This window comes from Psychrobacter glacincola (assembly GCF_904846215.1).
In the GTDB taxonomy this organism is placed as follows: domain Bacteria; phylum Pseudomonadota; class Gammaproteobacteria; order Pseudomonadales; family Moraxellaceae; genus Psychrobacter; species Psychrobacter glacincola.
On sequence record NZ_CAJGZK010000003.1, the window covers coordinates 115,344 to 173,014 of the forward strand.

Annotated in this window: 47 protein-coding genes and 1 pseudogene (1 of these 48 only partly in view); 27 read left to right on the forward strand and 21 right to left on the reverse strand. The window is 42.2% G+C overall.

What is annotated here, in order from left to right:
- From JMW90_RS02820 to JMW90_RS02840, 5 genes are all read left to right on the forward strand, one after another.
- Nucleotides 1–188, forward strand: partial view of a copper resistance protein NlpE N-terminal domain-containing protein gene (locus JMW90_RS02820; RefSeq protein ID WP_201561581.1) — the 3' end only. The gene continues 436 nt to the left of window position 1, outside the view; the window shows 188 of its 624 coding nt (coding positions 437–624); its start codon lies beyond the left edge, outside the window; the stop codon is at nucleotides 186–188.
- A gap of 298 nt (nucleotides 189–486) precedes the next feature.
- Nucleotides 487–1,971: a UDP-N-acetylmuramate:L-alanyl-gamma-D-glutamyl-meso-diaminopimelate ligase gene (gene mpl, locus JMW90_RS02825; RefSeq protein WP_201561582.1), complete on the forward strand. Its 1,485-nt coding sequence runs from the start codon at nucleotides 487–489 to the stop codon at nucleotides 1,969–1,971.
- Nucleotides 1,972–2,419: 448 nt separating this feature from the next.
- Nucleotides 2,420–2,674, forward strand: coding sequence for a GlsB/YeaQ/YmgE family stress response membrane protein (locus JMW90_RS02830; RefSeq protein ID WP_201561583.1), 255 nt, complete (start codon nucleotides 2,420–2,422; stop codon nucleotides 2,672–2,674).
- A gap of 181 nt (nucleotides 2,675–2,855) precedes the next feature.
- A complete protein-coding gene (gene def / locus JMW90_RS02835; RefSeq protein WP_201561584.1) occupies nucleotides 2,856–3,410 on the forward strand; it encodes a peptide deformylase in 555 nt (184 codons plus the stop codon).
- A 242-nt stretch (nucleotides 3,411–3,652) separates the two neighbouring features.
- On the forward strand, nucleotides 3,653–4,828 hold the full coding sequence (locus JMW90_RS02840) for a type III PLP-dependent enzyme (RefSeq protein WP_201561585.1): 1,176 nt from the start codon (nucleotides 3,653–3,655) through the stop codon (nucleotides 4,826–4,828).
- 144 nt (nucleotides 4,829–4,972) lie between these two features.
- Here JMW90_RS02840 and JMW90_RS02845 read toward each other — a convergent pair whose 3' ends face one another.
- From JMW90_RS02845 to dnaJ, 3 genes are all read right to left on the reverse strand, one after another.
- Nucleotides 4,973–5,935, reverse strand: coding sequence for a hypothetical protein (locus JMW90_RS02845; protein ID WP_201561587.1), 963 nt, complete (start codon nucleotides 5,933–5,935; stop codon nucleotides 4,973–4,975).
- 67 nt (nucleotides 5,936–6,002) lie between these two features.
- Complete coding sequence (gene dapB / locus JMW90_RS02850) at nucleotides 6,003–6,833, reverse strand: 4-hydroxy-tetrahydrodipicolinate reductase (protein ID WP_201561589.1); 831 nt, start codon at nucleotides 6,831–6,833, stop codon at nucleotides 6,003–6,005.
- A gap of 170 nt (nucleotides 6,834–7,003) precedes the next feature.
- Nucleotides 7,004–8,143: a molecular chaperone DnaJ gene (gene dnaJ, locus JMW90_RS02855; RefSeq protein ID WP_201561590.1), complete on the reverse strand. Its 1,140-nt coding sequence runs from the start codon at nucleotides 8,141–8,143 to the stop codon at nucleotides 7,004–7,006.
- A gap of 625 nt (nucleotides 8,144–8,768) precedes the next feature.
- Here dnaJ and JMW90_RS02860 point away from each other — a divergent pair.
- Nucleotides 8,769–9,422, forward strand: coding sequence for a DUF2939 domain-containing protein (locus JMW90_RS02860; protein WP_201561591.1), 654 nt, complete (start codon nucleotides 8,769–8,771; stop codon nucleotides 9,420–9,422).
- Between the two features lie 259 nt (nucleotides 9,423–9,681).
- On the opposite strand, the gene JMW90_RS02865 is transcribed toward JMW90_RS02860, so the two are convergent.
- Nucleotides 9,682–10,767, reverse strand: coding sequence for a thioredoxin fold domain-containing protein (locus JMW90_RS02865; protein ID WP_201561592.1), 1,086 nt, complete (start codon nucleotides 10,765–10,767; stop codon nucleotides 9,682–9,684).
- A gap of 384 nt (nucleotides 10,768–11,151) precedes the next feature.
- Nucleotides 11,152–11,856: a pseudouridine synthase gene (locus JMW90_RS02870; protein ID WP_201561677.1), complete on the reverse strand. Its 705-nt coding sequence runs from the start codon at nucleotides 11,854–11,856 to the stop codon at nucleotides 11,152–11,154.
- Nucleotides 11,857–12,052: 196 nt separating this feature from the next.
- Here JMW90_RS02870 and JMW90_RS02875 point away from each other — a divergent pair, with 196 nt between their 5' ends.
- The 3 genes from JMW90_RS02875 (at nucleotide 12,053) to JMW90_RS02885 (ending at nucleotide 14,448) form a co-directional block, all read left to right on the forward strand.
- On the forward strand, nucleotides 12,053–12,649 hold the full coding sequence (locus tag JMW90_RS02875; protein WP_201561593.1) for a YigZ family protein: 597 nt from the start codon (nucleotides 12,053–12,055) through the stop codon (nucleotides 12,647–12,649).
- Between the two features lie 134 nt (nucleotides 12,650–12,783).
- Nucleotides 12,784–13,848, forward strand: coding sequence for a YheT family hydrolase (locus JMW90_RS02880; RefSeq protein WP_201561594.1), 1,065 nt, complete (start codon nucleotides 12,784–12,786; stop codon nucleotides 13,846–13,848).
- A gap of 48 nt (nucleotides 13,849–13,896) precedes the next feature.
- Nucleotides 13,897–14,448: an acyl-CoA thioesterase gene (locus tag JMW90_RS02885; protein ID WP_201561595.1), complete on the forward strand. Its 552-nt coding sequence runs from the start codon at nucleotides 13,897–13,899 to the stop codon at nucleotides 14,446–14,448.
- 122 nt (nucleotides 14,449–14,570) lie between these two features.
- Here JMW90_RS02885 and JMW90_RS02890 read toward each other — a convergent pair whose 3' ends face one another.
- On the reverse strand, nucleotides 14,571–15,518 hold the full coding sequence (locus JMW90_RS02890; protein ID WP_201561596.1) for an alpha/beta fold hydrolase: 948 nt from the start codon (nucleotides 15,516–15,518) through the stop codon (nucleotides 14,571–14,573).
- A gap of 416 nt (nucleotides 15,519–15,934) precedes the next feature.
- On the opposite strand from JMW90_RS02890, the gene JMW90_RS02895 reads away from it, so the two are divergent.
- Nucleotides 15,935–16,978: an NAD(P)H-dependent flavin oxidoreductase gene (locus tag JMW90_RS02895; RefSeq protein WP_201561597.1), complete on the forward strand. Its 1,044-nt coding sequence runs from the start codon at nucleotides 15,935–15,937 to the stop codon at nucleotides 16,976–16,978.
- A gap of 22 nt (nucleotides 16,979–17,000) precedes the next feature.
- On the opposite strand, the gene JMW90_RS02900 is transcribed toward JMW90_RS02895, so the two are convergent.
- Both JMW90_RS02900 and JMW90_RS02905 read right to left on the reverse strand, forming a co-directional pair.
- Complete coding sequence (locus JMW90_RS02900; RefSeq protein ID WP_201561598.1) at nucleotides 17,001–17,951, reverse strand: alpha/beta hydrolase; 951 nt, start codon at nucleotides 17,949–17,951, stop codon at nucleotides 17,001–17,003.
- A gap of 91 nt (nucleotides 17,952–18,042) precedes the next feature.
- Nucleotides 18,043–18,765: an aspartate/glutamate racemase family protein gene (locus JMW90_RS02905; protein WP_201561599.1), complete on the reverse strand. Its 723-nt coding sequence runs from the start codon at nucleotides 18,763–18,765 to the stop codon at nucleotides 18,043–18,045.
- A gap of 254 nt (nucleotides 18,766–19,019) precedes the next feature.
- Here JMW90_RS02905 and JMW90_RS02910 point away from each other — a divergent pair, with 254 nt between their 5' ends.
- The 4 genes from JMW90_RS02910 (at nucleotide 19,020) to JMW90_RS02925 (ending at nucleotide 22,844) form a co-directional block, all read left to right on the forward strand.
- Nucleotides 19,020–19,274, forward strand: a complete 255-nt coding sequence (locus JMW90_RS02910; RefSeq protein WP_201561600.1) for a DUF2798 domain-containing protein — start codon at nucleotides 19,020–19,022, stop codon at nucleotides 19,272–19,274.
- Between the two features lie 156 nt (nucleotides 19,275–19,430).
- Complete coding sequence (locus JMW90_RS02915) at nucleotides 19,431–20,408, forward strand: zinc-binding dehydrogenase (protein ID WP_201561601.1); 978 nt, start codon at nucleotides 19,431–19,433, stop codon at nucleotides 20,406–20,408.
- A gap of 109 nt (nucleotides 20,409–20,517) precedes the next feature.
- A complete protein-coding gene (locus tag JMW90_RS02920; protein WP_201561602.1) occupies nucleotides 20,518–21,522 on the forward strand; it encodes an oxidoreductase in 1,005 nt (334 codons plus the stop codon).
- Between the two features lie 464 nt (nucleotides 21,523–21,986).
- Nucleotides 21,987–22,844, forward strand: coding sequence for an HNH endonuclease (locus tag JMW90_RS02925; RefSeq protein WP_201561603.1), 858 nt, complete (start codon nucleotides 21,987–21,989; stop codon nucleotides 22,842–22,844).
- Nucleotides 22,845–22,925: 81 nt separating this feature from the next.
- Here JMW90_RS02925 and JMW90_RS02930 read toward each other — a convergent pair.
- The 3 genes and pseudogenes from JMW90_RS02930 to guaA all read right to left on the reverse strand — a co-directional run.
- A pseudogene (locus tag JMW90_RS02930) lies at nucleotides 22,926–23,138 on the reverse strand (GMP synthase (glutamine-hydrolyzing)); the annotation flags it as partial.
- 32 nt (nucleotides 23,139–23,170) lie between these two features.
- Nucleotides 23,171–24,145, reverse strand: a complete 975-nt coding sequence (locus JMW90_RS02935) for a transcriptional repressor TCF25 family protein (protein ID WP_201561604.1) — start codon at nucleotides 24,143–24,145, stop codon at nucleotides 23,171–23,173.
- A 54-nt stretch (nucleotides 24,146–24,199) separates the two neighbouring features.
- Entirely contained in the window at nucleotides 24,200–25,795 is a 1,596-nt protein-coding gene (gene guaA, locus JMW90_RS02940) for a glutamine-hydrolyzing GMP synthase (protein ID WP_201561605.1), read from the reverse strand.
- Between the two features lie 392 nt (nucleotides 25,796–26,187).
- Here guaA and JMW90_RS02945 point away from each other — a divergent pair, with 392 nt between their 5' ends.
- The 4 genes from JMW90_RS02945 to JMW90_RS02960 all read left to right on the forward strand — a co-directional run bounded on the left by JMW90_RS02945 (nucleotide 26,188) and on the right by JMW90_RS02960 (nucleotide 31,982).
- Entirely contained in the window at nucleotides 26,188–27,924 is a 1,737-nt protein-coding gene (locus tag JMW90_RS02945; protein ID WP_201561606.1) for an FAD-binding oxidoreductase, read from the forward strand.
- Between the two features lie 80 nt (nucleotides 27,925–28,004).
- The gene (locus JMW90_RS02950; RefSeq protein WP_201561607.1) at nucleotides 28,005–29,681 is read left to right on the forward strand and encodes a glycerol-3-phosphate dehydrogenase/oxidase; all 1,677 of its coding nucleotides are present in this window, start codon (nucleotides 28,005–28,007) and stop codon (nucleotides 29,679–29,681) included.
- A gap of 164 nt (nucleotides 29,682–29,845) precedes the next feature.
- A complete protein-coding gene (locus JMW90_RS02955; protein WP_201561608.1) occupies nucleotides 29,846–31,414 on the forward strand; it encodes an FGGY-family carbohydrate kinase in 1,569 nt (522 codons plus the stop codon).
- A 67-nt stretch (nucleotides 31,415–31,481) separates the two neighbouring features.
- Nucleotides 31,482–31,982: a cupin domain-containing protein gene (locus JMW90_RS02960; protein ID WP_201561609.1), complete on the forward strand. Its 501-nt coding sequence runs from the start codon at nucleotides 31,482–31,484 to the stop codon at nucleotides 31,980–31,982.
- Nucleotides 31,983–32,004: 22 nt separating this feature from the next.
- On the opposite strand, the gene JMW90_RS02965 is transcribed toward JMW90_RS02960, so the two are convergent.
- From JMW90_RS02965 to JMW90_RS02980, 4 genes are all read right to left on the reverse strand, one after another.
- The gene (locus JMW90_RS02965) at nucleotides 32,005–33,216 is read right to left on the reverse strand and encodes a MalY/PatB family protein (RefSeq protein ID WP_201561610.1); all 1,212 of its coding nucleotides are present in this window, start codon (nucleotides 33,214–33,216) and stop codon (nucleotides 32,005–32,007) included.
- Between the two features lie 314 nt (nucleotides 33,217–33,530).
- Entirely contained in the window at nucleotides 33,531–35,336 is a 1,806-nt protein-coding gene (locus JMW90_RS02970) for a UvrD-helicase domain-containing protein (protein ID WP_201561611.1), read from the reverse strand.
- Complete coding sequence (locus JMW90_RS02975) at nucleotides 35,321–37,429, reverse strand: ATP-dependent nuclease (RefSeq protein ID WP_201561612.1); 2,109 nt, start codon at nucleotides 37,427–37,429, stop codon at nucleotides 35,321–35,323. Before JMW90_RS02975 ends, JMW90_RS02970 begins: the two co-directional genes overlap by 16 nt.
- 35 nt (nucleotides 37,430–37,464) lie before the next feature.
- A complete protein-coding gene (locus JMW90_RS02980; RefSeq protein WP_201561613.1) occupies nucleotides 37,465–38,280 on the reverse strand; it encodes a crotonase/enoyl-CoA hydratase family protein in 816 nt (271 codons plus the stop codon).
- A 341-nt stretch (nucleotides 38,281–38,621) separates the two neighbouring features.
- On the opposite strand from JMW90_RS02980, the gene JMW90_RS02985 reads away from it, so the two are divergent.
- Together JMW90_RS02985 and rlmF are read left to right on the forward strand one after the other, a co-directional pair.
- Nucleotides 38,622–39,374, forward strand: coding sequence for a LysE family translocator (locus JMW90_RS02985; protein ID WP_201561614.1), 753 nt, complete (start codon nucleotides 38,622–38,624; stop codon nucleotides 39,372–39,374).
- A 65-nt stretch (nucleotides 39,375–39,439) separates the two neighbouring features.
- Nucleotides 39,440–40,477 carry a 23S rRNA (adenine(1618)-N(6))-methyltransferase RlmF gene (gene rlmF / locus JMW90_RS02990; protein WP_201561615.1) on the forward strand — a complete coding sequence of 346 codons (1,038 nt, stop codon included), beginning with the start codon at nucleotides 39,440–39,442 and terminating at the stop codon, nucleotides 40,475–40,477.
- 229 nt (nucleotides 40,478–40,706) lie between these two features.
- On the opposite strand, the gene JMW90_RS02995 is transcribed toward rlmF, so the two are convergent.
- From JMW90_RS02995 to dnaA, 6 genes are all read right to left on the reverse strand, one after another.
- Nucleotides 40,707–41,324: a manganese efflux pump MntP gene (locus tag JMW90_RS02995; protein WP_201561616.1), complete on the reverse strand. Its 618-nt coding sequence runs from the start codon at nucleotides 41,322–41,324 to the stop codon at nucleotides 40,707–40,709.
- The gene (locus JMW90_RS03000) at nucleotides 41,317–42,798 is read right to left on the reverse strand and encodes a DUF6880 family protein (RefSeq protein WP_201561617.1); all 1,482 of its coding nucleotides are present in this window, start codon (nucleotides 42,796–42,798) and stop codon (nucleotides 41,317–41,319) included. Before JMW90_RS03000 ends, JMW90_RS02995 begins: the two co-directional genes overlap by 8 nt.
- 117 nt (nucleotides 42,799–42,915) lie before the next feature.
- Entirely contained in the window at nucleotides 42,916–45,531 is a 2,616-nt protein-coding gene (gene gyrB / locus JMW90_RS03005) for a DNA topoisomerase (ATP-hydrolyzing) subunit B (RefSeq protein ID WP_201561618.1), read from the reverse strand.
- A gap of 649 nt (nucleotides 45,532–46,180) precedes the next feature.
- Nucleotides 46,181–47,389 (reverse strand): DNA replication/repair protein RecF, encoded by a 1,209-nt coding sequence (gene recF / locus JMW90_RS03010; protein WP_201561619.1) that lies wholly within the window; start codon nucleotides 47,387–47,389, stop codon nucleotides 46,181–46,183.
- A 164-nt stretch (nucleotides 47,390–47,553) separates the two neighbouring features.
- Complete coding sequence (gene dnaN / locus JMW90_RS03015) at nucleotides 47,554–48,729, reverse strand: DNA polymerase III subunit beta (protein ID WP_201561620.1); 1,176 nt, start codon at nucleotides 48,727–48,729, stop codon at nucleotides 47,554–47,556.
- 159 nt (nucleotides 48,730–48,888) lie between these two features.
- Nucleotides 48,889–50,334: a chromosomal replication initiator protein DnaA gene (gene dnaA / locus JMW90_RS03020; RefSeq protein WP_201561621.1), complete on the reverse strand. Its 1,446-nt coding sequence runs from the start codon at nucleotides 50,332–50,334 to the stop codon at nucleotides 48,889–48,891.
- Between the two features lie 657 nt (nucleotides 50,335–50,991).
- On the opposite strand from dnaA, the gene rpmH reads away from it, so the two are divergent.
- The 7 genes from rpmH (at nucleotide 50,992) to ribD (ending at nucleotide 57,660) form a co-directional block, all read left to right on the forward strand.
- Nucleotides 50,992–51,126 carry a 50S ribosomal protein L34 gene (gene rpmH, locus JMW90_RS03025; protein WP_007394757.1) on the forward strand — a complete coding sequence of 45 codons (135 nt, stop codon included), beginning with the start codon at nucleotides 50,992–50,994 and terminating at the stop codon, nucleotides 51,124–51,126.
- A 186-nt stretch (nucleotides 51,127–51,312) separates the two neighbouring features.
- Nucleotides 51,313–51,684, forward strand: coding sequence for a ribonuclease P protein component (gene rnpA, locus JMW90_RS03030; protein ID WP_201561622.1), 372 nt, complete (start codon nucleotides 51,313–51,315; stop codon nucleotides 51,682–51,684).
- Nucleotide 51,685: 1 nt separating this feature from the next.
- Nucleotides 51,686–52,060 (forward strand): membrane protein insertion efficiency factor YidD, encoded by a 375-nt coding sequence (gene yidD / locus JMW90_RS03035; protein ID WP_201561623.1) that lies wholly within the window; start codon nucleotides 51,686–51,688, stop codon nucleotides 52,058–52,060.
- A 216-nt stretch (nucleotides 52,061–52,276) separates the two neighbouring features.
- Complete coding sequence (gene yidC, locus JMW90_RS03040) at nucleotides 52,277–53,971, forward strand: membrane protein insertase YidC (protein ID WP_201561624.1); 1,695 nt, start codon at nucleotides 52,277–52,279, stop codon at nucleotides 53,969–53,971.
- Between the two features lie 546 nt (nucleotides 53,972–54,517).
- Complete coding sequence (gene mnmE / locus JMW90_RS03045; protein ID WP_201561678.1) at nucleotides 54,518–55,954, forward strand: tRNA uridine-5-carboxymethylaminomethyl(34) synthesis GTPase MnmE; 1,437 nt, start codon at nucleotides 54,518–54,520, stop codon at nucleotides 55,952–55,954.
- A gap of 93 nt (nucleotides 55,955–56,047) precedes the next feature.
- On the forward strand, nucleotides 56,048–56,506 hold the full coding sequence (nrdR, locus tag JMW90_RS03050) for a transcriptional regulator NrdR (protein ID WP_201561625.1): 459 nt from the start codon (nucleotides 56,048–56,050) through the stop codon (nucleotides 56,504–56,506).
- Between the two features lie 98 nt (nucleotides 56,507–56,604).
- Entirely contained in the window at nucleotides 56,605–57,660 is a 1,056-nt protein-coding gene (ribD, locus tag JMW90_RS03055; protein WP_201561626.1) for a bifunctional diaminohydroxyphosphoribosylaminopyrimidine deaminase/5-amino-6-(5-phosphoribosylamino)uracil reductase RibD, read from the forward strand.
- Nucleotides 57,661–57,671 lie beyond the last annotated feature (11 nt).

A 57,671-nucleotide genomic window follows, 5' to 3' on the forward strand; every position in this document is an offset into this window, starting at 1 on the left:
TTTTTAATCAAGCTGAAACGCCGCAACCCCCTTTGGTAGAATCCGGTGTCTATCGTCAAGACAATGACATGATTACTATTGTTTATGAGAAAAAAAATATCGAAAGCTATCAAATCCAAGGCAATCATTTAATTATGATGGATGAATATAAAAATCCTGATGAAGACTATGCCTTAGCGCGTCAATAACTGAGTGAATCGTAACGCCATACATTATCTTTGAGATGAGACTAAATCCGACTACTTTATAATTTTGATAACGCCTATTTACTAGGCGTTTTTTATTGGTCAACGAACCATGATTACTTTACAATGAGCGCTGTCCTGCTGTCCTGCTGTCCTGCGGTCGTTGGCTCAGCACAAGAGAGCATTGGCTAAGACAATATTTTACGAACATAAACATTGGCTCAGCCAAATATAGTACTCTCTCTTTTATTGGCTCACGTCAGATTTTCATTCCTCTTATTCAAGCTCGTACGGAACGTCTATGCATATTCATATTCTTGGTATTTGTGGTACTTTTATGGGCTCGCTGGCATTGCTAGCACGCGAGCTTGGACATACGGTGACCGGCTCAGACGCCAATATTTATCCGCCGATGTCCACCCAGCTTGAACAGGCAGGCGTCACTATCGAAGAGGGCTACTTGATAGCGCATTTGCAGCCGGCACCGGATCTGGTGGTCGTCGGTAATGCGATGAAGCGCGGTATGGATGTGATTGAATATATGCTGGACACAGGTCTACGCTATACCTCTGGACCTCAGTTTTTATCTGAGCAAGTATTGCAATCTCGCCATGTCATCGCGGTTGCAGGTACGCATGGTAAGACCACGACGACGACCATGCTTGCGTGGATACTGCACTATGCCGGTATCGACGCTGGATTTTTAATCGGCGGGGTGCCACTTGTCAATACCCTTGATGAGCATTTACAGCACGTCTTTGCTCACAGCAGTTATTTGGGTGCTGACAACATTGATAATGACGATTCGGCAAATACTGGCTATTTCGTTATCGAAGCAGATGAATATGATTCTGCATTTTTTGATAAGCGCTCAAAATTCGTGCATTATCGTCCACGTACGGCGATTTTAAACAACTTAGAATTTGATCATGCTGATATTTTTGCCGATCTTGAGGCCATTCAAACCCAATTTCACCACATGGTACGTATGATTCCAAGCACTGGCAAAATCATCATGCCCACAGCGACTGTTAGCTTAGAGGATACCTTGGCAAAAGGTGTTTGGACACCTGTTTGGCGGACGGCAGTATTAGAATCAGCGACACATAATACCTATGCAACAGATAATAGTGATTGGCAAGCTGAGCTTATCAGCGAAGATGGTGGTCAATTTGCTGTCAGTTTTTTGGCTGATACTGCTGATAAAGAAGCCACGGGAGTCGTCGATTGGTCGATGAGTGGTCTACATAATGTCAATAATGCCCTCGTTGCCATAGCGGCAGCTTACAATATTGGGGTGAGTGTCAAAACTGCTTGCGCCGCTTTATCAGCATTTGCCGGTATCAAGCGCCGGATGGAGCTTATCGGCAATGTAAATGATATCTTAGTCTTTGATGATTTCGCTCATCACCCAACAGCGATTGCTACCACTTTAGATGGTGCTAAGAAAAAGCTAGCGGATAGACGACTTTGGGCTATCATTGAGCCGCGTAGCAACACCATGAAGATGGGTATCCATCAAGACAGTCTAGCGCAGTCCGCAACGCTCGCCGACCATACGTTATGGTACGAGCCTACCGGACTTGAATGGGGTCTAAAAGACGTTATTGATAATGCCACTATCGCAAACCCAAGTATTAGCAGCCAACAGGTACTCTCTAACGTGGATGATATCATTACTCATATCTGCACATATGCCAAGGCAGGTGATGCAATTGTGATTATGTCTAATGGTGGCTTTGAAGGTATTCACCAGCGTTTATTAACGGCTTTAGGTAACAGCTGATCTGGGCTTTATAATCATACGAAAAAAGCGTAGTCTCCTTATCAACGAGCTACGCTTTTTTATTCTTAGCAAAAATAATTTTACTTCAATAACTATAGTCAGGGAAAAGTAATATCGATACATCAAGTACTGCTGATATTCATTTTTCTTGCTTGCTGTGCGCTTCGCACTCCAGAGGCTGCAAAAAATTTATACCAGCAGCACTGTATTTTTTTTAAATTTAATCGACTATAGATAATAGTACTCAATCATTTTCTTAGCCACTTTCCTGCCTTTGTAACACCCCGTTTACCTATCACCTCTGCTAAATAGCAAATATCGCTTTTTTCTCACAGAGCCCATACACAGGTAACATTTTTTGCTTATTTCTCAATCTCGATAGTGTTTACAATGAACTCAACAAAATAAGTAAACCATTATAAATGATACACACTTTAGGAGAATTGAGATGAGCTTTATTTGGATGATTATCGTTGGTCTGGTTGCAGGTCTATTAGCACGTGCGATTAAACCAGGTAGTGACCCTATGGGTTGGATTATGACCATTATACTGGGTATCGTTGGTGCTATGCTTGGTGGCTTCGTTGCTGGATTGGTCGGTATCAATGCTGATGGCGGTTTCACTGGTCTAATATTCTCAGTAATCGGTGCGATTATCTTGTTGTTCATTTATGAGATGATTATGAGTAGACGCCGCGTCTAATTAGGCACAGCTAAAGAATATATCTAAATAATAAATATACAGAATAAAGGTCTTGTGCAATCAAGGCCTTTTTTATTGCTGCCATTTCCTCTCTCATTAGCTATTGATAAACATTACTTTTGTCCCCATTTAACTTATAATATCAAACCTATTTTTTATCTTTATCATTGAGGTGAGCCTTATGGCGTTACTCCCTATTTTAAGCTATCCAGACCCGCGCCTGCGTACGATTGCGACGCCTGTCAAGGAAGTTACTGCTGAAATCAAAACCCTAATCACCGATATGATTGAGACCATGTATGAGGCGCAAGGTATCGGTCTGGCTGCGAGCCAAGTTGATCGCCATATTCAGCTTATCGTTATCGATTTATCAGAAGATAAAGACAGCCCAAGAGTATTTATCAATCCAAAAGTAACGCCATTGGTTGAAGAAAAGCAGTCGTATGAAGAAGGCTGTCTGTCGGTGCCGGATGTCTATGACAAGGTTGAGCGCCCAAATAAGGTGCGTATTGAAGCACTAGATCAAGATGGTAATGCTATCGATGAAGAAGTTGAAGGCTTACTGGCAGTATGTATTCAACACGAAATGGATCATCTAAGTGGGGTTATTTTCGTTGATTATTTGTCGCGTTTGAAACAGACGCGTGCGCGTGATAAGGTGCGTAAAGTCCTTAAAATACGTGAAAAACAAGGCGAGCAAGTAGCGGAAAAAGAGCCACAGCCCGCAAATTCTTAATATATTTCTTTGATGAGCTGATTGCATACGCTTCTCGTTAGAGCGTTTTGTCGTCGCTTGTGCTACGTTTTAACTGCTGCCTGTTGTAGATACAGCACATAGCGCAGTGATAAGGCCGTGATATTTCATTTTTAAAGAAGTTAGCTTTACTTTTTTAACCTACCTTATTTCTATTATTGTTTTTATGATGGTCTTTATTTATTGCCTCTATCAAACACCCGTCTTTATTAAAGGTTTTTACCATGATCAAAATCGACCAATATTTTGACCCTGCTGGCTGGCAGAAATTTACCAAAGCGGCTGAAGGTCGTGAAACACCATTTTTGGTGGTTGATCTTAATCGTATTAAAATAAAATATCATGAAATGGTTGGTCTTTTTCCTACTGCTAAAATCCATTATGCGATGAAAGCAAGTCCTGCTGTCGAAGTCATCAATCTGCTCGCTGAGCTTGGTTCAAACTTTGACTGTGCGTCGATTTATGAGCTTGATCGCGTGCTTGACTGCGGCGTCGATGCCTCACGTATCTCTTATGGCAATACCATCAAAAAACCTGAGCATGTCAAATACGCCTTTGAAAAAGGGATCGATTTGTATGCGACCGACTCAGAAGCGGATTTAAAAAACATCGCAAAACATGCACCTGGCTCAAAAATATTCGTACGTATCTTGGTACAAGGATCAGAGACTGCTGAGTGGCCGTTGTCACGCAAGTTTGGTTGTCACCCCAATATGGCGATTGAGCTCTTGATTCAAGCGCAGGAATTGGGCTTAGTACCTTATGGCATCTCATTCCATGTGGGCAGTCAGCAAAAAGACGTTGCTGCTTGGGATGATGCCTTAGCCAAAGTTAAATACATGTTTGACTGGATGAAGAACGAAGAAGGCATTAAGCTACGAATGATTAATTTGGGTGGCGGCTTTCCGGCAAATTATATGAGCGAAGTCAATCCTATTAAAGTCTACGCTGAAGAGATTAAAAGCTACTTAAGCGACGACTATAGTGCGGAAGACATGCCTGAGATTATTTTAGAGCCCGGTCGCTCGTTGGTGGGTGATTCAGGCGTTCTGGTCAGTGACGTGGTATTGATTTCTCGTAAATCGCATACTGATTTGACGCGCTGGGTCTATACCGACGTAGGCTTATTCCAAGGTTTAATCGAAACTTTGGGTGAAGCCATCAAATACCCTGTTTATACGCCTAAAATGGAAACCTCGACCAGTGCAGGTACGGTGGTATTAGCAGGTCCTACTTGTGATTCAACTGACATCATGTATGAAGAAGCAGGCTATCAGCTACCAGAAGAGCTTGAGATTGGTGACAAGATATTTTGGTTGACCACGGGTGCTTATACCAACTCTTATTCCTCTATTGAGTTTAATGGTTTTCCACCTTTAGAAGTGGTCTATGCTGACTAGTTTTTGATAAATGATGGTTGATATAAAAAAGCGCGGCATTGTGAATAACAGTGCCGCGCTTTTTTATGTTTATTTCGCTATAGTCAGAGAAAAGTAATATCGATACATCACGTACTGCTGATATTAAGTTGTTTTAACTATAGCTTACTGCACCAGTATCGATATTGGAATATCATTGCTACGGCTATTATTTTGCTTGCCACCATAGCTTGCACTTTGATTTTGGGTGTTTTGAGAGATTTGTCCGATCGTCACCCACTGTCCACGTGGCACAATAATGGTGCTGTTTAATCTTTGCCCTTGCACGCTACTATTATAACCATAGCGATTATAAGAAGGATTGGCGCGCACCAACTGCTCTTCAACCTGTGATAACTTTACTTCAACTTGTCCATTAGCAAGCAGCCTTGGCATTACCGCGATACCTTGGGTCGTTGGCAATAATACCTGTTGTTGAATAATAATCTGCCCTAATGGATGATTGCCTATTTGATTGCCATAAGCTCGATAACGTGGATAAAGGTTAGCATTATAGCTTTGGGTTAGTGACCATAACGTGCCTGTACTAATACTCGCGGCGCTACCAGATAAAGTTTGGACTTGATATAAGTTATTGGTTTGCTGTTGGCCATTACTCTGGTTGATAACGCCTACGCCTTGAATACTGCGATTACTGATAATGACCTGACCTTGCTGTATATTACCTTGGCTACTGTTATTATTGCCTACGCGTACAGAGACCGTTAGCGCTTGCGGCTGACGGTCAATCTGTGTCAATAGCTGTTGTACCATCCGATAATTGGCAGCAGTGGTACGAAGTACTAGCTTATCTTGATATATCGTGACTGTACCGCCGTCGCGGCTACTATTTAGCTGCTGATGTACGGCAGGTAATAACGCATCGCCGCCATAAGTATCGATGACGTAAGTCTCATAACTGCTTGGATTATTGCTTTGATAACTGCTTTGATTATTGGCAGCTTGCACTGCTAATGGCAGGATAGTCAGACTTAATGCAAAGACTGTTTGACGGGCGTAGCCAACCCTTTTATGAGTAGTAATAGCACAGCTGACTATTGCTATGAGGTTATAGCTAAACTTATTCATGTATAACTCCTAGTAGTCATCAATCAGTCATTAAAAAGCCAATTCTTTAAACCATCGTTATTCAAATTTAGTCATTCAAACCTAAGACATCCTGCATATTGTATTGACCAATGGGCTGTTGAACGATCCAAGTAGCGGCGCGCACCGCACCAGCAGCAAAAGTCATTCGCGCACGGGCACGATGGGTAATCTCAACGACTTCGCCATCCGCAATAAACATCACGGTATGATCACCAATAATTTCACCGCCGCGTATCGCATGAATACCAATCGTACCTGCTTCGCGCTCGCCAGTTTGTCCTTCACGGCCATAGACAGCGACGTCTTTTAGGTTCTGCCCACGTGCTTCTGCCACAGCCTCTGCCATCATATAAGCAGTGCCCGATGGCGCATCGATTTTATGCTTATGATGCGCTTCGATGATTTCGACATCGGCATCCTTCCCAAACGCTTTGGCAGCCAGACCTAATAGCTTTAATGACAGATTAACGCCTGTTGAATAATTGCCTGCGTAGACGATAGCAATTTGCTCACTTGCTGTTGCCAATACCTGCTCTTGCTGCTCATTAAAGCCTGTCGTGCCAATAACCATAGCGACGTTGTGCTCAGCACAGACTTGCATATTTTGTTCAGTGGCAGCAGGCAAGCTAAAATCGATCAATACATCAATATCGCTGATAACTGCTTTTAGGTCATCGACAATCTGTATCTCTAAACGCCCGATAGCCGCAACTTCTCCCGCATCTGCTCCGACCAAACTTGAGCCTTGGCGCTCAATCGCTGCACTCAGCGTCGTTTTCGGATTGTCTTGTGTCGCTTCGATAAGCATACGTCCCATACGTCCGCCGGCACCGATGACACCGACCTTAATTACTTTTTTGTTCTCTTGCTGACTCATATAATTGTCCTGAATGCTTTGTTTTTGATACGCTGGTTTTTAAATTTATTAGGCTAAGTTTAGCAAATATCAGCCTATGAATGGTTTTTTATAGCACCAATAAAAACCCCGATAGTTTCACGTGAAACTATCGGGGTTTTATCAGCTATTCATCTAAGTAAATGATCCTGTTAGTCGAACAAATCGCCAATCTTTTTAAAAAAAGACTTTTTATGTGGTGACTGCTGATGCTTACTATCACCATCCAATGTATCTTGGAATTGACGCAATAGATCTTTTTGCTCACGGGTCAGATTCACTGGCGTCTCGATGACCACGCGGCAAATCAAATCACCTTTCATCGTCGTGCGTACTGGCGTCACGCCTCTACCACGTACGCGCAGCAATTTACCACTTTGTGTCCCTTCTGCGACCTTGATTTTTACTTTACCATCTAAGGTTGGGATTTCCACTTCTTTACCGAGTGCTGCATCCGTAATGCTAACCGGCACATCCATATACAAATCAGCACCTTGACGCGTAAAGACATTGTGCGGTTTGACACGTACTTCGACGTATAAATCGCCGTTTTGTACGCCTGCGCCGCCCGCTTCGCCTTCGCCTGCCAAACGGACGCGATCGCCATCATCAACGCCTGCTGGGATAGAGACTTCTAGCGTACGTGACTTGTCTTTGACGCCATTACCATGACAGTCAGAACAAGGGTTTTTGATTTGTTTACCAGTACCGCCACAATGTGGGCAGGCCTGTTGAACAGCGAAGAATCCTTGCTGCATACGGACTTGACCTTGACCATGACAGGTTTGGCAAGTCACGATATCAGAAGCATTTTTTGCGCCTTTACCATCACAAGTATCACAAGGCGCAGGAGCTGTAAAGCTGATTTCTTTTTTGCAGCCGCGTACCGCTTCCTCTAAGGTCAGCTCAGTCACATAACGCAAGTCTGAGCCGCGACGCGAACGTCCACTGCCGCCGCCACGCGATTGACCAAAGATATCACCAAAGTTACCAAAGATATCGCCGAAGATGTCTTGGAAATTCCCCCCGCCACCGCCGCCGCCGAAACCACCACCGCCCATGCCATTTTCAAAAGCAGCATGACCCATACGGTCATACGCTGAGCGCTTTTCTTCGCTACTCAATACTTCATAAGCCATCGATGCTTCTTTAAATTTGTCTTCAGCATCAGGGTCGTCAGAGTTACGGTCTGGATGGTATTTCATGGCAAGCTTGCGGTAGGCTCGCTTGATCTCTTTGTTATCAGCGGTCTTACTGACACCTAGTATTTCATAAAAATCGCGCTTACTCATGGGCTCTCCTATCGTCTTCACAGTCCACCGCTTGGTCGATTTATCATTTGATGATGCTCATTATCGCTGAAGGTTTCATATGAAACATATCGCAATATAAAGAACATCAATGTTAATCGTATAAATCTTACCAGCGAATACAGTGGGGTGCTGCTTAGTCAAATCAATTATTAAAAGTTTGCGCTATTTATGGAGATGGCAGCACCATTTATCAAGTTGGCGAAGCGACAAAGTATTAATTAGACTCTTTAGCAATGGTTAAAAAGATTTTGTTAAAGAATAAATAAAGGTTTTTATACCTGAATAATGCTCAACCATGCTAGTATTTATCGCCATATTGATAGTTATCGTCGAGTCCGTTTAAAACATAAGGGCTACTTAAGTTGACGCTCTTTTATTTTGAGCTAACCCTACTTAGATATTATTATAGTCAGTCCTAAATAAAAGAAGTACAAATGTTATCAATCACTACTGGGGTTAATTTTCCTTGCTTGCTGTGCCTACGCAGACAGAGGCTGCGAATAATTAACCTCAGTAGTTCTGTACTCTTTTAAAAGTGGATCAACTATATTTAGACCCCTATTTACCCTCATCGCCATTATGCTTGCATCAAGGTATCGATTTTATGAAAAAGCTGATTGTTCTATTGATTGTCATTGCCGTTACTATCTATGCCGGCTCGCCTTATTACAGCGCCTATCAGCTTAAAAAGGCTTATGATGCCAAAGATGGCGCAACGATCTCGGCTGCTATCGACTATGAGCAAGTACGCCCAAGTATACAAAACCAGCTCACTGAGCAATTTTCTGTGACCATGACAAAGTATCCATTGGTGGCTGAGCTTGGCGGTGAGCCGTTAAAAGAGGCCGCAAACAGCTTTATCATGCAAGCAGTCGCCGGTGCTATCACGCCACAAAATATTGAAAAAGTCATCAATACCCAAGGTCAAGCCAATACTGCCACCAAAGAGCTGGCAGCAGCGTGGGCAATCGCCAGCAATCAAGTAGATTTAAAAAATCTCATCCAGAATCTCATTATTCATCGCGGTGATGTCAATGCCGTGGTCAAAAACCAAATGCAGCAAATCATGGAAAGGCAGGCCGACGAGCTAGAAAAGCAAGCGGTGCAAGGGACAGATAGTGACAAGCCTAAATTAAGTTATTGCGGCATCAACTGCTTCACCATCAGTGGGCAAGTAAAAGGCTATCCTTTGACTATAGAGATGCAGCGCGAGGGTTTGATTAATTGGAAAATCGTCGATATTATTTTGCCACAATAGGCTTACCATCACCTATTAAACGCAGCAAAAACCGCCCTATGAATATCGCTCATAGGGCGGTTTTTTAGTCATTGTTTATCATGATATCCATCATCATATAAATATCTTATTATGTAAAATACTCTAAAAACGCTACGGTACTGCGGGTACAAATTTTTTAAGCCTCTGTCTGCATGGGCACAGCAAGCAAGAAAAATTGATACCAGCAGTACGTAATGTGTCGATATGACTCTTCACTGACTATAAAGGTATCAACGACCTACTTTACGCCCAAGAATTCTAAAAACTCAGGACTCTCAAAGCTTGCTTGAAACAGGACGCCATCTTCACGATAAATAGCAGGAGTCGCCATAACGGCAAGCCCTGCCGCTTTTTCACGGTTGCCTACCACATCATCAGTTTTGCAACTTGCGGGCGCAGGTGTCATCTTGCCATGTAACATCGCCTGATCAAGCGCTTTACGACGACTGTCCTCGTTACCTTGGCACCAGATACCGCGCATTTGCTCAGGCGATTCTTCATAAATCGGATAACCGATCGTTTTTATCGTCACGCCTTTGGCATTGAGCATCGGCATCTGTTTATGTAGCCTACGGCAATACGGGCAATTGACATCGGTTGCGACATAAATCACCGCTTTTTCAGCACTGGTTGCAGGATAGCTAATCAGCTGCTTGGTATCCAAGGTGGTCAGGACAGATTGGTTTTTAAGCTTTTCAAAGGCGCCATCAAGCCCAGTAAATTGACCATTTTCGATGACTGATATTTCACCATCAGTGATGTACTGTGCATCATCTGATAATAAGAACGGCACGCCTTCTAATGTCGCACCCCAAATCACGCCCGGTACAGCAGTATAAAAGAAAGGCGTTTTGACACTCATATTTTTAAGTGCGCCCATATTTGCCAATAGGTCAGATTTGATACTGGTACTGACAGGCTCTCCTATTTGCGCACTGGTGCTACGCGCTGGCGTCTTGGTCACTACCCGCTTGATTGGATTCTTTTGCAGCTCACCTTGAATGACATATTTGCCATCTTTAGTGATATGTAATGGCAACTGCTCCGCCAAATTGACTTGATACATATTGGGTAATTTAGAGGGTACAATCGAGATTATCTGCGTTTTGATACCCGCTTGAGTCAGCAATTGGCGCAAACGGCTATCAACAGACTTACTGACTGTGCCAATAGCTTGAGTATTCTGGCTAGTTTGGACGCTTTGGTTAACCTTTTGGCTGACGGCTTTATTGGTCATGTCAGTAGTGCTCGGCTGCGCGCAAGCAGTGGTGGCTACCAACATAACACCAATCAAACTTACTGATTTTAATACAGGGAGTTTCACAGAGACCGTCCTATCTGGTTTTTAATAATGATCGTTATTCACTCATGCCTATTTAATAAAAGAGCAGTTTAATAAAAGAGCAGTTTAATAAAAGAGCAGTTTAATAAAAGAGCAGTTTAATAAAAAAGCAGTAAATAACATTATGTAAAAATATAGATTAAAAAAGAGAGGCTGACTGTAGCACAAGGATATTTTTTTCAAAGTCTTAAAGACTTAATTTTGCAAAACTGCTACTGAGCTTTAAGAGATAGGCAACACAGGCAGCCGCTAATGATAACTGACAGAAATAGCAGACCTTAAAAAGCAGCACACTGTTAAGCGTACTGCTGATGTTAGAGTCTGATATTTCTAAAGAATTATTTTAGAATTAAATAGGCTATAAACCTAGAATTTTGCTACTTCTTCAGGCGTTAAGAAGCGACTGTCGCCTTTTTCTAACCCGTCTAAAGTAATATGTCCAATACTGGCGCGATGTAGCTCAACCACTCTATTACCGAAATAGCCCATCATACGCTTTACTTGATGATATTTACCTTGCTCCAATGTCAAGCGCGCATGGGTGTCATCGATGAACTCAAGGGTTGCAGGCTTGGTTTCTTCATGTTCACCTTCTAACAAAATCCCTTCAGCGACTTCTTTGATAGCATTGGCTTGAGCGTCACTACCCATAGCATCCGCTAGCGTCAGCTCATAGACTTTGGCGTGCTCGTGCTTCGGGCTAGTCACGCGATGTAGCCAGCCACCATCATCACTGATGAGCAATGCGCCAGTCGTATCGACATCAAGACGTCCAGCAATACGTAAACTGCCAAGCTCTGGCACCGCAATAAGATCAGTGACGATTGGGTATTCTTTGGCCTTTAGGGTACATTCAAAGCCTTCAGGTTTATGAAGCAAGATATAACGATTGCCAGTCGCGACCGACAATGGCTCACCTGCCCACTGTACATCGTCATTGACGATATCGACATGTACACCAGGATCTTTGATAACCTGCTCGTTTACAGTGACTTCACCAGCGTGCAGAATTCTTTTGGATTCTTTACGTGATAGTTCAGTGGCTTTACTTAGAAATTTATCTAGACGCATATATTGCCTACCATTCGTTTTGGGATACTCACTCTCAATCAAAGACCAACGACGCATGCACGTGCACGTTTGTTGTTGGCTATCTTCAATGGGTAGAAGTGGTACTATAATAAAAAATGAAATTTACACTGCGCCAAATACGGACAACAGTGAAAGTGAGACAAGTTTACCATATCCAACCTAGACCTGATGAAATATGAGCTATCAAACACTAAAACGTGCCGTCACTGCGCGCTTAGAAATTAAAAAATCTGAGTTTATAGCTTACGCTTATCCAGTCAACTCACGTGAAGAAGCGATGTTTCACGTGGAACAGCTACGTGAGCAGTATGCCGATGCACGCCATCACTGTTGGGCTTATATTATTGGCGACCCCGATAATACTACCAGTGCAGGCTTTGACGATGATGGCGAGCCAAAGGGTACCGCAGGACGACCAATATTGAATGTACTGCAACATAAAGCTATTGGCAATGTCATTATTATAGTCGTCCGTTATTTTGGTGGTATCAAACTCGGTGCTGGCGGTCTAACCCGTGCTTATGCAGGCTCAGCACAAGCGGCAGTTGACCAGATGATATTGAGCCCTTATGTAGCGATGGCGCAAGTAAAGATATTGGCAGAGTTTGCGACCGAAGCACAGTGCCGTTATGTGGTCGATAGCTTAAACGGCAGTATTGATAATGTCGCCTATAGTAAACAGGTGCTATTAACTGTAACGCTCGCCGAGGCAGATATCAACAATCTAAAAGAAAGCCTTGCGGTGGCCGGGCGCGTATTAGAGTCGCCGTGACTCATGAATATTTTGAGTAACCATTCGTTCACTGAGCGTTCACTGAAAGTTATTGGTTTTGATAACCACCATCGGTATGATAAAGCACTGATTATTATCAACGATTTTCAACTGCCATTAAATAAGACACCTTTATGTCAACTTCAAAGCCGACCAAACCATTCTCACCAGCGCCTTTTAAACCACCGTTTTGGCTGACCAATCCGCACTTGCAAAGTATTTTGCCGAAGTTTTTTGCGCCAAAAACGCCAAATTATCGACGCGTGATTAAACAAGATTCACTTGGTGAAACAGATATCGCTTATGATTTTTATGATGCCTATCCTGTATCACATACAGAAAATAATGAGCTTGAACAAATACCGTTAATTGTGCTGTTTCATGGGATGGAAGGCAGCAGCGACAGTCATTATGCGCGTGCGTTAGCGTATCAAATGCATGCGCAAGGCTGGCATTTTGTCGTCGCTCACTTTCGCAGTTGCGGTGGTATTCCCGCGAATGGCAAAGTGTTTTATAACGCTGGTGACACGGGCGAGGTGCATCATATGTTAGAGAACTTGCATGAGAATTACGCACATATTTATGGGGTTGGCGTGTCGCTTGGCGGCAATGCACTTGCAAAATATATGGGTGAGTATGGTAATGAGGCGCTGTGCGACGGCGCAGCGGTGATATCTGCGCCAGTTGATATGTCATCGGCTGCTATTACCATGCATAGCTTTTTGAGTCATCGTATCTATACGCCGTATTTGCTAAATCCTATTATTAAAAAGGCATTGGCCAATGATCTGAGCCAAGATGAGATTAATTCTATCAAAGCTGCCAATCGTATCAGTGATTTTGATGATATCTTTACCGCACCGCGTCATGGTTATCGCTCCAAAAACGATTATTATCATTCATCTTCTGCCTTGCCATATTTAAGGAACGTCACACGCCCGCTATTGCTCATTAGCGCCAAAGACGATCCCTTTATTGGCTTTACTGCCACGCCCAATGACGTCTCAGACAGTGTCACTATTTTAGATACAGCACACGGTGGTCATATCGGCTATTTGCGCTATCGCTCAGACAAGGGTAGTGCCACACCTTCAGATAAAAAATCAAAATTCGATATCAACTGGATACCCGAAACCGTCAGCGCCTATTTTAACCATATTGGCGTGCCGTCTAATAAACCATCATATCGAAGTAAGTAATACTTAAGTAAATCATAGCCCTATTTTTTGAACCTTTGAGATTACTCTATGTATCCATATTTACGCTATACCAGATCTATTGTTCATGCTGTTATCGCTAATAAAAAAGGTCAATCTTTAGATCTTGTACAGACCAGTGAGGTGATAGTTCGTTGTAGCCTAACAGATCTTGACCCGATGTTAGAGATGAATAATGGTCGCGTATTGACCGTATATGATATAGGACGTACTGATTTTATTATTCGTACAGGGCTTGGGCGTTTGTTACTCAAAAAACGGTGGGGTATGGTAGTTGCTGGTAGCACTATTCAATACCGTAGGCGTATTCGCTTTTTGGACAAAGTCACGATTAAGACGCATATCGTCGGTATAGATAAGCGCTGGATATATCTTGAGCATTCTATGTGGGTTAAGGGCCAGCCGTGCTCATCTATGCTATTACGAACAGGCGTCACGGAAGGCGGTAAAGTGATAGATACGACGCGTGTGCTAAAAAGCTTAGGCAAAGAAGACTGGGAGTTACCACCGACTGGCTATGTGGCAGAATGGATTGCCAGTGATGCCGATCGTCCATGGCCACCGGTTGGGTTGAGGGTTTAGAGCTGCTTAATAAAAAAGAAACACCAGATAGCCTGATGTTTCTTTTTTTAGCATTTAATATTCTGATAGCACAGGTTTTGAGAGTCGCTATTTTACGAGCTAACATTTTCGAATAACAAAAACTACTTTGCCTTCAACCCAGCACGGAAGGCTTTATAGTCATCTGCCGATTCTTTTACCGCTTCTACCATCGGTACATGACCGACTTCCGACATCATAATGACTTGTGCTTGCGGCATCAACTTACTCATCACTTTGGCAGTCTCAGGTTTTATGATCTTGTCCTCTTCTCCCCAAACGATCAGCGTCGGAATATTATATTTGGCAACGACTTTGGCGCGCGTCTCTACATTATCTGCGACGATCTGTTTGAGTATCTTAGTATTCAAAGCGCGATTGGCGATACTTTGCTGTGCAAAGACCGCTTGCACGGTTTTGGGGACATAAGGCGGCTTGTACATGACCGTTTTATACATCGCAAAATACTCTTCAGTGCTATCAATCAACAGCGGACTATTATCAAGGTCCGACGCTTTAAACTCTCGTTGCATGTCCGCTGGCCAGAATCCCCCACTGTCCAATAGCCATAAGCTTTTGACACTGTTAGGATACATCGCTGCATAGGCGACACTGATAGCACCGCCCATCGAATTGCCCCCAACATGAATGGCTGATGCCATACCTTTGGCTTGTAGTAATTCATGCAAGCGCTTTGCTTGTGCATCTGCGCGGTAGTCTGCCTCTGATGGTTTGCTAGAGTTACCAAAACCTAGTAAATCTGGGATAATCAGATGATAGTCTTCTAACTTATCCGCGATACGGGTAAAGTTGTCTTTATTACCGCCAAAACCGTGGATTAATAATAAAGGCTCGCCAGCTAAGTTGCCGCCTTCTAAGTAAGTCATCTGCTCACCGGACGCCAGCGTAAATGCTTTGGTCTCAAGGTCTGATTTATTCCGTTCATACTGTACGAGCTTTTGGGTCGTGGCAACTGTAAAGGCATTGGGCGTCGTACATCCAACGACAGAAAGAGTCCATAGAGCAGCTAAACTTATGCGCAGTAATGTCATTAAAATATCCCTATTAATAACTAGAAAAAGTAGGCTAAAAGCAATCTTAGCACAGACCAGTTTATTAAAAAACGATTTACCATAGCCGTACTTTGTACTCGTCAGGCTTAATTATGACGTCTCCTGCCAAGTATTCCTGTATAAGTCACTATTTCGTATCAAGACCACTAGGGTATGCGCTGATTTGTGAGATTAAGCTATAGTCAGTGAAAAGTAATATCCATACATTGTGTACTGCTGGTATCAATTTTTCTTGCTTGCTGTGCTCATACAGACAGAGGCTACAAAAAATTTGCCCCAGCAGTACCGTAGCGTTTTTAGAGTATTTTGACTATATAATAGCGATTGCCCAACTTTGCAAGCGCTGCTACAGTAAATTATGGAAAACCAAACATAGAAAATAGGAAGTAAAAACCATGACGTTATTAGATAAACTTGGCATAACCCATCCTATCGTTCAAGCACCGATGGCAGGAGCGACCACACCTGAGCTGGCAGCGGCTGTCAGTAATTTTGGCGGACTGGGTTCATTGGGGGCTGGCATGACGGCGCCAGACGTTTTAAGTAGTGAAATTAATACCATTAAATCGCTCACCGATCAGCCTTTTATGATCAACCTGATGGTGTTATCAGAGCATGAGTCTACTACCCTTGATACCGCGATGCCGACTTGGCTAAGCCATTATTACCAAGAAAAAAGCATCGAAGTTGCTCTACCTAAATGTCCCGCGCTAAGCTTTGCAGAGCAGCTACAAGTGCTCTATGACAATCCGGTGCCTGTCGCCAGTTTCACTTTTGGTATTATCAGCGCCGAGCAAGTGCAACGTTTACAGAGTCTAGGCACACGGGTCATCGGTACTGCAAACCATCCGTTGGAAGCGAAAGCATGGGCGGATATTGGCGCTAATGCGGTGTGCGTACAAGGGGTTGAAGCTGGCGGACATCGTGGTGGTTGGCTGCCTCAAAGCGCAAACGATCCATTGGGATTATTGACACTGATAAGTCAAACGCGCGCTTGCACCGATATTCCGTTAATCGCAGCGGGTGGCATTATGAATGGGCAAGCCATCAGGGCGATTCAAACAGCCGGTGCCGAGCTTGCGCAAATAGGGACGGCATTTTTGACCACCGATAAGTGCGCTATCAATGATATCTATAAACAAGCACTACTCGATGCTGGTGAAAATAAACGCAGTTCTGAGACGCGCTTAACCAGATTATTCTCAGGGAAACAGGCTCGCGCTTTATTAAATGATTATCTGCGTGACTTTGCAAAATTTGAGAGCGCTCATGAGCTACCGCCCTACCCACAATTAAATGCCATGACCAAATTTATGCGTGTCCATGCGACCAAAAATTCTGATGCAGAACATCAGTCTTTATGGGTAGGACAAGGGGTAGCTTTGGTCAGACAAGAACGCACCATTGAATTATTAGAGCGCTTGGTCAAAGAGCGGTAGTTGTAAACGCTATCATTTTCTCTTATTGCTCACCCAGCTGTGCACGAAACGCTTTATAATCATTCGCCGTCTGTTTTACCGCCTCTATCATTGGTGCATGACCAATCTCTGGCATCGTAATCACTTCTGATTGCGGAATGATTTCTTTTATCAGCGTGACCGTTTCAGGCTTGATGACTTGATCCTCCTCGCCCCAAACCACCAGCGTTGGAATATTATACTCAGCGATAACCTTGGCACGCTCCTCGACATTGTCTTCAACTATTTGCGCGAGTATTTTAGATTCTAACGCTTTATTAGCGATACGTTCTTGCGCGAATACGGCTTTTACAGACTTAGGAATATAAGGCGGCTTAGACATGACAAAGTCATACATATTGTAAAAGTCTTCCGTCTTATTGATTAATAACGGATTGTTCTCAAGGGTTGCGCCTTCTAATGATTTCGGCACGCCCGCTGACCAAAACCCCGCACTATCTATCAGCCATAGACTCTTAACTTCTTTAGGATACTTTGCTGCATAAGCCACACTGATAGCGCCGCCCATTGAGTTGCCGCCGACATGAATATTGGATGTCAAACCCTTAGCTTGTAGTAGCTCATGTAAGCGTGTCGCCTGCGCATTGGCTCTATAGTCTGCCGTCATAGGTTTACTAGACTCACCAAAACCAAGCAAATCAGGTATGATCAGATGATAGCTTTCTAGCTGCCGAGCAATACGGGTAAAGTTGTCTTTATTACCGCCAAAACCATGAATCAATAGTAATGGCTCACCCGCTACATTGCCGTTTTCGGCATAAACCATTTTGTCACCAGAGCTCAATGTGAGCGCTTTTACTGCCAAATCAGACTTATTGCGCTCATATTGAACTAACTTTTGGGTGGTATTTATAGCAAGGGTGTTGGGCGCGGTGGTACAGCCGACGACTGAAAGGCTTAACAGTGTGGCAAAACCTAGGCGTTTTAATAGCATCGAAATATCCTTGTAAAATCTAGCAAATGAATAAGGGGTGAAACCACTTAAAATAACAGTCTTAGTATAAGAGTTTTGATGGCTAGGCTATTTAGTGTGAACCGGTATCTTCATTTAATAAGAACGCCACTGCCGCTGCCGCATGAATCGCTGTGGCATCAAATACTGGAATTGGGCTGTCGTCTTGACTGATTAGCAAGCCAATCTCAGTACAGCCTAATATCACGCCCTCGGCGCCTTGTGCTTCTAAAGCCTTGATTACTTGGCGATAATACTGCTGTGAACTATCGAGCAATTGCCCTTGGCACAACTCGTCGTAAATAATACGATGTACCTCTGCTTGAGTATCTGTATCTGGCACAAGCACTTGCAAGCCTGCATCAAACAAACGCTGTTTGTAAAAATTCTGGGTCATTGTAAATTGAGTACCCAGTAAAGCGACTTTAGTCAGATTTTGTTTTTTGATAACCTTAGCAGTAGCGTCTGCAATATGAATAATTGGCAAATTCGTCGCAGCTTCGATATCGTTAACGACTTTATGCATAGTATTGGTTGCAAGCAATAACCCTTGTACGCCAGCTGCCTGCAAGCGCTTGCCACTGCTCGCCATCATTGCACCCAGTTCAGTCCACGCACCTTCTACTTGCAACTTACCAATAGGCGCAAAGTCAACACTATGAATCAGTAGGTCTGCTGAATGTAACTTACCAAGCTTAGTCTTGATACCTTCGTTTATCAGACGATAATAGCTTTCGGTACTCTCCCAACTCATTCCGCCGATGATACCCAAAGTTCGCTGCTTTTGAACGCTCATACTATTACCCTGTGTGTGCCTTTTAATCTTGCTCATCGTAGCAAAAATAACCACCTTTAGTTTGCTAATATTCAGAATATTGTTATTTTTAGCAAAGAAATGACGATTATTAAAATATAACGAACTTCACTATTGATAATAACGATTTTATCCACTCATCAGCATACGCTATGATAGTCGTCAATGACGTCTCATCACACTACTCACTCTCGTTCATTGAGCGTCACTATTACCCTGTAGGAAAATTCAATATTATGGCAAACCTCCCTACCTTCAGAATACGCACTCGCCGCAAATACTACCGGCTTATCTTCACGGGAATAATGGCATTGATGATGTCACTCATTATCTCATCTGCTCTACTATTGGTAAAAGTGGGGTTCGTCGATGGCTTCTTTATGGAATTAATGCACTCGTGGGGACTGGCTTTTGTCTTTGCTTGGCCGAGCGCCTATATCTGTGCTTATCTGGTGCAAGAGCACGTACTCAGTCGGATTAAGTTTTATTAAAACCACCTACTACCATCAGTACATAACGATAAGCACATGACAACGTTTCTTAACCAAATAAGTACTGATAATTGGCCGGCAGACTTGTTACTGTTGGTAACTGAAAATCAATTCGCTTGTTAGACAAGCCGTTAAAAACTAAAAAAAGGATTTATCATGCGTAGCGCAACTTATGACCATTTTGGCAAACCCACTGAAGTACTCAGCATCGGCGATCGCCCTACTCCAGAACCTAAAGCCAATGAAGTCCGAGTCAAAACTGTCTTAGCTTCTATCCATAACCATGACTTACTCACCATTCGCGGACAATATGGCTTTAAGCCTAAAATGCCCGCTATCGGTGGTAGTGAAGCCGTTGGTATCATCGATGCTGTTGGCAGTGAGGTGAAAAATTTAAAAGTTGGTCAACGTGTCGCAGCAGCCAGTGTCCAAGCAACTTGGGCAGAGTATTTCGTGGCTGTGGAAGACATGGTATTTCCCATGCCAGATAGCTTGGACGATGAAATGGCAGCACAATTGATTGCTATGCCACTGAGCGCTTTGATGTTGCTTGAGTTCTTGGACTTACAAGCCGGTCAATGGGTTATCCAAAACGCCGCCAATGGTGCGGTCGGTAAATCGCTCGCCATGCTAGCGGCAGCGCGCGGGGTAAAAACTATTAACGTGGTACGCAGTAGTGATGCCATAGCAGAGCTAGAAGCCATCGGTGTGAAACACAATATCAATACCGAAGAGGATAGTTGGAGAGATCAGGTAAAGTCGATTATTGGTGATGACAAAATCAGTGCAGCGGTTGACTCTGTTGGCGGCGAAGACAGTGGTAGTTTATTATCCCTACTCGGTCATGGCGGGACGTTTGCCGTGTTTGGCGCGATGTCCGGTAAGCCGATGATGCTCAATCCTACCGATATGATTTTTAAGCAAGCAACGTTGAAAGGATTTTGGGGCAGTAAGCTTAGCCAAGAGATGAGTGTTGAGAATAAGCAGCGTTTGGTTGACGAGCTGATTGATCGCGCCGTAAGTGGTCAGTTAAAGCTACCGACTGAAGCGACGTTTGATTTGGCGGATATCTTAAAAGCAGTTGATGGAAAAATGCAGTCAGACAAGAAAGGTAAGGTGTTATTAAAGCCTTAGTGTTTGAGATTAAATAAAAAAGCTCATGATTTCATGGGCTTTTTTATTTTAATGAAACGAGTAAGCGGTTATTAACCACACAAAAATAAATTTAAAGAGGACTATAATTATGGCTAACAATAATACCTTTAAAGCTTTGGTCGTTCACGAGGCCAGCGACGGCAAATTCAACAAAAGCATCCAAACGCGTAACGTCAGTGATTTACCTGATAATGATTTATTAATCGAAGTCCATTATTCATCGTTAAATTTTAAAGATGCCATGTCAGCATCAGGCAATAAAAGAATTACTAAAAACTATCCGCACACGCCTGGTATCGATGCAGCAGGCGTCGTGGTCAGTGATAAATCTGGTACTTTTGAAGCAGGTCAAGAGGTTGTGGTCTTTGGTTATGATTTGGGTATGGATACCGATGGTGGCCTCAGTCAAATGATTTCTATTCCAGCCGACTGGGCGCTGCCCTGCCCGTCTTCATTAACGCTAAAAGAAGCCATGATTTACGGTACAGGTGGTCTCACCGCTGCATTAAGTGTGCAAAAATTAGAAAAAATGGGCGCAAAACCAAGTGACGGACCAGTAGCTGTCACGGGCGCAACTGGCGGGGTGGGCAGCATCAGCATCGCTATCTTAAAGCAACTGGGCTACGAGGTTATTGCCTTCTCAGGGAAACCTGAGCAAAGCGAGCACTTGAAGGAATTGGGTGCGAGCGAAGTACGTCATCGCGATACCATCAATGACATCGGCAATAAACCTATTGGCCGTGAACTGTGGGCAAATGCTATCGATACGATAGGCGGCGATTACTTAGCAAATTTACTTAAGCAAACCAAATCTGGCGGCGCGGTGACCAGTTGTGGCTTAGCAGGCGGCGCTGAGTTTTCGATGTCGGTCATGCCTTTTATCACCAGAGCGGTGTCTTTACTCGGTATCGATTCGGTCTATATTCCACTGGCTGACAAAAAGGCTATCTGGGAGCGTGTCGCCACTGATATGAAGCTGCCCAATCTTGAGCAATATTGCGAAGAGATTACCTTAGAGCAAACGCCTGAATACTTAGATCGTTTTATAGATAGTAAAACGGTTGGGCGTTATGTGGTGAATGTTCGGGGTTAGGGTTTAAAACGTTAAGCAAGCTGTTCTAAAGAAATTTAAGATAGCAAGCCTCTTTGAAGCGGTGTTTGATTTGGCAGGGGTCAGACATCTTGAAAGCGGTCGATGGTAAATTGCAGTCAGATAACAAGGTAAAGTAATTTTGAAGGCTTAATTAATCATTAATTTTTAGAATTACAAATAGTGGCAGCGTTCTGTACTTTAGGGCGCTGCCATTGCTTTTTTAAAAGATGAAGTAAAGCTGCTATCGCATGTTCTAGTTAAGAATTAATGCTATAGTCGATCCTAAATAAAAGAAATACAAATGTTATAAAGAACTAATGGGGTTAATTATTCGCAGCCTCTGTCTGCGTAGGCACAGCAAGCAAGGAAAATCAACCCCATTAGTTCTGTACCTTTTTAAAAGTGGATTAACTATACTTGTATTTTTTATCGGAAAAATATATTACAAGAACATGGAGGTTGAATTGTTTGAAGTTGGGAAAGTTTATAACCGCCGCGTAGATATACATGGTTTGTATAAAGGTCAGCAATATGGCGGTATAGCGACTCCTGCCGCTCACCCTTATGTGTTTATCTTTACTGGTGATGCTGGTGGAGAATATGGCTATATAGATGGTTTTGATGCTAATGGTATCTTTAGATACACTGGTGAAGGACAAGAAGGTCATATGAGAATGACCAAAGGAAACTTAGCTCTCCGTGACCATCAAAATAATAAAAAGGAAATCTTGCTTTTCGAATCAGTATCATCAGGCTATGTTCGATTTATAGGGTCCTGCAATTATATCAGTGACCATACTGAAGAGAGACCAGATAAAAATGGTGAGCTTCGTGATGCTATCGTCTTTCACTTAGACATTATCAGTAGTGGAGATGCTAATGTAAATCAAAAAGCAATTCACAATATGGTTGAATCACCAAAGGCATCTTATATAACTAATCATACAATAAAGCCCAGTAAGGGTAAGTCACTAAAGCAGTTGCGCGATATTGCTTTAAGTGAAACTCCAACTCAAGCAACTACTAAAGAAAAAATTCAGTCTATCAAGTATCGGAGCGATGCTATTAGATTGTATGCAAAGAAAAGAGCAAATGGTAAATGTGAAGGCTGCAATGAGTTAGCTCCATTTGAAACTAAATATGGCCCTTATTTAGAAGTACACCATTTAATAAGATTGGCAGATGGTGGTCCAGATAGACCCGAAAATGTCATTGCGCTTTGTCCTACCTGTCATCGTAGAGCTCACTATTCAATAAATCATTTAGAGTTTAATGAGGAATTAATAATTAAGGTTTCTAATATCGAGGCAAACATAATCTAACAAAATATCTGAAAATAATAAAAAAAACACCCAACAAGTTGAGTGTCTTTTACTATATAAAGCTAAAGACTAAGTGAGTAATTATTCCCACTCAATCGTCTCCAGTGGTTTGCTCGACATATCATAAGTCACTCGTGATACTTCAGCGATCTCATTCATAATACGATTCGATACCGTCTCAATCAAATCATACAACAGATGTGCAAAGCACGCGGTCATAAAGTCCACCGTCTCAACCGCACGTAGCGCAATTACCCACGCATAGCGGCGGCCATCACCGACCGATTTCATTGATTAGAATACCGAAAATGTTTGCATAAGAAGGATCACTTCTTCTTTTCAGCACGTTTTTTCTCGATCAATGCTTGAGCCGTAGCGTTTCCTTCCCACCATTCACCCATATCTTGCCAGTAGAAATATGCCTGATCTTTACCACCGATTTCTATACCATAACTATTATCAATACCACGTGGTCTAGGATGGCGTTTTTTTAGTATTTCATGAGCCACTTCAGGCAAGTTGGCTTGCGCGATAACCCATTCTTTTTCTGCCTTATCTAACTTATCTTGGTAGCAATAAGCCAATACTTTGCCAAAAGCAATATTGGCCAGCATATCCTCTGGATAATCGTCACAGATTTGAATGATTTTTTGGTATTGTTCGGTCAGCATATATAGCTCTACCAAGCGTTCACGTATGCCCAAATTGTCATTAGGGCACACTTGTAATAGCTTTTCACCTTGCTCACATGCCAACTTGTAGCTACCGTTATCCGCATACAAATTGGTTGATTGAAACAAAGCGCGCAAAAAGGGACGGTTTTCCATGATGCCCCAAGGAAGCTTACTTTTTTGCCAATTAAACTTTTTGGGAAAGTATTCTAAATAAAGTCGCATACATTCACGGCTACTTAGTAAGGCTAAAAAGCTATCGCCATGCTCCTCACATAAAAAAGCTAAGTTAAAGTAAGCATCAGGGTCATTTATACTTTCTAACACTAGAAATTGCGCAATGTCACGAGCCACTTCATACCCATCACGCGCCAAAGTCATTTGAATAACCTGAAATGAGGTCGGCGGCTGGTCATCAAAGTCTTGCATAATTTCATCTTGAAACTTGGTCATCACTTCGTTCATGATGTCATCAATATCGCGACCTGCTTTTATTTCTGCGTCAACGAAATCTTTTACTTTGTTTTTTAAGTGGCTACTTTCATTAGCGTTAGCTGATTTATTTTTAGGAAATTCAATAATCGACTCTTCAAACATCCATTCATCTTGACCGACATGAATTAATTTCATAGCTTATTGCTCCTTTTTGCGTCCTATTTTTATATCACATTACAAAGATGTGAGCTACTCCCACTCAATCGTCGCCGGTGGCTTGCTCGACACATCATAAGTCACGCGTGATACTTCAGCAATCTCATTCATAATGCGATTAGATACGGTTTCAATCAAGTCATACGGCAGATGCGCAAAGCGTGCAGTCATAAAGTCCACCGTTTCAACGGCACGTAGCGCAATCACCCATGCATAGCGGCGTCCATCACCCACCACGCCAACTGATTTAATCGGTTGGAATACCGCAAATGCTTGCGCGGTCTTCTCATACCAGCCTGATTTTTCTAATTCTTCCATAAAGATAGCATCGGCAGAACGCAAGATATCAGCAAATTCTTTGGTTACTTCGCCCAAGATACGCACGCCCAAACCCGGTCCTGGGAACGGATGACGGTTGATCATTTTAGCTGGTAAACCTAAGGTAATACCGAGTTTACGAACTTCATCTTTAAACAAATCACGTAACGGCTCAACCAATTCAAAGGCTAAATCATCTGGCAAACCGCCGACATTATGATGGCTCTTAATCACGTGCGCTTTACCTTGGTGCGACTTGGCAGATTCAATCACGTCAGGATAAATAGTGCCTTGTGCTAAGAATTCAATGACTTTACCATCGCTTTGCTCGCTGATTTCACGGGCGCTATTGGCAAAGACGTCAATAAAGGTTTTACCAATGATTTTACGCTTAGCTTCAGGATCAGACTCGCCTGCCAATGCCGTTAAGAATAACTCTTCGGCATCGACGCGAATGACTTTAACGCCCATGTTTTCAGCGAAGATTTGCATGACTTGATCGCCTTCGTATAGACGGAGCAAACCAGTGTCAACAAACACACAAGTCAGCTGATCGCCAATGGCTTTATGCAATAAGGCCGCGACGACTGAGCTATCGACACCACCTGAAAGACCCAGCAAGACTTGCTTATCACCGATTTGCTTTTGCAACTGTGCAATACGCATATCGATGATGTTATCAGCCGTCCAGCTACCCGCGCAGCCACAGATATCATGGACAAAACGACCAAGCAACGCCTGACCTTGGGCGGTATGGGTGACTTCAGGATGGAACTGTAAACCATAATAATGGCGTGTATCGTCCGCCATAATTGCAATCGGACAGCTTGGCGTACTGGCAACGATATCGAAGCCTTGTGGCGCATCAATGACTTTATCGCCATGACTCATCCAGACATTGAGCTTACCAGCAGCGTCTTCGATGCCATCTATAAGGGTAGATTTACCATCGATATTAATAGTCGACGCACCAAATTCATGGATATCACTGGCGTGAACTTGTCCACCGAAGCGCTCTGCCATCGCTTGCATACCATAGCAAATACCCAATACGGGTACGCCTAAGTCAAAGACGGCGTCGTTGATACGCGGGCTATTTTCTGCATGCACGCTTTCAGGGCCACCCGATAAGATGATACCTTTTGCGCCAAAATCGATGATACGTTGGGTGTCGATGTCATACGGGAACATCTCACAGAATACGCCTGAATCGCGTACACGGCGGGCGATTAATTGACTATATTGTGAGCCAAAATCGAGGATTAAGATGCGATCTTCTTTAATTGTAGGAGTGGCAGCGGCAGTGGTCATAAATCGATGTCCATCAAGAAAAAATTAGTGGCTTATTTTAACAAGTTTGAACCCATTAATGGCTATTAGATGATTAATTATTGATTATTTTTGCGAGTTATTAGGTAGTTATAAGAATAATACTCCTGAGCGAATGCTAATAATGAAGCTGCAGAGCAGAAGCTATAATTTTTTATTATACAAATGACGAGTCTATATAAAAATTTTGTTTATATTGTGCTATGCTCGAACGATAAATACTTTATTTTTAAAACTGCTTATTTACTATAAGCCCTTAATATCATATATTTTTATGATGAATCTTAGCCAATTATCAGCTGTCAGGTTGAGCCAACATTATCCGAACCCTTAATTATAATAGATAGTCATAACAAATCGACAGGTATGTCCCTATGAGCAAAATCAAATCTCTTATTCGTAAAACCGCTACGCCTGCCAATACCAACAATCCTATATTAGATAACATCGCAAACAGTGATGCGCCCATTAACATGACCGCCAACACGCCGATAGAGCAAACGCGCTGGAACGGCTGGGGCAATATCAATATTAATAAAAAAGTCTCAGCGCATGGGGCGAAACTGATCAAATCACACATCGGTAAAACCAAAAAACTAAACTCTGTCAGTTTGGCGCAGGTACTCAAAACCGTCCCCAAATCGCGCCTACCTACTGCCATTACTGAGTTAAAGACAGTATCTATTGATCAAGAAGATAGACTCAGACATGCGCGTGGACAGAGCTTTCCTGATTGGATTGCCATGCACGGTGGCGACTTTGAGGTCTTTCCTGATGGCGTCGCTTTTCCTGAATCGACCGCTGATGTCGAAATCTTATTGAAACTGGCAAGCGAGCATGATCTTATCGTCATTCCTTTTGGTGGCGGTACTTCAGTAGCTGGTCACATTAATCCACAAAAGGGTTCACGCCCCATACTGACAGTTGCCATGAGCAAGATGGCTCAGCTTATTGATTTAGATAATGAAAGCCAAATTGCTACCTTTGGCGCAGGCACACAAGGACCAGCAGTCGAAGCGCAATTAGACACACACGGCTACCGTTTGGGACATTATCCCCAGTCTTGGGAGCTATCGACCCTCGGCGGCTGGATTGCCGCACGCTCTAGTGGTCAGCAGTCATTGGGATACGGGCGTATCGAGCAGATGTTTGCTGGTGGCACTTTGGTGACACCGCAAGGGACATTGAATATAGCTGATTTCCCAGCGTCAGCGGCAGGTCCTGATCTGCGTGAGATGATGATGGGTACGGAAGGTCGCGCTGGTATTTTTACCGAAGTTAAGATGCGTGTTCAGCATCAGCCTGAAGAGGAGCTGTTTAAAGTCGCATTTATGCCTAACTGGGAAGTGGGTAAAGAAGTACTTAGACAAGCCGTGCAAAAAAACATTCGCTTATCGATGCTACGCCTAAGTAATGCGGTCGAGACTGACGCGCATTTACATTTGGGTACGACACCCAGCCAATTTTTAGCGATCAGTACTTATCTTAAAGCGCGCGGACTCAGTTCAGATAAAGTCATGCTCACTTATGGCGTATCCGGTGATAAAGCACAGAATAAACTGGCGCTGACGGAGTTTAATAAGCTATTAAAACAGCAAGGTAGTGTCACTGGTAAAATAACCGATATCATGGGCAGTGTATGGGCGCATGGACGTTTTAAATTTCCTTATTTACGCGGAACACTGTGGGAAAAAGGCATCATGGTCGATACCTTTGAGACCGCAACCAACTGGAATCATATCGACGAGCAGATGCAGCAGATGCAAGAAGCGGTACAAAACGCTCTGGCAGATGAAGGCGAAGAAGTCATGGCCTTTACCCATATCTCGCATGTCTATAAACAAGGTGCTAGCCTTTATACCACCTACTTTTTTAGAGCGGCACAAGATCACGCTAGCACTTTAAGTCGCTGGCAAAAAATCAAACATGCCGCCAGTTCAAGTTTAGCCAATGGCACAGCGACGATATCGCATCAGCATGGCGTTGGTCGCGATCATGCCCCTTACCTAGCAGCCGAAAAAGGTAAGCTTGGCATTCAGGTAACCAGCGATATGCTCAAAAGCTTAGATCCTGAACAGCGTATGAATCCGGGTGTTTTAATCGAAGACTAAAAGGCAGCTACAGCCCTACCAGATGGCTTAGAAACACTGAGTCACTGATTAATTTGATTGTAAATTACGATGGATCGTTTATGAACCAAGCCAATCAGCATGATCAATACCAGCAACGCCAGCAAGCATTAGCGCCTTTATCTCGCCGCTCGTCTCAAGAAGTGCCTTGGGATATGCTGATCATCGGCGGCGGTATTACTGGCGCGGGGATTGCTCGCGAGGCGGCACGGCGTGGCTTAACAGTATTGTTGATTGAGCAGAAAGACTTTGCTTGGGGAACTTCTAGCCGCTCGAGCAAAATGGTACATGGCGGGCTACGCTACATCGCTTCGGGAGATTATAAGACCACCTTGCTTAGCGTCCGTGAGCGTGAGCGCATGCTTGGCGAGGCTAGCGGTCTGGTGAACGAGATGCATTTCGTCATGCCACACTATAAAGGCAAGTTTCCGCCGCCGTGGATATTTAATACCTTGCTACGTGTCTACGATGGCTTAGCGGGCAAGCGCTACTCTAAGTATTTTAAAAAAGACGCCTTTCTTAGCCTGAATCCAAATATTAAGCAAGAGAAGTTTTTGGGAGCCAGCCAGTTTAGCGATGCAGTGACTGATGACTCGCGTTTGGTTATGCGAGTGTTAGACGAAGCGACTCATGATGGTGCGCAGGCGATTAATTACCTTAAAGCTGAATCGTTAATCACCAACGAGCAAGGCTTGGTCGTTGGTGCTACTCTCATAGATGGTTCTTCTGAAGATAGTAGTCATACTTACGATGTTCATGCAAAAGTCGTGGTCAGCGCGACCGGTGCTTGGGCGGATACGCTACGAATGCAGGCAAGTAAGCAAACGGAACAAGCTTTTCATAAGCAGATTCGTCCGTCGCGCGGTAGCCATTTGGTGGTTAGTCAAGAGCGTCTGCCTCTTACACAAGCCTATACTTCTTTGCACCCTGTCGATAAAAGAGCAGTGTTTGTTTTCCCATGGGAAAATCGTACCGTCCTTGGCACCACCGATTTGGATCATCCAACCTTAGATGATAGTGAGGTCGGTATAACGAACGAAGAGGTGGATTATCTATTAGCGGCGACCAATAACCTCTTTGATGATGCTAACCTCAACAGAGAGGATGTTATCAGTACTTGGGCGGGCGTGCGTCCACTGATTTCAGAAGGTGGCGATGGCAAGCGCGTCAGTCCTAGCAAAGAAAAACGCGACCATAGCGTTTGGCTCGATAATAACTTAGTGACCGTCAGTGGCGGCAAGCTAACCACCTTTCGTCTAATCGCACTTGATGTGCTAAAGGTTTGTCAAAAAGTGCTCGAGCTTGATGAGTCAGCTACTCAAGATAATGTGTCATATAGCAGCCAAGTTTTTAGTAATCAAACGCCAACCAATGCCAAGTTTGCTACCCTACCCGCATCGCTACAACAGCGCTTGCAAGGATTTTATGGCAGGCAACTGGATAGCTTACTTGAGCTGGCGCATGACGATGACTTGGCTTATGTGACTGATAGCAATACCATCTGGGCAGAGATTCGCTTTGCTACTCGCTATGAGCAAGTCATTCATTTAGATGATTTATTATTGCGACGTACGCGCTTGGGTCTTATATTACCTAATGGTGCGATGACACCGCTTATCAGTCATCGAGTTAAGCAAATATGTCAGCAAGAGCTGGGCTGGGATGAGCAAAAATGGCAGCAAGAGGCTGACCGTTATACACAATTATGGCAACGCTACTATCATCTGCCTGCGGCCTAGCACTTTTTTATACGATATTAATAAACAAGTGCTACTGGTATAAGTTTTCCGCAGCCTCTGTCTGCGTAGGCACAGCAAGCAAGGAACACTTATACCAGTAGCACGTTATAATCATAGTATTTTTAGTGAGCTATATATCTATTTCCACATAGTAAAGGACTACTATGACCAACAACTTTGATACCCCTATTTATTTCCTAGCGATCGACAATGGCACCCAAAGTGTTAGGGCGCTCATCTTTGATCAATTTGGCGAGGAGATTGCCAAAGCCCGCGTGCCTATCGAGCCCTATTTTTCAACTGAGCCTAATTTTGCTGAGCAGCATGCCGATTATTATTGGCAAAAGTTAAGCGAGGTCTGCCAGCAATTGTGGCAAACCTGCGATATCACCCCAGCGCAAATTGCCGGTATCAGTCTAGCGACCCAGCGCTATACCATGATATGTTTGGATAAAGACAAACAGCCGCTACGCCCAGCCATTGTTTGGATGGATTTTCGCCAAGGAGAGCCTAATGACTTAGGTATGCTCGCTCCTCTTACTAAGCTAATCGGTATGGGCGAGCTCGTCAATGAAGCGCAGCAAAAAGCACGTTGTAACTGGCTTGCCTATCATGAGCCAGAGCTTTGGGCAAAAACGGCGCATTATGTTAATTTGTCAGCGTACCTGACCTATCAGCTCGTTGATGAACTTATCGATTCCACCGGTCATGCTTTAGGCTACCTGCCTTATGATTACAAGGCGCAAGCATGGTTTAAGCCGAGCAATATCAAATGGCGGTTATTCAGTTGCCGACTAGAACAGATGCCCAAGCTCATTCCACCAGGGCAGCAGCTCGGCAGCATTAGCGCAAAAGCCGCCGCAGCCACAGGTATTCTTGAGGGCACGCCAATGATAGCAGCTGCCAGCGATAAGGCTTGCGAAGCCTTGGGCTCTGCGGGTCTCGCGGCCGATACCGCTTGCTTAAGCTTTGGCACCACTGCAACGATTAACACCACCTCAACGAATTACGTCGAGATACTCAAGCATATGCCTTCCTATACGGCAGCCGCGCCAAACTACTACAATCATGAATATATGATTTATCGCGGATTTTGGATGGTCAGCTGGTTCAAAGAGCAATTTGCCCAGTATGAGCAGCAACTGGCAAAGACTCAGGGTATTGATACCGAAAAGCTACTCGACAATGCAGTCAAAGACATTCCGGCAGGCTGTATGGGATTAATGATGCAGCCATATTGGTCGCCCGGTGTTCGTCATCCGGGTCTTGAAGGCAAAGGTGCGCTCATTGGCTTTGGTGACGTGCATACGCGGGCGCACGTTTACCGCGCTATCTTAGAGGGGCTTGCCTATGAGCTTAAACTTGGTTTTGATACCATTGAAAAACGCACGGGCAAACCCATCAAACACTTACGCGTCTCTGGTGGTGGCTCACAAAGCGACTCAGCCATGCAGCTGACGGCAGATATCTTTGGCATGCCCGCTTACCGTCCGCACACCTTTGAAGCCTCAGGACTAGGTGCGGCTATCAACTGTGCGGTTGGTCTTGGCATCTATCCCGACCACTTAACAGCGACTAAGGCAATGACCCATTTGGGCGATGAGTTCTTGCCCATTGAGGCCAATGTTCAGCTCTACAAACGCTTATATAATGAAGTCTACCTGAAAATGTATGAGCGCTTGCAGCCTTTGTATCACAGCATTCAAGATATCACCGGTTACCCAGCTAAGTAATGCAAACCTTGGGCTTCACTCATTACGGCTGTTATAAGATTAAAATAATAACAATGGGGATTACTTAATGACCATGACATCACAGCCTGAGCTTAAAAACACCCAAAGTTACGTCCTAATCAAGTCTGATATTGACAGCATTCCTAAAACCAGACACGTGCACCAATTTAACGAGCAAGCTATTCGCCATACGGTCTCATTGAGCGACATCATTGGTTTAACCAAATTTGGTTTGCATCTCGTACGTGTTGAATCGGGTGATGAGACGACCCAGCATCACTATCATGAAGAATCGGACGAGTTCATTTATATGCTATCTGGTAAGCTTACGCTACGTTATGGCGATGACACTTATTTATTAAATACTGGTGATTTCGTCGGCTTCCCAGCACATGGAGCGGCGCATTCTATGCGTAACGACAGCGATAGCGATGCCGTCTATCTTATGGGCGGTAGCAGACCACCCATTGATATCACCAACTATCCAGACATTGAGCGCAAAATGTACAATATTCATGGCAAAAAGGAATTTGTCGATTTAGAAAATTTGGGTCAAGTAAACCTTTAAAACAAGCGAATCTCATCTCATTTTATAAGGGCTGGCTCATATCACTTAAGGCTGTGTGAATACGATTTAACCCTTCTATCAATATCACTTGAGGACAGGCGACGTTAAGGCGCATTTTAAGATGCCCCTCATTACCGTATTGAATACCCCCACTTAACTCAACCTTAGCGTCTCTAAACTGATTATAAAGCGTTTGATCGTCTTGACCATATGCCGAGCAATCAAGCCATATTAAATATGAAGCATCTGGGCGCATGACTGTGATATTGGGCAGGTGTTTTTCTAAAAAATCGCAGACCAAGTCGATATTGGCTTCGATATAAGCCAGTACTTGCTCAAGCCACTCACCGCCTTTCTCATAAGCACTAGCCATCACTTCATAAGCAAATAAGTTCAGATCATGCTCGTCTCTTAAGCGCTGTTGTTGGTTAATTTGTTTAATCAACGCCTCATCTTTAGCAAAGATCATCGCCCCTTTAATGCCCGCCACATTGAAGGTTTTGGTCATTGAGGTGATGCTCACTACTTTGTGCTCATAGCCTTTTGCTAATTGTAAAAAAGGAATAAACTCGTGACCACTCAAAGTTAAATCTTGATGAATCTCATCGCTGACAATTGCGACATCGTGCTTTTTGCAGATCACAAGCAAGGCCTCAAGCTCATCTGCCGTCCACACCCGTCCGCCGGGGTTATGCGGATTACACAACAAATAAAGCTTCACCTCATGTTCGACGATCTTAGCTTCGATATCGACCAAATCTAGATGATAACGTCCTTCAGCTTCTGTTAATGGCGAGAGGATAAGCCGTCGACCATTATCTCGAACCTTAGTCATAAAAGGCGTATAGATGGGATCGTTGACCAGTATTGCCTCGCCCGCTTCCGTAAATACTCTCAGCATCAGCGCCAAACTTGGTATCACGCCGTGGGAAAACAAGATGTGTTGTTTATCCAGTGCCAACCCATAACGACTGCCATGCCAGTTAATAATCGCTTGATATAAAGCCGCAGTGGGTTTGGTATAGCCCAATACACCATGATGCCCTACTCGTTCAATGGTGTTTAGGATGGGCTGTGCCGCTCTAAAATCCATATCCGCCACCCAAAGCGCAATGGTATCATCGCTATAATGCCATTTAAGCGACCCAGTATGACGTCTGTCGATTATCTCATCAAAGTTGTACAACACCGTATTCTCCAGAATCAGAAAAAATAATGGTTTAGGGTACAACATGAATGGCGTCATCGCCAATCGCTTTATGGCGTTTGCATAGATGCACTATGAGACTAACGCTAGAAGATTGATGCTGTGAAATACTAGAAAGGAGGTTTAACGATTTGATTAGAGTTAAGTGTGTGAGTAGCCAATCCTGCCATCCGCTATTATCTGCTTATCCAATGGCGTGCGGACTAAGGTAGCTGGTAGTGTTGCTGTTGTCTCGACACCATTCCCAGCCACAGTCCGCATCGCCATTGTCGTCAGCAGGATAGCCGCTACTGTCAGGGCTAAAACGCTTTTTAGGGCAATCTCTATAGATATATCGAAAATTAGTTAAGAGCTGTAGAATGGGTTAACGAATCATCAAGCCTGATGATATCTACCAATCCCAAATTTTCAATTAATTCAGCTTTTTTCTTACTCAGCTCTGGCACTGTAATAAATAAATTCTGTATAGCCCTACTTATAGCAACATACTTGAGCCGATGTTCTTCTGATTCATCTAGGTTAGGAACAGTTATAAAATCTAGTTCTTTTTCACTATTTAAGGTAAGTAAAACATTATCAAATTCAGCACCTTTTGATTTATGTATGGTTATATTATTACTAGTATCTTCAATAATATTTACACATAAAGCTAAGCCTTTATAGTTAGTGTTGTCATAAAAAGTCTTAGGATTTCCAGCCCTAAAATTACTAAGCCCATCAATCCCTGAATCTGTTTGTAATATATTATAGAGAGTCATTAAGGGTTTATTACAGTATTCATCGTACCTACTATTTAATAAAAAAAGTAAATCTAGTGCATCCCTTTTACCTTTGTTACTTCTTCCAAAATACCTCTTAAGCTCATTCAAAGCTTCTTTTATCTTCTTTTCACGACATAGCTCTACTGCTTTAATGCAAGGTATTATCAACCTAGGACGGCTAGAGTTATTAGAACTATCTATTTTTTTTAAATCATCAAAAAGTTTATAATTTAAATCTACTCCCTCAACATCTTTTTTCAAAGCATTAGCAGTTATATTCTGCCAAGATAGCGTTATTAAACACTTTCCCGATAGTTCGTTATTAATTTTATGCAAAACTTCTAATCTATCGCCAATGTAAATAATAGGCTTACTCCCATTAAAACCGTCTTGTCCCTGCTGCTTAAAGTCACACCTTATATGATTTAAGAGATTAATAACTTCTTGTGTACTACGCCTATTAGTATTGATCCAGTAATCTTTTATTCCTTCTAACTCAAATGATTCAAATTGACTCGGATCAGCACCTTGAAAGCTAAAAATTGACTGTGCCTTATCACCAATAATTCCTACTATAGTTTCTTTCTCCCCAATAAGACGAAGTAATTCAACTTGGATAGGGCTGCTATCTTGAAACTCATCTATAAGAAAGTAGGGAAACTTAGTTCTTAATACATCCAAGACAAAAGGATGGTTTTTGATTATTTGAAAACTAAAAAACAATACATCATCATGGTGTAAGAGACCTTTATTCCAATGCAGTCTTTTGAAAGCCTCTAAGTCTATTTCTAGAAGCTCAAGACATACTTTTGATAAAGGTCTTCCGTTTATAAGAGACTTAGTTCTATCAGCTGTTGTAACTAATTCGTTATTAACATCAAGGTTATAACGAATAGAAGAGAGCCAGCTAGTTACTCTTAATAAATTTTCTGGAAAATCTCTCAATTGTTTCAAACTATAAGGGTTCTTTAAAGACGATTGATTAGTATGTTGGTTCAACCAATCTCTAGTCATACTACGGCTTATCAATATATCATCATGACCATCCAACCTAGAGATATTAAAACCATAATCATCTGCGATAAAATGCAGATATGGTTTTATAATATGTCTATATAAAAAGCTATGAATTGTTGAAACTTCTACTTGATTGGATGATGAACCTAGCCTATCGCGAATTATCTCTACTGCTGTATTAGTATAGGTAATACAGGCGACTTTTCTACTTTTATCTAATCGTTTAGAGTTATGTAAAACTTCTTTAATATGATTAACGAGCCAATACGTTTTACCTGCACCAGGTCCAGCTAACACTCTAAAATGATGTTCGATGTCATCAAGCTTATCACCTGAATCAATTCCTACAGTCTCTAGTGACATATCCATTCTAGAGCCTCCCTAATATACTTAGGTACAACAAAATTTTCGATATTATCAGTTAGATTTTCCTCAAGAGCATAGGCTAGCTCTAGTGCATTTTCACCTTTACCAATCGAATTTAAATATCTTGAGGCAATTACTGCATGTTTTTTTTCTTCATCAGTCCAACTATCATTTAACGCTTCAATAGCCTGCTTAATCCTTTCATTTTCTTTACTAAGTTCTTTGCTAGGGTCTTTTCTGTTGCCCAATAAAGCTAAGCAATTATTCAAAGTTCTGCTCTCATCTAAATCCATCATTTTCTGGATTTCAGATCTGTTAGACATGCTATGAGTTATTAAAAGCTTACAATTCGGATTGTGTAAAGCTAAATCATATTCAAAAGTCTTGCCCCTTTTATCTTCTTGACTAAAAAATCTTATATTCTTATGGTTCTTATATTTCTCAATTAACTGAGATGGATGATCTTTGTATTCATATTTATCACTATCTAATCCGTACTCAAATGGATAACATTTCTCATAACTGTTCTGATTTTGTTCCTCGTCTTCTATTTTCTCTCTTCTAGTAGGGTCTCTGTCTGTTATACAAACTACTTTCTTAAAAATTGCTGAGGCACTTTGTTCCGTATCAAATAGCTTCAAAAAATGGTTAAAATATCTACCACCTATGTTAATTACAGATACATGATGATTTTCGAGAGGATTTCCCAAGCTTTCTGCAAATATACCCATTAGTAACTGCTCTGCTAACCCTTCCACAAGAATAATTTTTTCTGCGAACAGCATATTTGATTTAGTAGCATCTAGAAATCTTTTAACGTATTTCAGAGATTTTAGATCATCAGTACTATTATCAAAAACTTTTGCTAGGTAGCCTACGTTTGCGTTACCTTCAATATCATTATGTAAACATATTATCTCTTCTAATTCTGTTGCTGACGTTACATGAGTTGAATGTGAGGTAATAAAGATTTGTCTAACAGTATCGTTGCTAATATTGGTTTTTAGAAACTTAAGAAACTTATCTTGCATTGATGGATGTAAATGCGCTTCAGGTTCCTCAATGACAAGCATTGGAAACACTTTAGAATTACCTCCAAAGTATTCCTCATCTGCGTTAGCTTGCATCTTTGCTAGAAGTATTGAGATATAGATAAGATTGTTATAACCCAATCCATTATGTGAAGCAGGAATTTTGAATCCTGCTTCCTCGACAATGAGTCTTAGAAAGCTCAACATTTCTATATCTGATGTCTCACCCTCAAAATTAGGTGTGGATTTTAAAGAAGCACCTGTTTGATTGGCATAAGATAATATTGCTTCTTTACCACTTTCCATTCTTTTATCTAAGACCTCAATCAATCTTGAAGAATCCTCAGAAAATTGTTTTGACTTATCTTTTATTTCTTTGTTTTTGTCTAAGGCTTTATCGGTTGAACTTTTAATCTCGTAATCTAAAAAGAAATGCAGTACTTCTTTTAGCATTACATTACGACCAGAAACTAGATCTCTTTCAACATCTCTAATAGCATCAAGAAACTGAAAATCGAACCTCTGTAATAACTCACTATCTGCTTGATTTTGGTTAGTGACTTCACCTCCCCATATTTTATGGGTATAAAGCCGTAGAAACTCATTATCAATAGTTCTGAAAGCTTTACTTACTAACTCTATTTGAGTTCCCTGTTCACTTAATAAATCTATCTGCTCCATTTCTTCTAAATATTTCTGCTCATATTTCTCAGGCAGAAAGAACTCATAGGTAAGCTTCGCCTCATAATCTTCAGTAAGTGACGTTAACCACTCGCTAACCGTAACTAAATCATCATTATTAGAAGTCTTGCCTTTAGAGATTGTTATGGTAATAGATACTTTTGGAGAGTGCTGTCTTAACTCATCCCAAGAAACATGCTTATTAAAATCGTTAACAGTTAAACGCTTTTTTAAGTTTGGGCTTAAGACCAAACCTAAAGCCTTAATCAGATTAGATTTCCCAGCATTATTATGCCCAATAATAACGTTTATACCATCGTTAAACTCAATTTCATTTTCTTTAAAATTCCTAAAATTTTCTATTTTTATTTTTGATATGTACATTTCTTAATGCCTTATAAATTGAGTTTTGAAAAAAACTACCTACCCTTAAAATCAGCCGCCCTTCTTTCAACCATCGCCATCGCGCCCTCTTTCGCATCTTCTGAATGAAACAAATGCGGCAGATAGCCATGAATATTGGCTAGTGCCGCTTTTTCACCATTACGGCTGGCATCTTGTGCTGACGACAGCAATCCTTGCACGCCAAGTGGTGCGGCTTTGCAAATCTCTTTGGCGATAGTCAGCGCACGCTCATATTCTTCGCCATTTTCGATCACTTCACTGATTAGATTTAGTCGATCAGCGGTTTGTGCATCGAACGGCTTGCCTGTTAGTAAATACGGCATAGCTTTTTGCCAGCCCGCTGCCGCGACAAAGCGGACGGTCGCGCCGCCGAACGGCATAATGCCGCGCTGAACTTCCATTTGCGCAAAGTTGCAATTGCTACTGGCGATAACCACATCGCTATTGAGCATCAGCTCAATACCCGCGGTAAAGCAAGTGCCTTGAACGGCGACGACTATAGGTTTAGACCGCAATTTACCGCCAATGCCCCAAGGGTCGATTTCATCAGCAGTAAACTCAAACGCGCCTTTATCCCATTTATCTTGTAGCTCCATCAAATCGAGTCCGGCGGTAAAGTGCTCACCATGGGCAAATATTAATGCACAGCGGAGATTGGCATCGTTTTCATAGTTAGTGAGTGCTTCAGAGAGCTGTTTTATCATATGGCTGTCAAAGGCATTGCGTTTATCCACGCGATTTAATCCAATCAAGCAGATAGTACCTTGGATGTCATAAGTGATGCGATTATCATTGCTAGTGTTATTGCTATTCTGGCTTTCCGTAGTCATGGTCTTATCCTTTTTAGAACGGTCGTTTATAGGGTACACCTGTGCCAAATTGATGAAGTAAAAATACCTTAACAAGGTGACCGTACTGCTGATATAAATTTTTTGCAGCCTCTGTCTGCGTAGGCATAGCAAGCAAGAAAAATTTATACCAGTAGTACGTGATGTATCGATATTACTTTTCACTGATTATAGCGCTTAAGGTTAAAATTCTACTTACTTTTAATATAGACATCCGTCTACCACAACGCAAGCATCATATGAGAAGCAACATCAATATAAGTTGACCTCGTTTGCGATAAGTGAAACTATTATGCAAATCACAGTATTATTCAGAGCACGTTATGGAATTTTGGCACGGTTTTTTGCTTATCACCAGCGTTCACCTACTCGCTGCCGCTTCACCTGGCCCTGATTTTGTATTGGTCTCGCAGCAGACTTTAGCAAAAGGTCGACGCACGGGTTTAATTTGTAGTGTCGGTATTACCTTAGGTTTGTCCATTCACATTATTTATTCCGTGCTGGGACTGGCGACGCTAATCGCCCATTCGCAGCCATTATTGACCGCTATCAAATGGTTGGGCGGTAGTTATCTTATTTATCTGGGATGGCAAGGTATTCAAGCCAAAGCTAAAAAGCCACTAGACTCAGAAAATTCAGCAGACGCAACCGATTCAGTCGTTAGCGTTTCGCAAGAGGCACTTGCCAAGCAAACGACGTCTACCAATCATGCCGAGCTTTCTGATAAAGCCATTGCCACTAAAAAGTATTCCACTAAAAAACTGCCTACTAATACCGAATCAACGGTTGCTACCTTACGTCGAGGCTTCTTCTGCAATGTCTTTAATCCCAAAGCACCGGTGTATTTTGTGGCGATATTTACTCTCGTATTATCACCAGATATACCACTTTGGCAGTTGGCAATCTATGGCGTATGGATGATGGTCTTGCAGCTGGCATGGTTTAGCACCGTGGTGATGTTGCTATCCATCCCTGCTATCAATCGCCGCTTTCAGCGCTTTGAGCATTGGATAGACCGCGTATTAGGGTCAGCGATGATAGTATTAGGGTTAAATCTCATTTTACGTAGCCGATAAGACATTCGTTACTCATGAAACCTGCTAAAATGGCGCATTATATTCACATATCAAAGCCTGATACTATGACAAGCAAGCCTATTACCCGCCGCCCGACCGCCAATAATCATCGAAATCGCTCGCCTGAGACTGCCAAAAAACTCGGTAAGCTACATCCGCGCAATCCGCATCAAGGTCGCTATGACTTTGAAGTATTGACTCGTGCTTTGCCTGAGCTTGCTGAGCATACCATTATCAATCCTAAGGGCGAGTCGACGATTAATTTCTCTGACAGTGCCGCCGTTCGCGTGCTTAATCAGGCACTGCTGGCTCATTATTATGGTGTTAAATTTTGGGACATTCCGGAAGGTTACTTGTGCCCGCCGATTCCGGGACGTGCCGATTATATTCATTATATCGCCGACTTGCTCGCGCAAACGACTCATGTGAATAAAGATAATACGCCACCAACTGGCAAAGAAATCCACGCCCTTGATATTGGTACCGGTGCCAGCGCGATTTATCCCATTGTTGGTAGCCAAAGCTATGGCTGGCGCTTTACCGCCTCAGATATCGACCCTATTTCGGTCAATACTGCCGCGCTTATTTGTGAAACCAATCCCAAGCTAAAGAGCGCGGTTAAAGTAAAGCTGCAACCTGAGCCTAAATTTATCTTTAAAAACATCATTGGTCGCCAAGATTACTTTGATGTGGTCGTTTGCAACCCGCCGTTTCATGCCTCATTAGAAGAAGCAATGGAAGCCAATAGCCGTAAGCAACATAATTTGCAACGACATCGCGGTAAAAATGAAAACGAACAAATCAGCCGTAGCTCAACGAAATCTGGTAATGCGGCACAGAATCTAAACTTTGGTGGTCAGCATAAAGAGTTATGGAGTGAAGGCGGCGAGATTGCCTTTTTGACCAAAATGGCAAAAGAGAGTCAAGACTTTGCAGAGCACGTCGGTTGGTTTACCAGCTTAGTGTCAAAGTCTGAAAACATTAAGCCGTTGCAGCTATTGTTAACGCAACTCGGTGTCGCGCAAATGCGTATTATTGAGATGAGTCAGGGTCAGAAAAGCACTCGTATACTCGCATGGCGCTTTAATACTGACGAAGAGTAGCAACTATAGTTAAAATATCTCAAAAACGCTACAGTGCTGCTGGTATAAATTTTTTGCAGCCTCTGTCTGCTAGCCACAGCAAGCAAGAAAAATTGATACCCGCAGTACTTGATGTATCGATATTACTTTTCCCTGACTATACTGTTATTAGTGATAAAAGTTCCACGTGAAACAAAAAAACCGCTTTGATATTCAAAGCGGTGTTTTTAATAAGACTTATGACGCCAAATCAACTAAAGAACATAACTTTAATACCTATAGCAATCAGCACTATTCCACCTAATGCCTCAGCTTTATCTTCTAACCACGTCCCTGATTTTCTGCCCAAATAAACCCCAAAAAAGCTGAATCCAGCCGTCACTACCGCGATGATTAAACAAGCCAACCATGCATTCAATGCCAATAAATTCAGGGTAAACCCTGCTGCCATTGCATCAATACTCGTAGCAATAGCCAGCGTCAACATAGTACGGTGATTGATGCGGTTGTTTGCATTATTTATGATAGCAACGGCATCCTTAGTGTCGGCTTTTAGATGAAGCGCACTATCTACCGCATCTTCCCCATCGCTAGTAAACACCTCATAAAGCATTTTACCACCGAGACCGATAAGTATCATGCCGCCAATCCAAGGTGCAGCAGCAGCCAACCAGCCTAGCAATACTGCACCCAATAAATAACCAATCAGCGGCATCACACCCTGCGCGATACCAAAGTACAGCGCGGCATACATAGCCAAACGCGCGACATATTGTTTACTCTGTTTTTGCGACTTAGCACCTAGCCCAATCGCAACAGCAAATGCATCCATCGCTAGCGCAATAGCCAATAAAATAACTTCAATCATCTAATCGCTCCCAAAAACTGCGTTTTTTACCGTGCTTATCTTTGAGGGCAGACACGAACTTGAGATGGTCATCAATTCCACTATAACTCTCATCTAATCGGTCAACCAACTTATCTAACTTGACTAGATGATTGTAATAACGCGCCGCATGACCGTATGCCTTGCTACGGGCGCTGTCCAAAATATCACTCATTAAACTGCGATAAATGATTACTTGAATCAAATCAGTACCCGCTGGTAGTTCTTTTAACATGCCTGTTAGAGCCGTATAATGCACATCAGCAAACTGGGCTTGACGAGCAACTGCGACCTGATTGGCAAGCTCAATTTCTCCGATCTCAAGCAGTAGCGATGTCGCCATAAAGACACTTTCTTGTTGTTCTGCAAGCTCATAGGCTCTTTTTCGCCACTGAGCTTGCTGAGCAGGACTGGCCACAGCCATGATAGATTTTAGTCGCGTAGGTGTTGATTGTAGCTCAAATACCTCGCCTAGCACTTCCATGAGCGCATCGGTATCTTTTTGCATGTGGTATATGTTACTCAACCAATCCAAGCGTCTGATTTTATCCATCAAACCATCGCTTTGCCATTCTTCATTTAAGTAGTGTAGCGCCTTATCATAAGCCCCTTGATCGAGTAAAAATGTTAGCAACTCTTCTAATCTTCGAGGATGAACCGGTCTAATCTCTTGCATCTCAAAAAAAACCGCTTCAAAAAAACCCACATCACCTAGCGCCCTTGTTAGATTTTTTATGGCGATCTCGATTACCATTTTTTCATAGTTAATTGAAAAAGCACCATCGCTTAAAGGGCTGTTTTGCCTTTCACTCAGCGTATCTTCATTTGCTTTTTTTGTTTGAATAATCTCACGCTCTTGTTGATAATCAGCGATCAATCCACGTATCTCAGGCTCAGATAACAGCTGATCAATATCTTTTAATAAATTATCTTTAGTACCATAATCATTATCGTCAGCCAGCGCTTTTACTTTCTTTACCCAAGCATGGCTGAGTATGTCTTGCTCATCAATGGGCAAACTGCTTTTTTCTTGCTCATAACAAGTGCTAGCAACCGTCAACCAAGATTGTGTTAAATCACTATATACGCCACCGACCTCACCATTAGAATCATCACAACGCTGCAGACTGCTATTGGTCGATGAAATAAACAGCTCTATTAATTCTAAACATTGACTTGGTTGCTGCGGATAAAGGCTCATGACATCGCTAGCTAAATGATGCAGCTCAGTGGCGAACTCACTCGACTCCCAATAATCAATAAATTTACGCCGTCTTTTGAGACCTTTTAGTGTTGTGGTCAGTTTTTTTATGAGCTTAGGTTTGTCTGACTGTAACAATAAACGCTCAATTTTTTTATCTAATATTTTATCTACACCATAGATATCAGCCACAAAGTTAACGAGCGTTGTGTTTGATAATTGCGCTAAAAGCTGTTTTTGTTCTGAATTTAACATGATCGTTTCCTGCTAATATTTTATTATTATAGTGTTTCATGTGAAACAAAAAAGTCACCCTGCTAACAGGATGACTTTATAGAATTAGTAGCTGAATTTCAAATGTTAAATATCAAATTATATATCTAGGTTTGATACCGTCAACGCATTCTCTTCGATAAAGATACGGCGCGGCTCAACGTGATCACCCATGAGACAGGTAAACATATGATCCGCAGCGATGGCATCTTCGATATTGACACGTAACATACGGCGGTTTTCAGGATCCATAGTAGTATCCCAAAGCTGATCGGCGTTCATCTCCCCTAGCCCTTTATAGCGCTGAATGGCTAAACCACGGCGCGCATCAAGCATCATTTGTTGCCATAGATAATCAAAATCACGCACTAGAATATCTTTGGTCGTACCCGCACTGGCGTCACGGCGGATAAAAGCATCCTCCTCAAGCAACGTATTCCATTCGCTTGATAAGCGTAGCAACTTGGTATATTCGCCTGAATTGATAAAGCTGGCATCCAGCAGATAATGATGAGCTAGCTGATGCACATAAACCGTGATGCGTGGCAACCATTGTGCTTTGGCGACGACTGCTTCAGCGTCAGAGCTATCCCCTTTCTCAACTTCAACCACAGGCTTCATACCCAATAAATCTGCAGCGGCGGCGTCCATATTTTTAGGTTGCGGTGCATGGATATTAACCAGCTCAATTTCAGGATTTAAGTCACTACCAAAGTGCTCAAGCTGCGTCTGTAGCGTGTCTTTCCAAGCTTGCATTGCGTCTTTATCATACGTCATATCAGTACTGAGTTTCGGCGTATGCGTCAATGCGTCTAACAATACGGCTGGATAACGAATCTGCAAACGCGCTTTGATTAGCTGGGTTTGGTTATAATCATTTAGTAGCGTCTCTAACGCTTGACCTGTAATCGCTGGCGCATCCGCACTAATATGTAGCTTGGTATTATCAATCGTTGATGATAATAAATATGCTTTTAAGGCTTCGTCATCTTTTAGATATAGCTCTTGACGACCTTTTTTGACTTTATAAAGCGGTGGCTGGGCAATATAAATATAACCACGCTCAATCAGCTCAGGCGTTTGACGGAAGAAAAAGGTTAATAGCAAAGTACGAATGTGTGAGCCATCAACGTCGGCATCGGTCATGATGATAATTTTATGATAGCGTACTTTATCAGGATTATATTCATCAGGACCAATACCACAGCCAAGCGCAGTAATCAAATTACCGACTTCTTGTGACGATAACATCTTATCAAAACGCGCACGCTCAACGTTTAGAATTTTACCTTTTAGCGGTAAAATTGCCTGTGTTTTACGGCTGCGACCTTGCTTGGCTGAACCGCCAGCAGAGTCCCCTTCCACGATATATAGCTCTGATAATGCTGGATCTTTTTCTTGGCAATCCGCCAATTTACCTGGCAGACCTGCGATATCTAACGTAGTCTTACGGCGAGTCATCTCACGCGCTTTACGAGCAGCATCACGAGCACGAGCAGCATCAATGATTTTACCGGCAATTAATTTACCAGCACTTGGATTTTCTTGTAGATAATCATTAAACTTATCGTGCATTGCTGATTCGACGGCAGATTTTACTTCGCTTGAAACCAGCTTATCTTTGGTCTGACTTGAAAACTTAGGATCTGGCACTTTAACAGACACGATAGCCGTTAAACCTTCACGTGCATCATCGCCAGTCGCAACGACTTTCTCTTTTTTAAAGAGGTTTTCGCGATCCATATAGGTATTCAAACAACGCGTGAGTGCTGAACGAAAACCAGATAAATGCGTGCCACCGTCTCTTTGCGGGATATTATTGGTGAAACAAAACACCTTTTCGTTATAAGTATCTGTCCACTGCAACGCCACTTCAACACTGATACCATCATCTTGATTACTGATAAAATGGAACACATCATTGATGCCATCTTTACCAGCATTAATATAGCTGACAAACTCTGACAAGCCACCTTTGTGTTCAAACTCATGACGCTTATCAATACGCTCATCGGTCAAAACAATACGTACACCTGAGTTTAGAAACGATAGCTCACGTAAGCGTTTGGCTAAAATATCATATTCAAAAACAGTACCGGTAAATACGTCATTGCTAGGGTAAAAACGGATTTGCGTGCCAGTTTGGTCGGTCGCTTCCATTTGCTGAATATCGCCATCGGGCACACCATCAGTATAAGTCTGATGGTAATGATAGCCTTCACGCCAGATATTCATCTCAAGCTTTTTGGACAATGCATTAACGACTGAAACGCCAACGCCATGCAGACCCCCTGAGACTTTATAGCTGTTATCATCAAACTTACCACCAGCATGCAGTACCGTCATAATAACCTGTGCGGCAGACACACCCTCTTCTGGATGAATGTCGACCGGGACACCGCGACCATTATCCATCACGCTGACAGATTCATCTTCGTGGATAATGATATCAATTTGATCACAGTGACCCGCAAGCGCTTCATCGATAGAGTTATCCACCACCTCAAAGACCATATGATGCAAGCCGGTACCATCATCGGTATCACCGATATACATACCAGGACGTACGCGCACCGCTTCTAATCCGCGAAGTACTCGAATGTCTTTCGAGCTGTAATCAGAGGGTAATACCTCAGGAACGACAGCAGTAGCAATAGTCTCAACTACGCTGTCTGACGTTAGTTGCTGGTGGTCGGTAGGTAATGAATCACTCATGTGCATTCCTTGATCTAGCCATTATCAGCTATTTATCATCAGCTCACCACAGTGGTGATACTTAATGATGCTATCTATAATATCGTTTTGTCGTCAGATTCTGTCTTTATTACGGTTGGCTTAAGCTTTTTAGACTAGGGTATAAAGGCAAAAAACCAGATTAAAAAATACGTCAGGTTAGCCATCTCTATTTAATCCCTGTTGCGATTATTTTCAAAACCATCAAACTTAAAAAATAAAATTAAATTTATAGTTATCAATAACTTAAGTTCTCACAACCAATAATAAACGTCTAGATAAAACGGTAAGATAACTTGCTGAGAATAGGACAAAAATAAAGCTCTATTTTAGCATTTTTTTGCCTGTAAGTCACTGTTTAAGGACCGTTTTATGAGTAATAGAGTGTGGGTTGAATTGAGGATAAATATGAGAAGATATGGTCGCTTAAGAATGTAAAATAGAAATTAATAACTGAGATATCATGACCCCAATAAAAGCTATTAGACTATAGTCAGTTCAAAATAAAAGCGATACGATTGTAATAACGTACTATTGGCTATAATTTTTTCTTGCTTGCTGTTAGCAAGCGTGACAGCGGCTGCAAAAAATTTATAGCCAACAGCACTGTATCGTTTTTAAAATGAATCGACTATAGAAAAATATTACCTTGTTTCATGTGAAACACGTTAGGGTTTGACCAATACTTATACACTAAAGGTAAAACACTATCAGTCAAACTGGTCATAAATACCTGACATGGCAACTGTGCTAAGGTTGATAATAAGATCTCTATCGCCCTATCATCTAGCTCTGCAGTAATATCATCTAATAATACCACTGGTGTAACGCTTAACTTAGCGTCATTTATAGATGATGCTAGATCATTGTCAGCTTTAAGCAAAAGTGGTAGCTGTGATAAGCGCAATGCGGTGATTAATAGCTTCTTTTCACCGCGCGATAACACATTAGCGGCCTGCTCTTTTAAAACTGGCAACTTAGTTTGCACGTCGCCTTCTGCTGTCGTGCTTCTAGTCGCCTGCCCATCCTGTATGGCTGACGACTCGCTAGAGCGCCAATGTACATGAATGTCAGCGCGGTGATTGCCGATACGGGTATAACCCAACTGTAAATCCTGCTCTAAACGTTCATTAAGCTGAATATCGAGCGCCACATCGGTATCATAGCCGGCATTATAGCTTAAGCTTAATTGCTTGGCATAAGCAGGCAGTAACTGCGCAATACTCTCAGAAAAATAAGGTTGCCAAGCTTCAAATATAGACTCACGGTAGTGATGAATCAACGCTGCATGACTAGCAAGCCCTTTATCCCAAGATTTTAACTCAGTAAGCTGCACTTGGCTGAGATATCGTTTTTGTTTTAGCAAACTATTGCGCTGTTTTAACAAGCGTTGATAAGCAACCCATTGTGGATGAAACCCTTGTTTCATGTGAAACACTAGCCAATCCAACAGCTGCCGACGACTGGCACTACCCTGCTCTAACATGTCCATCGTCGATGGATCTATAAGCAATGTAGGAAGCTGTTCCGTTAAAATACTTTGATTGTAGACAGTGCTTTGATTGAGACGTAGTATCGTCGTCGCATCTGCTTGCTTTTGAATAGCCAAGCTACAGCTATCACTAAGTTTAGCATGCACGGTTGCGGCATTTTGATGATGTTGAATATAACGTTTAGGCTGGTGATGACGAAAACTTTTGCCTCTTGATAGCAAGAATATGGCTTCAAGTAGCGAGGTTTTACCACTACCATTAGCACCAATAATAACGTTGCAAGCAGTAGCAGACAGATTGACTTGATTGAGGTTACGCAGGTATGATATTTGTAGACGTTCAATCATGATATCGACAGCCGCCTATTTTACCACCCACTTAAAAGCAGGCAAAAGTTTAATTAAAATCCAGAATTTCAGGCTTTGAAACCTTAAACTGATCAATATAAATTAAGGTTAAAACCCGTATTATCCATGGGTTTTAACCTTAATTATCTAACGTTTGAAAAAAACTAGATACGCATTGGCATAACGACATACTGATGAAACTCATCATTTAACTGATTCACCAATACGGACGCATTTGATTGGCTCATGTGCATTTGTAAGTCACCTTGGATGACACCTAGCACATCTTGTAGGTAGGCGGCATTAAAGGACAACTCCATTGGCTCACCTTGATACTTGGCTTGTATCATCTCAACCGCTTCATCTTGCTCAGCATTATTGGCTCGTACTTCTACCATACCATCGCTGGCAAAATTGAATACCACGCCGCGAGATTTTTCATTACTCAAAATCGCTACGCGGCGCAGCACATCCATCATTTTTTCTTGATTAAATAGAGCAAGTTTGTCCGTATTGCTTGGCATGACGCGGCGATAGTCAGGGAACTTACCATCAATCAGACGCGCGGTGAAAGTTACCATCAGGTTTTGACTCACCTGCCCTGCACTATCTACATCGCCAAACGGCAAGCTGACTTGCAAGAATTCACGACCAAAACTCAAGGTCACTGCATTATCTTGATCACCCAGCATTTTGCCAAGCTCAGAGGCCAAACGCTCAAGCTCAATCACCGCTTTACGTGGCAAAATAGCCTGCATATTCAAATCTGCATCCACGTCGATCACGCTACGTGCCAGTGCCAATCTATGCCCATCAGTCGCAACTGTCGTTAGCTGTTGCTGTGATACATCAAACAGCATACCGGTCAGATAATAACGTACATCTTGGATTGCCATGGCAAACTGGGTCTTATGAATCAAATCAATAAGACGGCTACGGCTAATCGTTAAGGGCGTGATATTTTCAGGGTTACCTAAGCTTGGATAGTCTTCACTTGGCAATGTCCCTAGAGTAAAGCGGCTTTTACCACTGGTCAATAAACAGCGCTCGTTTTCTTGAGTGGCAAGGTTGATTTGTGCTTGAGCAGGTAATGATTTACAAATATCTCTTAGTTTGGTCGCCGGTAACGTCGTTGTACCTGCTTGAACACAAGCACCAGTAGGCAATTTCAACGTCGATGTCAGCTCTACTTCTAAATCAGAAGCGGTCAAAACAAGCTCTGACTCAGACAATTGCAACTTGATATTACCCAAGATCACCATATTGTGGCGTTTATCAGCAGCCTTGGCGATCAAGTTAATAGCTTTTAGTAACGACTCTCGATTAATCGATAATTGCATGCTTAGTTACTCTTATTTAAATGATTTTTTATAAAAATATAAAATAATGACTTCATAATACCTTGTCTACTGACAATAATCCATTAGCGGTCTGGGGGCGCTTATTTTCAATATTATAAAGCATATCTATCCACTAAAACATAGTGATAGCAAAGCCTTCTAACCGGCTTGCAACATCAATGCTAGCGTCTTGTAATCCTTGTCAAACGCTGGATCTGCTGCTCGCAGTTCGTTGACCTTGTCGCAAGCATGCATCACTGTCGTATGGTCGCGTCCCCCAAAGGATTGTCCGATCTCAGGAAAGCTATCACTAGTCAACTCTCTTGATAGTGCCATCGCTATTTGACGTGGTCTGGCAATACTACGCGTGCGTTTGCGTCCCAGCATATCTTTAATCGTCACATCATAATATTCAGCGACTACTTTACGGATATTATCCATATTAACGGCTTGTACGCGCATGGCAACGATATCTTTTAGCGCATATTGCACCATCTCAAGCGTGATTGGGGCACCTGTTAGGTTGGCATTGGCAAATACTTGGTTCAATGCACCTTCTAGACGTCTTACGTTAGAGACAACGTTTTGCGCAATGAATAATGCACATTCTTTGGGCAGACTCATGCCATAAGAGGCAGCTTTTCTCTGTAGAATTTGTACCCGTGTATCAATCTCAGGTGGATCCACAGCAACTGTCAAACCCCAAGAAAAACGCGATCTAAAGCGTTCGTCAAATTCGGTCATCTGTGATGGATGCCGATCTGAAGCTAAAATCAATTGTTTATCACCACTGGTGAAATCTGCAAACAACGTTAAAAACTCATTACTACTTTTAGTCTTTCCAGCTAATACATGAATGTCATCTACAATTAATAAATCTACTTTTTTAATTTTCTTTTTAAAATCTTCTATTTTATTGTTTCTTAATGAATAAACCAATTGATTAATAAATTTTTCAGAAGTGAAATAATAAAAAGTTTGATTATTTTTTAAATAGCGATGAGCGACAGAATGCATTAAATGCGTTTTTCCCAAACCAGAAGGTCCGTATATAAATAAAGGATTATGACGATTTTTTGATTGACGCTTGCCAAGCTCATAACAAGCCTTATAAGCCAAGTTATTAGACTTACCTGTGACAAAGGTTTCAAAGGTAAAATCGGGGTTTAAATAACTTAAAGACTTTGCATCAGCAGATTCAACCAGTTCTGCGTCACGCATATTGGCATCGATATCTGCTTTGGCATTATTATGATGAATGGTTTCAAAATCATGATTTGCAGGGGTAGGGGAGACGTTGTCTTCTGAGAATAATGACCCCGATTGTAGCGAACTACTATCATCAGTATCACGACCAGCATTATCAACACGTACAACAACCTCTTCAATACTGCTCTGACTATGCTTAGTGACCAGCTGTTGAATGTCCTCTAAATGATTCTTTTTGATGTATGTTACAAAGTAATCATTAGGTGCAAGAATAATCAAAGTGCTATTTTCTTGATGAGCGGACAGTGGTCTTAACCACATGGTAAACACGTTATCTTTAACATGATAACGTAGGTCGTTTAGGCATTTATCCCAAATACTTGCTGTATCTATCATGAATATCAGTAGCCCTATAATTCAAAGTATTAGTATTTTTTATTGTAAGAATCAATCAAATCAGATCTAAAAAAGGCGTTAAAGCTTACGTCAAACAACCTATTACAAAGCCACCTAACCACCCATATCGTATAGGAGGATAATCTACCACAAATAGCCTGTGGATAAAACCTTGTTTTTTGGGGATAAGACTGTGGATAGTTTTGTGGATAAGTAACGATCGTGAGTTATCCATATTCCACCCACAGGTTATACACAAGTTTACCCATAGTCTATAATTTTGATTATAAAAGAAATTTAAGACTTAACCACAGAAAAACAGTATCCCAATAACAACAATATCTATATATATTAATCAATTAATTATTATAAGATTCGATGCAAATTGTGGATAACTTAAAAATTATCGCTCATAATACGAGTTGTTTTTGGACTAGATAATAGGAATTACAGTAAAGAATTTATCAAATCCACAGAGGCTACCTAACTTCTTAAATAAATTTTTAAACGCCATGAACGCTTTACGAATAGCAAAAAAAGCGAAGAGCAATATCACGCTGCTCTAAAACATCGTGAATAGTTTATTGACCCACATCCCATGCGATGATATAATCCTCCGTTATTACGAATTTAGTCCATTATTTTGATAGGTGAGTTATGAAACGTACATTCCAACCAAGCGTGATCAAGCGTAAACGTACTCACGGTTTCCGTGCTCGTATGGCAACTAAAAAAGGCCGTCAGGTCTTAGCTCGTCGCCGCGCTAAAGGACGTCATCGCCTTACTGTATAATCAGTAGATTGCGATAAGCATGGCTCATAGTGCTTGTTGTGTTTCTATTATTTATAGATTGCGATAGTCAATCATCACAACTGACACTTAGCCATATATTAAAAGCGCCCACATCGGCGCTTTTTTTTTATCTATATTTTACTATTATTTCTGCTATCGTTATTAGCTCTTATACTAGGTTGTACTATGTCCAATACCCCTCCAACGACACCTCATGCTTGCTTTACCAAAGAGCAGCGCTTACTCACGCCTGCAGCCTTCCGTGAGGTCTTTGATGCCCCTGAGCGTAAGCTACATCAGAGCCATCTGATGGCGTTTGTGCGTACTAACACTCATCAGCAACCACGAGTCGGTATGGCGATTACCAAGCGCAAAGTACCTACGGCAGTTGCACGAAATCTGATCAAACGTCAAATACGCGAACAGTTTCGAGTCAAAGCTTTTGGTTTAGAAAACAAAGACATTGTTTTCATTGTTAAAAATTCTGTTAAAGGATTGAGTAATAAAGAAATAAAAACAGAAATAAATAATATTTTTAAAAAGATAGAAAAAAAGTAATATGTTTTCTTTTGTGAAAACTATAAATAAATATTTATATAAAATTATTTATAGTTTTATTATTTTTTATCAAAAAATAATAAGTCCTATATTACCTGCTCGCTGTCGATATTATCCAACCTGTTCAAACTACGGTAAGCAAGCTCTGGCTTGGCATGGTGTTTGGAGTGGTAGTTTGCTTTTATTAAAACGTATTGGTCGCTGTCATCCTTTAGGTGGACACGGCATTGATTTTGTACCGCTACCCTTAGCCTCTTATCATTATCAATATGTGTCTTTAACTATATCAACTTGTATGAAGGCTCAAGGTTTGTATGTTTATCGAGATAATAATAGCTATGTTTCGCGCCTAAATCATATGATGACATTCACCTAAGACGTAGGCTCTATAAAGCGTTTCAGCATATCTACCTAGTTACCCACAAGTTATCCACACTGTTGGTATCATTTAGAGTCGTTTTTTAGTAAAATGATGAACATTTTATGTGATTGACTGCTGACACTACTGCTCACTATATGGGTTAATGCTGTTCGCAGCCATGACACATGCCCTAGTTTTTTATTCCCTAATTTTTTAATCTAGGAAAGGTTTATGCAAAAGATATTTCGGGTGATGATCATCATTGCGATGTTAATCACCGCTTATCTGCTGATTTTGGCATGGCGTGATGATTATGCAGATGCCCCAGCTGTAGACACGGTGCCAGAAACTGCAACTTCAGTAGGAGCTGATATTCCTTCTACTAGCGGTGCGGCAGGTGATATTCCAGTACAGACGCTACCTGTCGATAATGGTGCAGTTGATGGCACTGTGACCGCTACACCTGCTACTGATGCAGGACTAATCACAGTCACTACTGATCGCTATGACATCAAAATCAATCCAGAAGGCGGTGACATCGTTTATGCTGCGCTAAAGCAGTATGATGCGACCCTTGATAGCGATAAGCCTTTTGTATTGCTAGAAAACAACAGTAACCGTGTCTATGTTGCTCAGTCTGGTCTGATTGGTCAAAATGGTATCGATACCGCAGAAGGTCGTGCCAAGTACAGCCATACCGCTAACAATTACGTGATGGAAAAAGGTCAGCAAACGTTATCAGTGCCGCTCACTTATCAAAAAGATGGCGTGACAGTTACCAAGACCTTTACCTTTACTCACGATAAATACCCTATTGATATCAGCTATAAGATTCAAAATGCTTCTACAGCGGCGTGGCAAGGTCAGATGTTTGCCCAGCTAAAGCGTGATGATAGTAAAGATCCTGGGATGTCTGATAAAGGTGCGCTCAGTATGGCGACCTATTTGGGCGGCGCTTGGGGTACACCTGATGATCCGTATAATAAGCTGAAATTTGGTAATTTTAATGATGGTGAATTGACCACGACCAGTGATAAAGGTTGGGTTGGCATCGTACAACATTACTTTGTATCAGCATGGACGCCTGAAAATTTTACTGGTAAATTCTTTAGCCGTGAAACGGGCGATGATTATTTCATTGGTTTTAATAGTCAGCCTGTCAATGTTGCGCCAAATAAGCAAGTAACCTTAAATGCGACGCTATATGCAGGTCCAAAGGTACAATCTGAGCTTAAAGATGTGGCAGCAGGATTAAATCAGACGGTCGATTATGGTCTATTATGGCCGATTTCAAAGATACTATTTGCTATCTTAGATGGCATTCATAAGGTCATCGGCAACTGGGGCTGGTCAATTATTTTATTGACTATCTTAGTAAAATTGGCATTGATGTGGTTCTCAAACAAGAGCTACTACTCAATGGCAAAAATGCGTGCCATCGCACCACGTCTTGCTGCATTAAAAGAAGAGCATGGCGACGATCGCATGAAAATGTCGCAAGAAATGATGGCAATGTACAAAGAAGAGAAAGTCAATCCAATGGCGGGTTGTCTGCCAATCTTGATGCAAATGCCGATTTTCTTAGCGTTATATTGGGTGCTGGTTGAAAGTGTTGAGCTACGTCATGCACCGTGGATCCTATGGATTCAGGATTTATCAGCGATGGATCCGTGGTTTATCTTGCCATTATTGATGGGTGCATCGATGTTTGTACAGCAGCAGCTTAATCCGCAGCCAGCTGATCCAATGCAAGCAAAAGTCATGAAGTTCTTACCGATTATTTTCACCGCATTCATGCTGTTCTTCCCAGCAGGTCTGGTACTATACTGGACAGTGAATAATTTATTCAGTATGACGCATCAATATATTGTCAATAAAAAAGTAGAAGAAGAGCAAAAGCTTCGTACGGTTAAAGTACTCGATTAATCATTTAATGGCTTAAAATTTCAAAAAAACCATCGCTACGGCGGTGGTTTTTTTATGTGCTTAATATCATATCTGGCATGAATACTCATTTAAGATTACGCCATATATAGTCAATGAAAAGTAATATAGTGAGTTTATTACAAAAGTGTTATAGCGCTATTGGTATGAATTTTACGCAGCCTCTGGGAACGCAGCAAGCCAGTAAAATTTATACCAATAGCGCGTTTAAATTTCCATAACATTTTTATTTTCATCTGACTATATCAACACATTATGTACTGCTGGTATCAATTTTTTGCAGCCTCTGCTAGCGTAGCTACAGCAAGCAAGAAAAATTGATATCAGCGGCACGTGATGTATCGATATTACTTTTCTCTGACTATACTTATTTAAGATTACGCCATAGTTGCTTCAGACAAGCTAGATGATATCCCAAAGTAATTACAATGAGGATATAGCGCTCTTTAAAGATTGCTTTGTCAGTATGCGCTAAGGCGTCTATAATAGAGTTTTTAGTCATTGAGAGCGCTTGTGAATTCCCAAGAGATGGTGTTAGCTGACCCTACTTCATCAGAAAGTTCTAATTTTTCGAGCCTCCCTACTATTGCAGCGATTGCCACACCGCTTGGACGAGGTGGGGTCGGGGTTATTCGTCTGTCTGGTACACGTGCGTATAGCATTGCTTGCATGCTGACAGGTAAGTTGGAATTTAAACCCCGTATGGCGAGCTTCTGCCGATTTTATCAAGCAGATGGCACGGTTATTGATGAAGGGTTGGTGCTGTATTTTAAGGGTCCGCACTCGTTTACCGGCGAGGATGTGATTGAGCTGCAAGGTCATGGTGGTATGATTTTACAGAATCAGCTACTGGCGCGTGTGTTTGAGTTGGGCGCAAAACAAGCAGGCGCTGGAGAGTTCTCTTACCGTGCTTTTGATAATGATAAGTTGGATTTGGTGCAAGCTGAAGCCATTGCAGATGCGATTGATGCTACCAGTGCTGCCGCTGCTAGTAGTGCTATCCGCTCACTCAGCGGCGAATTTTCAAAAAAGATTAACCAGCTACTTGAGCAACTGATTCATCTTAGACTTCATGTTGAAGCTGCTATTGATTTTCCTGATGAAGAAGACGTTGATTTTTTATCAGATGGGGTCATACAAAGTAAACTTGAGCAGACACAAGAAAAAATACAGCAAGTACTAGCGACTGCAAAGCAAGGACAGTTATTACGTGACGGTATTCATGTGGTGTTGGCAGGCAGACCCAATGCCGGTAAATCAAGCTTACTCAATCGGCTAGCAGGTCAAGAACGTGCTATTGTCACTGATGTAGCCGGTACGACGCGAGATACTTTACAAGAAACCGTGGTGTTAAACGGCTTGACTTTGCATTTAACCGATACAGCAGGTTTGCGTGAAACGCAAGATACGGTAGAGCGTATCGGTATCGAGCGTGCACGTACGGCGATTACTCAGGCTGATATATTGCTGATGGTTTATGATGTCACCCGTGATCTTGAAGAACAGATTACCCCATTACAGCTCGCTGAACAGCTATTTGATGAGCTGCCGGAAGCCAAGCGCTTATTGATTATCGCTAATAAAAGCGACTTAATAAACGCTGACGATAGCCAGAAAGTTACTTCTAATGCTCATTTAGAAATGAGTAATCAAAGCTATGAGCAGGTCAATGTTTCATGTGAAACAGGTGCTGGTATTGACGATTTAATCGAAACCTTGTGCGCTAAAGTGGGCTTCCATCCACCAGAAAACAGCTTGATCGCTCGTACGCGTCATTTAGATGCGTTAAGAAGAACGGCTGAATATCTTGCAGAAGCTCATGAGCAGCTGACCGTTTTTAAAGCGGGGGAGTTAGTCGCTGAAAGTTTGCGTCAAGCTCAACATAGTCTGGGCGAGATTACGGGCGAGTTCAGCGCAGATGATTTGCTTGGCAAGATTTTTGGCAGTTTTTGTATTGGTAAGTAATCTTGCTTACGGTTATAAAATTTCATGATGTGGCTGTACAGATAGGATTGTCACTCGTTTAATAGTGATTTATATAAAGACAAGGAAAGCCGTATGCATTGCCCTTATTGTAATGCGTCAGAGACTAAGGTAATCGACTCACGTCTTGCTGCTGAAGGCGCGCAAGTACGTCGCCGCCGTTCATGTAATAGTTGCCAAGAACGCTTTACTACTTTTGAGGTGGTTGAAGTGGTCATGCCGCGTATCATTAAATCAAGCGGTAAGATTGAACCTTATGATAATGACAAGCTGCGTCGCTCGATTTTACTGCCATTACAAAAACGACCTATTACTATAGATGAACAAGAGGCAATGATTAGTCGAGTTGAAAAGCGCGTACGGCAAATGGGTGAGCGTGAGGTCAGCAGTAAAGTCTTAGGTGAAATCATCATGAGCGAGCTTAAGACACTGGATGATGTCGCTTATGTGCGCTTTGCTAGTGTTTATCGTGATTTTCAAGATATTGATGCCTTCCATCAAGAAATTGCTAATATCCGTCCTATTGATAAGTAATATAAAATCAAAGCTTTGGTGTTTTTTAGCTTCTCACTGCTATTTTATCAGTTCAGTCTCTCAACAATCGTGACCAATCATTGATTAAGTAAACCTTTATGTCAAATCCAGATCACTCTCAAGATGCAAAAGACCGTTACTTTATGATGCTGGCTATTGAACAGGCAAAGCTTGGTTTGTATAGCACAAGACCAAACCCTGCCGTAGGTTGTGTCATTGTTCAAGCAGAGGAGGTAATCGGTCAAGGGTTTCATGCCAAAGCCGGTCAACCGCATGCTGAAGTTTTCGCATTAAAAGACGCAGGTACAAAAGCATTAGGTGCTACTGCTTATGTGACGTTAGAGCCTTGTAGTCATATGGGGCGCACACCGCCTTGTGCGCAGGCTCTTGTAGAATCTGGCGTAAAACGGGTCGTTGTCGCTGGGCTAGATCCAAACCCACAGGTGGCGGGTCGCGGGGTGAGATTACTGGAGCAAGCAGGCATTGATGTGACAGTTGGTATACTTACCGCACAGGCAGAAGCCTTAAATAAAGGTTTTCTAAAAGCCATGCGTATGCAGATGCCTTATGTACGACTTAAGATTGCCACCAGTCTTGATGGTCGTACTGCGATGGCAAATGGGCAATCAAAGTGGATTACAGGTACTGCCGCTCGTGAAGACGTACAAAAGCTACGGGCACAAAGTGGTGCTATCATCACCGGCAGCGAAACGGTCATCATAGATAATCCACAATTAAATGTACGCTCACACCAACTGGGTATAGCGTTTGAGGAGGTTCCACGTCCTAAGGTTGTAATACTTGATAGGCGAGGTCGTTTAAAGCATGACCCAGAATCTGATTACCAGTTGTGCCGTCGTACCGATACCCTTTATTGGTGTGATGATGATTTAACGGAGTTATTAACGCTGTTAGTCAGTGAATATCAGTGTTATGACGTGTTAATAGAAGCGGGTGCCAGTGTGGCTGGTAGCTTCTTACAACAACAACTGGTAGATGAGCTGATTGTGTATCAAGCGCCATGTCTGTTGGGACAGCAAGCGCGTGCGATGGTTAATATCAATCCTTTATCATTAGCTCAGCAGTTACGCTTTAATATTGAATGTCATGAGCAGCTTGGTTCGGATTTAAAATTGACTTTATTGCCAGTATAACTGCTTGTTAT

What these genes read in the sequence shown, in the direction of transcription:
- mpl (WP_201561582.1), top strand. Translation starts at nt 487, where the DNA reads ATGCATATTCATATTCTTGGTATTTGTGGTACTTTTATGGGCTCGCTG.
- JMW90_RS02830 (WP_201561583.1), top strand. Translation starts at nt 2,420, where the DNA reads ATGAGCTTTATTTGGATGATTATCGTTGGTCTGGTTGCAGGTCTATTA.
- def (WP_201561584.1), top strand. Translation starts at nt 2,856, where the DNA reads ATGGCGTTACTCCCTATTTTAAGCTATCCAGACCCGCGCCTGCGTACG.
- JMW90_RS02840 (WP_201561585.1), top strand. Translation starts at nt 3,653, where the DNA reads ATGATCAAAATCGACCAATATTTTGACCCTGCTGGCTGGCAGAAATTT.
- JMW90_RS02845 (WP_201561587.1), bottom strand. Translation starts at nt 5,935, where the DNA reads ATGAATAAGTTTAGCTATAACCTCATAGCAATAGTCAGCTGTGCTATT.
- dapB (WP_201561589.1), bottom strand. Translation starts at nt 6,833, where the DNA reads ATGAGTCAGCAAGAGAACAAAAAAGTAATTAAGGTCGGTGTCATCGGT.
- dnaJ (WP_201561590.1), bottom strand. Translation starts at nt 8,143, where the DNA reads ATGAGTAAGCGCGATTTTTATGAAATACTAGGTGTCAGTAAGACCGCT.
- JMW90_RS02860 (WP_201561591.1), top strand. Translation starts at nt 8,769, where the DNA reads ATGAAAAAGCTGATTGTTCTATTGATTGTCATTGCCGTTACTATCTAT.
- JMW90_RS02870 (WP_201561677.1), bottom strand. Translation starts at nt 11,856, where the DNA reads ATGCGTCTAGATAAATTTCTAAGTAAAGCCACTGAACTATCACGTAAA.
- JMW90_RS02875 (WP_201561593.1), top strand. Translation starts at nt 12,053, where the DNA reads ATGAGCTATCAAACACTAAAACGTGCCGTCACTGCGCGCTTAGAAATT.
- JMW90_RS02880 (WP_201561594.1), top strand. Translation starts at nt 12,784, where the DNA reads ATGTCAACTTCAAAGCCGACCAAACCATTCTCACCAGCGCCTTTTAAA.
- JMW90_RS02885 (WP_201561595.1), top strand. Translation starts at nt 13,897, where the DNA reads ATGTATCCATATTTACGCTATACCAGATCTATTGTTCATGCTGTTATC.
- JMW90_RS02890 (WP_201561596.1), bottom strand. Translation starts at nt 15,518, where the DNA reads ATGACATTACTGCGCATAAGTTTAGCTGCTCTATGGACTCTTTCTGTC.
- JMW90_RS02895 (WP_201561597.1), top strand. Translation starts at nt 15,935, where the DNA reads ATGACGTTATTAGATAAACTTGGCATAACCCATCCTATCGTTCAAGCA.
- JMW90_RS02900 (WP_201561598.1), bottom strand. Translation starts at nt 17,951, where the DNA reads ATGCTATTAAAACGCCTAGGTTTTGCCACACTGTTAAGCCTTTCAGTC.
- JMW90_RS02905 (WP_201561599.1), bottom strand. Translation starts at nt 18,765, where the DNA reads ATGAGCGTTCAAAAGCAGCGAACTTTGGGTATCATCGGCGGAATGAGT.
- JMW90_RS02910 (WP_201561600.1), top strand. Translation starts at nt 19,020, where the DNA reads ATGGCAAACCTCCCTACCTTCAGAATACGCACTCGCCGCAAATACTAC.
- JMW90_RS02915 (WP_201561601.1), top strand. Translation starts at nt 19,431, where the DNA reads ATGCGTAGCGCAACTTATGACCATTTTGGCAAACCCACTGAAGTACTC.
- JMW90_RS02920 (WP_201561602.1), top strand. Translation starts at nt 20,518, where the DNA reads ATGGCTAACAATAATACCTTTAAAGCTTTGGTCGTTCACGAGGCCAGC.
- JMW90_RS02935 (WP_201561604.1), bottom strand. Translation starts at nt 24,145, where the DNA reads ATGAAATTAATTCATGTCGGTCAAGATGAATGGATGTTTGAAGAGTCG.
- guaA (WP_201561605.1), bottom strand. Translation starts at nt 25,795, where the DNA reads ATGACCACTGCCGCTGCCACTCCTACAATTAAAGAAGATCGCATCTTA.
- JMW90_RS02945 (WP_201561606.1), top strand. Translation starts at nt 26,188, where the DNA reads ATGAGCAAAATCAAATCTCTTATTCGTAAAACCGCTACGCCTGCCAAT.
- JMW90_RS02950 (WP_201561607.1), top strand. Translation starts at nt 28,005, where the DNA reads ATGAACCAAGCCAATCAGCATGATCAATACCAGCAACGCCAGCAAGCA.
- JMW90_RS02955 (WP_201561608.1), top strand. Translation starts at nt 29,846, where the DNA reads ATGACCAACAACTTTGATACCCCTATTTATTTCCTAGCGATCGACAAT.
- JMW90_RS02960 (WP_201561609.1), top strand. Translation starts at nt 31,482, where the DNA reads ATGACCATGACATCACAGCCTGAGCTTAAAAACACCCAAAGTTACGTC.
- JMW90_RS02965 (WP_201561610.1), bottom strand. Translation starts at nt 33,216, where the DNA reads ATGTTGTACCCTAAACCATTATTTTTTCTGATTCTGGAGAATACGGTG.
- JMW90_RS02970 (WP_201561611.1), bottom strand. Translation starts at nt 35,336, where the DNA reads ATGGATATGTCACTAGAGACTGTAGGAATTGATTCAGGTGATAAGCTT.
- JMW90_RS02975 (WP_201561612.1), bottom strand. Translation starts at nt 37,429, where the DNA reads ATGTACATATCAAAAATAAAAATAGAAAATTTTAGGAATTTTAAAGAA.
- JMW90_RS02980 (WP_201561613.1), bottom strand. Translation starts at nt 38,280, where the DNA reads ATGACTACGGAAAGCCAGAATAGCAATAACACTAGCAATGATAATCGC.
- JMW90_RS02985 (WP_201561614.1), top strand. Translation starts at nt 38,622, where the DNA reads ATGGAATTTTGGCACGGTTTTTTGCTTATCACCAGCGTTCACCTACTC.
- rlmF (WP_201561615.1), top strand. Translation starts at nt 39,440, where the DNA reads ATGACAAGCAAGCCTATTACCCGCCGCCCGACCGCCAATAATCATCGA.
- JMW90_RS02995 (WP_201561616.1), bottom strand. Translation starts at nt 41,324, where the DNA reads ATGATTGAAGTTATTTTATTGGCTATTGCGCTAGCGATGGATGCATTT.
- JMW90_RS03000 (WP_201561617.1), bottom strand. Translation starts at nt 42,798, where the DNA reads ATGTTAAATTCAGAACAAAAACAGCTTTTAGCGCAATTATCAAACACA.
- gyrB (WP_201561618.1), bottom strand. Translation starts at nt 45,531, where the DNA reads ATGAGTGATTCATTACCTACCGACCACCAGCAACTAACGTCAGACAGC.
- recF (WP_201561619.1), bottom strand. Translation starts at nt 47,389, where the DNA reads ATGATTGAACGTCTACAAATATCATACCTGCGTAACCTCAATCAAGTC.
- dnaN (WP_201561620.1), bottom strand. Translation starts at nt 48,729, where the DNA reads ATGCAATTATCGATTAATCGAGAGTCGTTACTAAAAGCTATTAACTTG.
- dnaA (WP_201561621.1), bottom strand. Translation starts at nt 50,334, where the DNA reads ATGATAGATACAGCAAGTATTTGGGATAAATGCCTAAACGACCTACGT.
- rpmH (WP_007394757.1), top strand. Translation starts at nt 50,992, where the DNA reads ATGAAACGTACATTCCAACCAAGCGTGATCAAGCGTAAACGTACTCAC.
- rnpA (WP_201561622.1), top strand. Translation starts at nt 51,313, where the DNA reads ATGTCCAATACCCCTCCAACGACACCTCATGCTTGCTTTACCAAAGAG.
- yidD (WP_201561623.1), top strand. Translation starts at nt 51,686, where the DNA reads ATGTTTTCTTTTGTGAAAACTATAAATAAATATTTATATAAAATTATT.
- yidC (WP_201561624.1), top strand. Translation starts at nt 52,277, where the DNA reads ATGCAAAAGATATTTCGGGTGATGATCATCATTGCGATGTTAATCACC.
- mnmE (WP_201561678.1), top strand. Translation starts at nt 54,518, where the DNA reads ATGGTGTTAGCTGACCCTACTTCATCAGAAAGTTCTAATTTTTCGAGC.
- nrdR (WP_201561625.1), top strand. Translation starts at nt 56,048, where the DNA reads ATGCATTGCCCTTATTGTAATGCGTCAGAGACTAAGGTAATCGACTCA.
- ribD (WP_201561626.1), top strand. Translation starts at nt 56,605, where the DNA reads ATGTCAAATCCAGATCACTCTCAAGATGCAAAAGACCGTTACTTTATG.